The organism is Labilibaculum antarcticum, assembly GCF_002356295.1.
GTDB classification, from domain to species: Bacteria; Bacteroidota; Bacteroidia; order Bacteroidales; family Marinifilaceae; genus Labilibaculum; species Labilibaculum antarcticum.
This window is the reverse complement of the sequence record NZ_AP018042.1, coordinates 3,056,587-3,114,257: the sequence shown is the minus strand read 5'-3', so window position 1 is coordinate 3,114,257 and position 57,671 is coordinate 3,056,587. Positions and strand designations below refer to the sequence as shown.

The following is a 57,671-nucleotide window of genomic DNA, read 5'->3' as shown; positions in this document are numbered from 1 at the left end:
ATTCGCTTCCGTATCATCTGTATTTTTTTCAAACTCGATATTTCGTTCACATTCCGACAAAACAGATTCTATTTTTGGAATCAAGAATGAACTTTTAAAAGATGCATCACTAATTCCTTTCTCATACTCAAAGAAGTGCTTCTCAAATTGATTGTCTTTAAACTGAGTAACAGCCAAAGCTTCGTATGCCCAACGCGTGGTCATCAAATCACCAACAATTGGCACATAAACCTTATCGGTGATTCCTGCATGCAAATCATCAAATTTAATCATTGCCCCACCCAATAAGAGCTGAGGAACCAGAATCAAGGGAATCAGAATATAGATCGTAATCACCGAATTCAATCCCGATGAGATATTTAATCCAATCATGTTCGAAAAACAGGAAGTTGTGAACAACACCAACCAGTAAGCAAAAAGCATCCCTTCAACCTCCAATATATAGTTACCCACCAAAACAAATGAAATGGATTGAATTGCTGATAGAACAAATAAGAAAATGATTTTAGAGCTGAGGTAACTAAGTCTGCATAAATTCAAAAATTTCTCCCGTTGCAAAATTCGTTTGTCCCGAATAATTTCTTCGGCACTTACAGTTAATCCCAAAAACATGGAAACCACAACCGACATGAATAAAAAAACAGGGAAATTTTTATTATCTCCAAATACATACCCCGAATCGGTAGTGTATTTGGTAAAATAGCCCAATATGACAGCAAGCAATGGCGCCTCAAACAAATTAATAATCAGGTACTGCTTGTTGGTTAGTTTCGAAAGGACATTACGAATCCAGAAAATGGAAAATTGCTTTAATTTACCCGGAATCTTAAAATCACTTTGTGGTAACTTCTTATCTGTACGTAATGGCAAATAATTAGATTCTATGTTATCCTTGTATTTCTGATACCACTCAACAGGAAGAATCCGTCTCTCCCGAGTTGGCTTCCCCTGGTCATCAATCAACTTGGTCTCAACAATCTGCAATATCTGTTCAGGATTTACATTTCCACAAGTAACGCACTCACTTTCGGAAGCATTAACCTGCGAATTCTGAGTCTTGAAGTAAACAATTGCATCAATTGGGTTGCCGTTATAAATGGGATAACCACCTCGATCAAGAATCCAAAGCTTATCAAACATTTTAAAAATCCCGGAGGAAGGCTGATGAATATTTGCCACAACCAATTTCCCCTTTAATGTTTGACTCTTCAACAGATTCATAACCATTTCCGAGTCGGTAGAAGACAATCCCGATGTAGGTTCATCAACCAAGAGAATGGCAGGTTCCCGCATCAGCTCCAAGCCAATATTTATTCGTTTTCGCTGTCCGCCACTAATAAATTTATTCAATGGATCCCCAACTTTAAGATCACGCACTTCATACAAATCCAGATCCTGAAGTATATGCAATACTTTTTTTAAAATTTGAATTTCACTGTAATCCTTAAAGCATAACTTGGCATTATAATACAGATTCTGAAATACAGTCAGTTCTTCAATCAACAAATCGTCTTGCGGTACAAAACCGATTAATCCCCGAACCGCCAGTTTATTTTTATGGATATCGTAATCGTTAATACGAATTTCACCGTGGTTCAAACTTAAATTCCCATTCAAAACATTCAACAATGTGGACTTTCCAACACCACTACCACCCATTATTCCAATCAACTGTCCACTCTCTTCCGAGATGTTAAACTTATGAATTCCGTTATTCGAATTACGAAACTTAAATTCTATTTCTTTTGCCGAAAATATTATTTTCTCCTGCGACTCCTCTTTCAGGAATTTTCCGGCAATATCTGTGAAATAAATTGATTTTATATTAGGCCCTTTAATAATGGAACCATTACTCAATTGATAGGTTTTATCGGGCTTTATCTTGTTTCCTTCCAGATAAAGATTCAATTCTCCCTCATATTTAAACACCAACAAGTTTACACTCTCCACGAACATGACCAGAATTCGACCATACATGTTGTCACAGAATAAATGCTTAAAATCGTTTTCATTTTTTTTAGCATCTTTCTTCATGAACCAGGATAGATTCTCAGACCATTCTGTAACCTTATTATCTATAATCAGAAATTTACTTTTGTCGTATTCGTCGAGCGTATCATCCCAAACAAAAGCAAGGCAGTTAATAAATTCCGATCTTGAAATTTTAAAACTTTCAGCAACGATACTGATAAACTCGAATTCATTCTCACTTACGACTTTATCTTCATAAACAAATTCCAGCAAACGCAACAAAACAATCAAACGCTCCTCCTGAACCAATTCGCCTTTAATCTTTGCACAAACCTTGGATGCCTCAGTTAAAGAAAGAATGTTGACCTGCTGAGAATGCACACTTACCTGATACTCCATCTCCCGACGATAGAATTCAAAATAGTTCTCAAATAATCGTAGATATTCAATTTGGAGTTCTAAATTCACATACCGATTTAAAAACCCTTCTACAATTACCTTTCCTTGCCTCGAAACTCCTTCTTCTTTAGCATTAGCAACGATGGCAAAAAGATGCATTAATGCATTTAAAATCGATTCCCCCATTTACTTTATCAGAATTTATAGTTTGCCTTTACCGGACTGACTTAAAAATACAATTTATTTCCTAAACAAAAGGAATGTTGAACCAACGATCTTGGCATAAAAAAACTGCCTTCCAAAACGAAAGGCAGTCATATATGTATTGTTACAACAATTAATTATTGAACGATAGCGTCTCTAAGTTTAGCAACACTAGCGGTAATTTCTTTAAGTTGTCCTTCAGTCATACTACCATCAACGATTTTATCATAGCTTAGTTTAAGACCATTCAACTCAATAATTAAAGAATCAATATTAGGGTCTTTAGCTTCTGGCTCTAAAACTGTTAATAGTTTATCCAATGATACTTTTTGATCAAAAATCACTTTTACTATTTCTGGGTTAGAATAAGTATTCTCAGAGATATGAGTTGCAATATACAATCCCTCAATAAAACTCCCGCTAACCACCATTAACGAAAGATTCCCTTTTGCATTCTTATTCAAAAACTCATAAGTATCGTAAAATGAATTTGTGATTACTTTCACCAACTGATCCTTATCATCCAGGTTATTCTCAACCTCTTTAACAAAAGTTTCATTGTAAGCACTTGTAATTTCAAGATTATCGATTAAAGCTTTAGAGGCTTTTAAAAACAACATTGTTTCCTGCTTACGCTGATATGTACTTGCATAACTTAAATCGGCACTATAAACACCAAGATTTAAAGCTCTTGCTTTTTCAGTAAAATATTTATCGGCATTCTCTGATGAATTAGAAAGGCCTAATATGTAATCAGCACCAATACGATTCAACATTGAAACCAACTCAAAAGTGGTTGGAAGAGGATAAACAACATCTTTCACCTCTTTCTCAATTGCTTTCTTTAGCAATGGCTTCACAGTCTGTCCTTCAGTCTTTTTTTTATCAACTGGCTTACAACCAGTAAAATTAAAAGCAAAGGCAATCACTACAAGAAAAACAATATAACGGCAATTAATAAGTTTTTTCATGGATTCTCAATTTTTATAGATCTAAAATTCAATTTTTCAGGTTTAAATTTAACAAAAAGAGAACAAAATACAAGCACGAACAACCCAATATATTTGCACTCCTTTACTGGCTCACCCGATCCTCTCTACAGAGAAGAAATTACAGGCCAAAAAACTTTATCTTCAAGAACAACTAATCACTGACTTCGACTAACAATCAGTTAGATGCAAATGAAATTCAATACAAAATACAACAAGTACTTATATTAAAAAAAAAAGACCCGATAAAAAATTTCATCGGACCTGTTGAAAAACAAAACGGGATAATAATATTATGCGGGATGTATTCTTTGAAAGAAACTCTGTTTGTAATTATTTCCAATTGGGATAGTCCCTTTTTCCAGGTGTACCATATTCCCTTCTATTGATTTGATTTTTGACAGAGACACAATATAAGATTTATGAATCCGGTAAAACTTATGAGATGGTAATAAGCGCTCAATCCCTTTTAACGATTGATAAGTAACAATATGTCCGTCGTTTGTAAAAATCTTAACGTAATCACCCAGGGCCTCAACGTACAAAATTGAGTCGAGGCTGATATTAATCGTTTTCTTATTTGCCTTAACAAAAATGAATTCCCGTTCATCCTTCTCCAATTCCTGAGGTTCAACGCCACCTTTCATTTTCTCCTCTGCTTTTTGAACCGCCAGCAAAAAGCGTTCAAAAGAAAAAGGTTTTTTCAGATAATCCAATACATTCAACTCATAGCTTTCTAAAGCATACTCTGTGTAAGCCGTGGTAATCACAACCATTGGTGGATTTTTATAAGTCTTCAGAAAATTGATTCCGCTTAAGCGAGGCATATTTATATCTAGAAAAATAAGGTCAACCTCTTTCTCTTGCAAAACCTCCATGGCCTCAATCGCATCACTGCATTTTCCTATCAACTCGAGTCCAGGTAATTCAGAAACGTATTTTTCTAAAACACGTTGTGCCAATGGTTCATCATCAACAATTAAACATTTTAACTTCATAGGATCTAAACTTAATTTGGTTCGGACAAATCGATTTGTAAGGTAACTTTATAAAGATTGTTTTCGTCCTTAATTTCCAATCGATGTTTATCGGGATACAACAACTCTAAACGACGAATTACATTCTTTATTCCGATGCCACTATTATTCTCGCGTTCTTTAGTCCACTCACCCTCCGATCGGTTCTCTATTGATAATTCAATGTTATTCTTATCTTCAAAATCAAAGAGAATATTTACAAAACCTTCATTATTTCTGCCGTAAGCGCCATGCTTAAATGCATTTTCAATAAGAGGTTCAAACAACAAAGGCGCTATTTTATACCTCGCCGTATCCCCTTTCACTACCATTTTCACGGGTATACGATCATCCAATCTGATTATCTGTAATTCGAGATAATTTCTTATAAACTCCAGCTCTTTCTCCAACAATACATAACGATCATTGCAATCGTACAAAATATATCGCATTAAATCAGACAGTTTCAAAACTAAATTGGGTGCTTTATCAGATTTATCAAGTGTAAGAGAATAAATATTATTCAAAGTATTAAAGAGAAAATGAGGATTAATCTGTGCTTTTAATGCTTTCAACTCTGCTTCCAATTTTTCTTTTTCAATATCTTTTAATTGAAAAGATATTGTTTGCAACATAAACAACTCCCTCATTAAGGACAAAAAACTTGTAACGCCAACATATATAAAGGTGAAAAATGCAAAATTAAACCAGACAACAAAAGTCAATTTGCCAAAATACTGATCTCCCTGAACAAACTGACCTAATGGATAAACCAATAAAAAATCGATAAAAAAAGCCGACAAAGAAATACAAGCTAGTAGAGCTATTGAGTATAAAAAGAATTTTTGTTTTTTAAATAAGGCTGGTATTAAAACCAACAAATTAAAATAAACAGCAACAGCAAAACAAAGATTGAACACAAATGTCATTAAGACAGGTTCCAATCTCAGAATATTTTTAAAATTACTTGCCACAAACATGGTAAACAGCCAAAATGTAAAGGCAATCACCCAAAATATTATATGATAAGCAACCCGACTACGGGTTATTTTCTTTATGTTAGTCATAACACACTATTAGCAGTAAATTTCAAAAGAAAAGTAGAAAAGAAATAACAAGGAGTGAAAATTATTCGTTGTCACCTGCAATTATCAGGTTAAAAGGGGATATTTTTCAGATATAGTAAAGCGAATAATTCAGGCTTTCGTTTTGATATCTTTTTATGCTGTTGTAATATTGTAATCGATACAAATCTAAATAAGAAATAAGCTATGTTCGCAAAAGATATTTTATTTTGGAATGTTGACACTCAAATTGATTTCATGAGTGCCTCCGGTAAATTATACGCTCCCGGTGCAGAGCAAATTCAACCTGTACTTAGCCAAATAACTTCGCTTGCTAAAAGCAATAACATTCAAGTAGTCAACACTGCTGATTTCCATTACGACAGCTCAAAAGAATTGTCGAACAATCCTGATTTCATCACAACATTTCCACCACATTGCATGGCCAATACATCTGGTGCCGAATATGTGAACGAAACGAATCCTGAAACGCCATTTTCTGAAGTTTTATGGGACCAGATCTATTCTGAGAAAAATATTCGTGATTTTATTATCAATCGCAATATTATAATCAAAAAAGATGCTTTTGATGTATTTGAGGGAAATACAAATACAGAAGCCGTGTTAGAACTCATAGCACCTAAAAAGGTTTTCGTGTATGGAGTTACAACTAATGTTTGTGTTGATTGCGCGGTTGTTGGTTTAGCTCAACGAAACATTGCTGTTTACGTTATTGAAGATGCCATTAAGGAATTACCAAACATTCCCCTACCCTTCGCACGTTGGGATCAATTAGGCGTTACAAGAATCACATTCTCTGAACTTGGAAAACACCTAAACTAAATCACCGCCAACTCTTTCACCTTCTGTATTTTCTCCTCCAATGGCATAAACCCATCCAACCAATGGATGTTTGAGCCACTACGTTCCATTTTCCGGAACCAGGTCATTTGACGCTTGGCAAACTGATGAATTGCCACCTCAAGACTAGTAAACATCTCATCGTAAGTTAAGTCACCAACAACATACTGTGTCAAAAATTTATATTCCAAGCCATAGTATATTAAATCGTCAGCTGAAACGCCTGATTTAATCAAAGCTTCAACCTCTTCGACCATTCCCGATTTTAGGCGCTCTTTTAAACGCTGGGTGATTCTCGCCCGCCTAACCTCACGATCGAACTTGATTCCTATTAGTAAAGGATTCATTTCCGGATAATCTATTTCTATTTCGGGATGAGAAGCACAGTATCGTTCTATTTCGATAGCCCGAATCGCCCGCTTCTGAGTTTCCAGATCAGAATTATTGTGTACTTTTTTGTAAGAGCGAAGAATAGCTCCTAACTCATCCAATGACTTATCAAGCAATTCATCACGAAAAGCCTGATCTTTTGGCACTGCAATCAATTTATAGCCTTTCAAAGCTGCCTCCAGGTACATTCCTGTTCCACCGCAAACAACAGGCATCTTTTTTTTTGCAGTAATCAGCTCAAAAGCTTTTACAAAATCTTGCTGAAACTCATACACATTGTACTTATAACCGGCATCGGCAATATCAATTAAATGATATGGGATAGGAGTTCCATCCAAAACATATTCATCCAAATCTTTACCTGTCCCCAAATCCATTCCACGATATATCTGACGGGAATCTGCACTAATGATTTCCCCATTGAATTCTTTTGCCAAATGTACCGCCAGGCTTGTTTTTCCGGTAGCGGTTGCTCCAAGTACAACTAATAAGTTATTCTGCATCTTAAATATTTTTCCCGAACCAAAAACGATCAGTTTTTGTTTATCCGGATATTGTTTATCTTACAATAAGAAAAGACTGTGTATGTGATCTACGCGGTAAAATTACTTTAAGTTTTTTGAATTCACCAACAACTCTATTCAATATGACAATCGCAAGTGCATACAAACACAGTCTACTCCTTTTTATTCAACCAGAACAGACTTGGAAATCAATTGCTAGAGAAGAACGAAGCCCCAAACAATTATTCCTGAGTCTTATACTCCCATTGCTATTATTAATGGCCATTTGTAATTTTTCAGGCTATCAATTATTCGATCACAATCCTTCGCAACATATTAATATGCACATATTTTCAGCAAGTGCGACATTTCTGTTTTCCATTCTATCAATTTACATTTCCAGTCTTCTTGCCAGTAAATTTGCCCACTTCGATACTAAAACCATAAGATTCAACAAAGCTTTCACCCTTATTGGCTATTCCTTCGTCCCTGGCATCATATTTAATTCGTTGGCATTTTTAATTCCAACGATAAATTATCTTACCATTTTAAGCCTTTTCAGTTTTTACATTCTTTACAAAGGAATATCCCCAATGCTTTCAATTGCTGATGATAAAAAATCGGGGTATTTTACATTCATATTAATTGGATTGCTTTCGATATATGCTGTTTTAGGCGCATTTTTTATTGGAACAGCCAGCCTTTTGGATTTTTAATCAAAGAGCCTAAATCAAAGCATACAATTTTGCAAGAAAACACTTCAAATTAGAAAAGCTTAGTTAATTTTGATTTTATTCAAAATTAAGAAACAGACGCAATGAATTTTCACCCAAAAAATATAAAATATTCTTTATCCAGATGGTTCAATCTACTTATTGATCCAAAAAATGAATGGGATATAATTGTTCAAGAGATAAATACTGTTCGATCTATTTTCATTCGTTTTGCATTTCCTGTAATTACGGTCTGCTCTCTTCTGGCTTTTGCAGGAGGTTTAATTCATACGGGAAGTTTAAGTATTGGTATCTCTCAACTTGCTGTTTCTTTTTTATCCTTATATCTGGCATTCTTTGTTGCAGGGAAAATGATCAAACTTCTTGCTCCAAATTTTCAATTAGAAATTAAATCTGAAACCATTTATCAGCTAATTATTTATAGCGGGTCAATTTTCTGCCTATTTCACAGTTTGGCAAAACTATTTCCCAACTACTCGTTCCTGAATCAAATTTGTTTGGTCTTCGAACTTTATTTTATTCGTGTGTTATGGTTGGGAATATCCCCACTACTCCCCCTATCCGAAAATAAAAAACCAGGCTTCACAATTATGGCCAGTTTACTCATTTTAGTTCTTCCATTAATTTTTGAACGAATGTTTTCTATTATCTTCAAGCTTCCGGTTACAATTTAAATAGTAAATTTGTTGCGTAATTTAAGAATTCACAATGCAGAAAATCAATATTAGAAATAAAAAAGCCAGCTTCGAATACGAAATCATCGAGACCTTCGTAGCAGGAATTCAACTATTTGGAACAGAAATTAAATCCATTCGCGCTGGAAAAGCAAACATTGGAGACTCATTTTGCTACTTTAGTGCAAATGAACTTTACGTGAAAGAAATGCACATTTCCGAATATAAATTCGGCTCTTACTATAATCACGAAGCAAAAAGGGAGCGAAAACTTCTCTTAAACCGAAAAGAGTTGGATAAATTGGATCGAAAAACCAAAGAAAGTGGTTTAACGATTGTTCCTTTGAGAATATTCTTGAACGAAAAAGGCTTTGCAAAAATGGAAATTGCCCTTTGTCGAGGCAAAAAACATTTCGATAAAAGAGAAAGTTTAAAACAAAAAGACCACAAAAGAGAGATAGATCGCATGATGAAGAGTTAGTTAGCTCGACGCCTTATTTTTATTGAAAAAAACCAAAAAAATCCTTTCACAATCCCTTCTTTTTAGCCTATATTTGCACCCCGGTTCTGAAAAATCAGGCATTATTCATTTCCACATTTTCAACAGAATACTAACAGGTTATTAACAGTGTTGATAATTTGTTAATAACTTTGTCGCACCTCTATTTACAGGTACTCCGATTGTTAATAACTAAAAATCCCTGTTCAAATTATTAGGATTATTAACAACTTAAACAGGGATGAATATAAACAAGCAAAAGTTATTAACAACCTAATACTCAAAAGTACTACCACCTAAAAATTCTCTCATTAATGATGTTGGTGGAATATCATCATCACTAATTGGAAGAAAGTAGCTGAAAAACTTCAATAATCTATTTGCTTCGGAATATTCAGCTTGATTTGGCTGAATCTCATTTAGTATAGGTTCGGCATATCTCTTCAAAACACCCAACTCGTAGGGAAGTGCTGAATTAAACATTGCATCAGCCTCCTCCTGATATGGGAAAATATTTTTTTCTTCGCCACGTCTCACACTCGGCCAACGACTAATGGTATCGAAAGCACTATAATTACGATATTTATGATCGCGGACAATTCTTCTGATTAAGCGATTATCGGTGGATGGAATTCGATTATGACCATCAATAGAAATTGATGTAAGTGCGGAAATGTAAATCCGAAATTTAGACTCATCAGCAATAAGTGGAGTCAGTTGTGGATTTAAAGCATGAATGCCTTCCACTACTAATATCTGCTTCCCATTAATTTTTAATTTTTCACCATCGTAATAACGAGAACCTGTTTCAAATGAAAATTTTGGCAATTCTATTTCTTTCCCATTTAGCAAATCCACCAAATTCTGATTAAATAAACGAACATCCAGAGATTCCAATGCCTCAAAGTCATATTCCCCATTCTCATCTCTGGGTGTTAACTCCCGATCAACAAAGTAATTGTCTAAAGACAAATTTACCGGATGCAAACCAGCTACTTTAAGCTGAATTGCCAATCTCTTCCCAAAAGTTGTTTTCCCGGATGACGAAGGTCCGGAAATTAAAATCAGCTTCGTATGCTTTCTTTTCTTTCTAACCTTATCTGCAATTTGAGAAATTTTCTTCTCGTGTAAAGCTTCCGAGATTTTTATAAGTTCCGAAATATTATCATTTTCAACGTAGTAATTTAAATCACCTACATTCGAAATATTTAAAACCTTTCCCCAACGCTTGTACTCGCTGAACACCTTTAACATTTTCTCCTGAGGAATAAACGTCTCGGTTACCGAAGGATCTCTTCTACCCGGTGTCATAAGTAACATTCCCTGAGAAAATGGCAATAAATCGAACACCTTCAATTTACTCGTCGATGGAACCAGGAATCCATAGAAATAATCAACACTATCGCCTAAGTGATAAACAGATGTAAATAAATTTCCACGGGTACGAAACAGACTCGTTTTCTCTTTCAAACCCTGCGCTTCAAATAATTCAATTGCTTTTTCCGTTTCAATTTCTTCGCGAACAAAGGGCAGATCAGCTTCGATAATCTCTAACACTCTCTTCTTTATATTTTCTACATCTTCAGGCGCAAGAATTATATTCTTATCAGTTATTCGACAATACAAACCATTTGATATTGAATGTTCAACACGAAAACTGGCCTTGGGATACAAATCATGAACTGCTTTGTAAAGCATAAAACATAGGGAACGAACGTACATTCTTCGCCCATCAGGATGTGTTCCATCCACAAAAATCACCTTTTTAGGTTTGTATATTTCATAGTTCAACTCTTTCAATTTATTATTAACCATCGCTCCAAGCACTTCACCATTCAGCTGTGGCTTAACATCCGCCAGTATAGTTTGAAGATCAGTGCCAGTAGGATAAGATCTTTTCTCTTTTATATTATCAACATAAATATCAATCAATTTTGCCATAGAATTTTATATTTACAATGTGTTCGGTTATGATTAAACTACTTTTAAAGGTAACAATAAGGAGAGCATATTTGAAAGCTAACGGGTTAATTTTTGTTAAGCGTCTTTCATAAACCATTCTGATTGGATTACAAACAAAGAGATTGTCCAAAAATATGTTTCTAAATCGAATTAAAATGAGTTTGAATCATCTACGGATCAAAAAAACAGAAAAGAAGACAAGGTAATTTTGGACACCCTCTATTTCTAATGAAATTAGCCATTTATTAAGATGAGTTTTTTTAAGTTTGTGTAAATTATTTTAGAACAACAACAACTTAAACACAACAGATGAAAAAATTTATACTGATTCCTGTTTTGGCTTTGGCATGTAGTGTAATGTCGATAGCACAAAAAAAAGGAACCGTAGATGCTAAAATGTTGAACGAGATTCGTGCAAGTTTCAAATTAGATGCTTCAAGTAAAGCAATTCAAAATGCAATTACCAATTCGGAAAGCATTAGAGAGCTGTCTTTGAATCATGAAAAACTTGGAAAAACAGATCATTTCTTTAAATATAGAGTGGATGTAAAGGGAATAACCAATCAGGAAAGCTCAGGTAGATGTTGGATGTTTACTTCTATGAATACGATTCGTCCTGAAGTAATGAAGAAATTTAATATAAAATCATTCGATTTTTCTCACAATTACAACTATTTCTGGGATCTATTTGAAAAGTCGAACCTATTCTTCGAGAATATAATCGCAACGGCCGATCGTAAGATGGATGATAGAGAAGTGGTTCTTTATTTTAAAGGCCCGGTAGATGATGGTGGTGTTTGGAATTCCTTTTTTAATATAGCTAAGAAGTATGGGGTTGTTCCCGCAGAAGTAATGCCGGAAACAAAGGTGAGCAATAAAACACGCGAAATTACGAGTCTGATTAATGAAAAACTAAGAGGTGAAGCTTATAAGCTCCGTAATATGATTGCTGAGAAAGCATCTACTAAAGATGTTGAATTGGCAAAAATGACGGCCCTTAAAGCAGTGTACCGTATGTTAGCTTTAAGTTTGGGTGAGCCTCCGGTAAATTTCACCTGGAGATTTAAGGATGTTGATGGAAAAATCAGCGAAAGCAAAATGTATACACCTAAAGAATTTTTAGCTGAAATTAATCCTGATTTTGCTAAAACAGAATTGGTGATGATTATGAATGATCCGACTCGTGACTATTATAAGGTATACGAAATTAAGAATTACAGAAATGTTGCTGAAGGAATCAATTGGACGTATTTGAATCTTCCTAATAAGGAAATTAAGAAATTTGCAATGGCTTCCATCAAGAACAATGAAGCCATGTATGCCTCTTGCGATGTAGGGAAACAGCACAATCGAAAAGCTGGTGTGATGGATATCAATACTTACGACTACGCTTCTATAATGGGTGTTGAGTTCGATATGGATAAAAAAGCGAGAGTGCTAACCCGTGAGTCCGGTTCTTCTCATGCAATGGCATTAATTGGAGTCGATGTTGATAAAAATGACAAACCCGTAAAATGGGAATTTGAAAACTCGTGGGGAACTACTGCAGGAAATAATGGATATTTAACTTTTACTGATGAATGGTTTTCTGAATACATGTTTCGTGTTGTAATCAACAAAACCTATTTGGATGAAAAAGCTAAGAAAGCATTAAAAACAGATCCGATATTATTACCGATTTGGGATTATATGTTCTAAACTCACCAAAAATATAATAAAGAAAAAAGAACCTCAGTTTAGAGGTTCTTTTTTGGTTTGTGACTTGCTGTAAAAGCAAGGAGGTATTTATAGGGTTATTGAACTACATTTAGATTTAATAGTTGACCTATTTTTTGAGCTTCCAACTTTGCCTCAAGCAAGTCTTTGCATCTTTTAAAAGGGATTTTTCTATTTTGGTTTTTCAAAAACAGGACTACAAAACAGTCATTCTTCTTCAAATTCGTTCCTTTTTGTACCGGGATATAGGAGTCTCGTACAATAATAGATGAAATGCCGGCAACACGATCAATATTTTTTAAGCTTCTCCAGGATCCTGATTTAAATATGCCAAAGTAGGCGTAGTAGAATTTGTATTTTTTATCTTCTTGATCAAGGTAAATTCCAGAGTGGGAAAATGCCATAAACGATCCAATTAAAACCAATAATATACTAAGAGGGAGAATGGCGGAATAAATTCCCACAAGCATGAGTATCCAACCAAGTATCGATCCGGCTTGCCCAAACAGCTTATCGAGTTTGTTGTGAATCATCTTTTTAGTTATTTAGTTTACGACTGATTACTAGATAACCGTAATTGATACCGACTTACCCTACTTCTATTTTAATTATTCAATTTCAACTAATAAGTTTTTCTTATTGGCACATAACTTTTAATAATCTGAATGATGTGATATTTGTATCAGAGAATTAGAAATAATAGTAAACTAAAAATAAGAAAACATGAAAAATGCTAAAAGTGATAACGCTGTATTGGAATTAAATGCAAAAGAAAAAGAAGTAGAGCAATTACAAATTTTATTGGCAAATTATCAGGTGTATTATCAAAATCTCAGAAATTTTCATTGGAATGTTGGAGGGAAAGAGTTTTTTGAATTGCACGCCAAATTTGAGGAATTATATGTTGACGCCAGCGATAAAGTAGATGAAGTTGCTGAGCGAATCTTAACACTGGAAGGTCATCCTCTTGGTAATTTTTCGGATTACGTTGCCATTTCAACAATACAGGAAGCGAATTCAAATTGTGCAGGCACTGATATGGTGCAACAAATTATTCAGTCGCACAATGTTTTAATTGAAAAGGTAAAAGAGGTAATTGTAGAGGCAAATGAAAATGGGGACGAAGGAACTTTAGATATATTGCCAGCTTACGTATCTTATTTTGAGAAGCTAAACTGGATGTTTAGAGCTTATTTACGCTAAACTAAAAATGCCTCCAATGTTGCAACATTGGAGGCATTTATTTATTTACTCAAAGTCTAAAACAATAGGTGAGTACATGTAATTGTCCATGTAATCGTCCATTTTATTAGTGATTTTTGTAGTAAATACAATTCGTTGGCATCTTGGAAGGTTATCCGAGAGACGATTAATATCCGAAACAATTTGCTCTTTAATTATCATTTCAGCATCATCAATGGCAACAATTTTTAAATTGCGTAAATTAATTCCACTAAACGAGTATAGTTCGTTGAATTTTCTTGCTGTAGCGATAACAATATCCGATCCGGCATAGACCTTATCGCGGAGGTTGTGTAAATTTCCGGCATCACCCTCACTAAATATTCGAAGACTTGTATCTTCGCTTAATTCAAGAAACTGTTCTTTTAGCTGAATCGCCTTTTCTCTTGTAGAAACAACGACAATAGCTCTTGGAACATCTTCGAACTCTTCTTTAAGTTGCTGAATAAGACCAATAATAATCGTATAAGTCTTTCCTGATTCAGCAGGAGCCTTTACAAACAAATCAACACCGCTTTTTATTTTTGAAATGCAGCTCTTTTGAACTTCTGTTGGGGTTTCAAAACCGTGTTCTTCAATAGCTTCTAAAAGCTTTGGATCTAATTTTTTTAAAAACATTGGGGTATTGTATATTTGTATTCCGTGCAAAATTACTAAATATCCCATCATTAGAAACTAATTGTTGATATTTGAAAGAAAGAGACACCTTTCGGTGCCTCTTTTACTGTGCTATAATTGATTGGCAAGTTTCATTAGTTGAATGAATTCACTTCGATATCCTTCTTTATCTTCGCCCTTGGATTGTTGAGCCAGATTAATCAGCATTTCGTAAGAGCAGTTTCCTTTAAATTTTGAGTCTCTTAAAAGAAGTCCAAAGCCAGCAACAGAAGCTGAGAATTTAAAATTATTAGATAGTTCCCGTTTGTCAATTCGAGTATTGGTAATTATTTTTTCCAGCAACAGACTCTTTTGTCCATCTGGTTTTTTGTATCGGAATTTTACGGTGGCAAGTTCGTTTCCAGAATATGCAGTCGCATTTAAACTTGTATTCTGATATTTAAGTTCCTGATCTTGTTTTTTCTTGTTCTTCATCAGCTTTATCTCGTAAAGAGCCGTTACGCTATGACCCGACCCCAACTCCCCGGCATCTTTTGTGTCATCTTCAAAATCCTCACTAGCCAACATTCTGTTTTCGTATCCTACCAATCGGTATTCTGCAACCACAGCAGGATTGAATTCAATTTGTATTTTCACATCTTTAGCAATGGTAAATAAAGTACCGCCAAATTCATTCACCAATACTTTTTTTGCTTCCAAAATATTGTCAATGTAAGCATAGTTTCCATTTCCTTTGTCGGCAATAATTTCCATTTTATCATCTTTGTAATTGCCCATTCCGAAACCTAAAACCGAAATAAAAATCCCCTTTTCACGTTCCTTTTCAATCAATCGTTCCATTTCGGCATTACTCGATTGTCCAATATTAAAATCACCATCAGTGGCTAAAATGATTCGATTGTTTCCGCCATCAATAAAATTTTCACTTGCCACTTTGTAGGCTTGCTTTAGTCCTGATGCTCCGGCGGTAGAACCACCAGCATTTAAGCGGTTGAGTGCATTTAGAATATCTTCTTTTCGATTACCGGATGTAGAAGGAAGTACCAAACCTGAATTTCCGGCATATACAACAATTGCAACTCTATCATCTTCCCTTAGCTGACCGACCAAAAGCTTAAATGCTTTCTTTAGCAATGGCAATTTGTTTGGAGAATCCATCGATCCGGAAACATCGAGAAGAAATACCAAATTGGATGCAGGCAGATTTTCGGTTTCAATCTTTTTGCCTTGCAAACCAATGTGAAGCAATAAATTCTCTGAGTTCCAAGGACATTCGGCTACTTCGTTTGTGATTGAAAAAGGATGCTCGTCATTGGGTTGCAAATAGTCGTAATTGAAATAATTTACCATTTCTTCAATTCGAACGGCATCAATTGGAGGTTTTGTTCCTTCTTCTAAAAATCGACGCACGTTGCTATACGAAGCAGCATCTACATCAATCGAGAAAGTAGAAAGAGGACTTTTAACGGCACTTTTATAGCCGTTTTCACGGATTGTGGAATATCCTTCAGTATTGAAATCTTCTTCGGAATCATAATCCATAATTTCAAGTGATTCGCATTCTTCCATTATAGCAATTCCAGATACTCTGCCTTGAAGTGGTGAATACATTCGATTAATTTTTTGTTCTTTTTTTTGTTTCGTACTATATCCTTGCACAATCACTTCATCCAAACCAATTTTTTCTGCTTTCAGAATTACATTAATGATATTTTGTTGCTTCACTTTAATTTCCTGAGCAATCATCCCAATAAATCCAAAAATCAAAATGTCATTTTCATTGGCTTCAATCGTGTACTTTCCCTCAATATTAGTAACCGAACCATAACTTGATCCTTTAATTATTATACTAACACCTGGCATTGGTGAATTTGACTCATCGCTTACTGTTCCACTTATGCTTTTTGCAGATAGATTCCCTATCAGGAATAGACTAATAAGTGTTATTAGAATTGCTTTTGTTCTCATGGCTATCTTTTTTAATGAATATTTATTTTCCGTTATTAACCTTTAGGATGCAAGAGGAAAACAAATTCCATAAAAAGTTTTCATCTTTTTTTCTTTTTTGTTAACTCGCGGTAGTGAATGCATTGTTTATCAAGTGAATGTTTTAATGTTTCGACTCAAAAAAAATCTGGAAAGTAAAAAAGATCAGCAGTTGCTTCAAGAGTATATGGAGCAAGGTGATCTGGATGTGCTTGGAGAACTTTTTGGGAGGTATATGCACCTGGTATTTGGTGTAGCGCTAAAATATTTCGGCAATCGGGAATTGGCAAAAGATGCCGTGAGTCAGATTTTTGAACGTCTTATTACTGAAATCCCTAAATTTGAGATACAGAATTTCAAGTCTTGGTTGTTTGTAGTGACAAAGAATTTCTGTTTGATGGAAATCCGAAAGGAAAAAGCACATAGAAACAGATTTGAAAAATTTTCTACCAATCAAAATATGGAATCTTCCGAATTATTGCATCCTATAGATGAAGCGCCGGATAGTTCGTTGGAAGATAATCTGAAACATTGCATTGAACGTTTAAAATTGGAACAAAAGCAATGTGTAGTCCTGTTTTATTATCAGGAAAAGGGATACAAGGAAATTGCAGAAGAATTGGAGCTTGTTGAAAAAAAGGTGAAAAGCTATATTCAGAATGGAAAGCGAAACCTGAAAATTTGTTTGGAACAATTGGAATCGAAGCATGAAGTTTAAAAGTGGGTTAACATATCGAAATTTTGTTGACTACTTCAGTAATAAACTGAAGAAGAAAGAGAAACATGCGTTCGAGAAAAAGATGATGCAAGATGATTTTGAGAGTGAGGCTTTTGATGGTTTATCGAAAATAAACAGTCAGGAGTTTGAGCAGGATTTTGCAGAATTGAAGAATCAAATACACGCAAGAACGCAGGAAAAAAAGAGAAGAATTCCAATTTGGTTCCCTTATGCCGCCAGTATTGCCATTTTGATCGGTTTAGGTTCTGTTCTGATGTATTTAAATCAATACTCGGTTCAGGATGAATTGATTGGTGGTCAGATGGAAAATGAAGTGAAAAGGATTGAAGTTCCTCTTGTTAAACCGCAAATACCTGCAAAGGAATCTGAATTGTTAGGTATTATTGATACGCTTGAGGAGGATTCGGAACTTGAGATTTCAGATAGCGACGATTATGCGATACAAGAATTTGAGGTAGCTGAGGAAGAAGAAGTGGTTGAGGAGCCTGAGATTTTTTCTAAATCGGAGATTCCTTCTAAAGCACCTGCGGTGAATAAAGAAATGTCGGTAAGTAGAGTTACAAAAAGCTCTAATATTGATTCAGAAAGTACTCTTGATGTTGAAAAAGCCTTATCGGGGAAAGTCGCTGGACTTGCAGTCTCTAAACAAAAAAAACAGGAAGAACCGCTTGCGTTTTTCACAGATAGTGCAAAGAAAGATATCAATAGGATAATAAGTGGCGTAGTTTTGGATGAGGATAAAGTGCCAATTCCAGGAGTGCAGATTTTTAGTAAAGAGACAGGAGAAGGTGTTGTCACAGATATGGATGGTCAATTTCAGATCAGAGCAAAGCAAGCTGGCGAGAAATATCAGCTTACAGCTTCATTTATTGGTTACGAGCAAAAAGAAGTAAATGCGCAGGCCGATTCCACATTACTCGTGATATTGGAACCAGATAATACTCCTCTGAATGAGGTTGTTGTGTCAGCTTACGATTCTAGTAGTAATCAATCGGAAAATACTATCAATTCCTGGGAGAAGGCAAGACCGGTGGATTCAGAATCGATATCGAACTTTAAAAAGGCCTTGATTGATAAGCTGAATTACTCCAAATTTGAACATTTACATGGAGCTTATAAACTGAAATTGTCATTTACAGTCAACGCTTCGGGCACTATTAATGAGATTGTTTTTAAAGATAATCCCGATTCCGTTTTAGTTGCTGAAATAGAAAATCTACTGCGTAAAGGAGAAGATTGGGAACCCGCTAAATCGAAAGGAGTTCCTGTTTCTTCAAAAGTAAGAATTGTACTTAAAATCAACTTTGAGTAGGAAACTCTGCCTTATCTTTTTTTATTTGTAAGATAAACGCCCAACAGTATAATTGCCATACAAGTCAAATGCAGAACGGTAATGTTCTCTCCATCAAGCACGCCCCATAAAATTGCAAAAACAGGAATAATGTAAGTTACCGATGAGGCATAAATAGCAGAACTATATCTAATTAAGCTATTCATTAGCAGCATAGCCAAGGCGGTGCCAATAATTCCTAAAGCCGCTAATGCGAGGAAATGAATTGGCCAGTTTGGCGATTGAAGTACGGGCTCAAAATCTGTAGTTGCTAAATAAATCAGCGCAGCCGGGCCCGTAAAAAAGAAAGACAGTGAGGTAATCTGAATACCTGTTAAATGAGATAATTTCGATTTAATTTCGTTGATGTTGATTCCGTAAAAGACTGTTGCGAGAACAATTAGCAAGGCATAGCTGTTCACATTTCCCAGAGCCAAATCCTTACCTGAAGTAATCAAACCCAAAGCACCAATTAGTCCAATAACCAAACCAGTTACTTGCAGCCATTTGAATTTTGTTTTATGGAGTAGTATTCCAATAGCCAAAGTAAATATTGGGGTTAGTGAATTCAACATGCCAGCCAATGCACTGTCAATTTGAGTTTGTGCTTTGGTAAACAGAAAAGCTGGGATAAAACTGCCAATAAATCCTGCAATCAAAAGGCTTTTCAGATCCTTTTTTTTCAAAAACTTTAAATTTTTGATAGAATAAGGCAAAAGCACCAGCGAGGCCAAAAGTATTCGAATTCCTGCTGCCTGTTCGCTGCTAAAACTTTTCAATCCAATTTTCATGAGAATAAAAGAAGATCCCCAAATAAAGGCTAGTAGTAGTAAAATCAAGAATTGAAACCAAGGTTTATTCCAGTGCATAAAAGGTGTGTGTTAGGTTTGCAAAAGTACTAGAATTTAATCAGCTAACAAGAAGTTGATGGATGCGCGAACTTAATTTAATGGATTTTTTGAAAAAGGCCGTTGATGAGGGATGTAAGTTGGAAGTGTTTGTCTAAAAGATTGGTGAAAGAATAAGTAGACTCGCTGAACCCCTCACAATAGTGACCTTTTTTTGCAGTAGATGGAAAATTGAGGGAATAGGACATTTATATCAACCAATAGATGACTTTTCTCCCCAATAGATTTATCAATTTATCCAATAGGAGTCATTTTTCAACAATGGGGATTGTCTTATCCTCAATAAAAATAAAACCCCGACAGTATCCTATCGGGGTTTTGTGTGTAAAAAAACAGATTGAAGTTTTGTGCAGAAACCAACAATTAATCGTCGTTTAATTTCGTAAGATACATTAGGACTAATCTAGTTCTCAACCCCCGACTCCACATTTAGGTGAAAAGTAAGCCTTAAATGAGTATTATTTTTTTAATTGATCTACTGTAAATTTTATTTTATTCAGAGCTTCCTCTAGGATAGATCGTGGACAGCCAATATTTATCCGCAGATATCCTTCTCCTTCAGGGCCAAACTTTGTACCATTGTTGACAGCCAAACCTGCTTTGTTAATCAATAAATCATGGAAGTCTGCAGTTGAAACGCCAAGTGAGCGGTAATCGAGCCAAAGCAAATAGGTTGCTTCTGGTTCAATCAATTTAATATCCGGAATGTGTTCCTGTAAGTAATCCCGCACAAGATTAACATTCCCTTCCAGATATTCCATCAACTGATCTAACCATTCGGCTCCTTCCTCGTAACCAGCCTGCATGGCAACGTGTCCAAATAAATTTCCCAAATCCAAATGCAGAGCAGAGACCATTCGCTTGTATTTTTTTCGAAACTCAGGATTCGCAATTATAATTATCGAACTTGATAAACCGGCAACGTTAAATGTTTTCGAAGGAGCAATACAGGTAATTGTTCTTTGATTTAAATCATTGGACAAGCAAGCAAGCGGAAGATGTTTGTGTCCCTTAAAAATCAAATCCTGATGAATCTCATCCGAAATAATAAAAAAATCGTAAGTCTTGGCAAGATCTCCAAGTTTAAGCAACTCCTGTTCATTCCATACCCTACCAACCGGATTGTGCGGATTGCAAATAATTAATGCTTTTAAGCCGTTTTTAGCGAGTTCCTCCAATTGTATAAAATCCATTTCGTAGCCCGTTTCGGTTCTGATTAAAGGATTGTATACCAACTCGCGCTTGGTGTCATTTACAACATGAAAGAAAGGATGGTAAACCGGCGGTTGAACAGCAATTTTATCACCTTCATTGGTTAAACTCATCAGTAAAAGGGACAAACCTGTAACAACTCCTGGGCTTGTTGAAATCCATTTTTTACGAACAGACCAATTGTGTCTTGTTTGAAGCCAGGTTTGAATGCTTTTTATACAATCATCACTTCGAAAAGAATAACCGTAAATTTCATGATTTGCCCTTTTTATGATTGCTTCGGAAATGCAGGGGGGCACTTTAAAATCCATGTCGGCAACCCAAAGTGGAAGAAGATCTTGTTTTCCAAAGAATGCCTCAAGTTTATCGTACTTTAAGCAGTCCGTATTGTTTCTATCAATAATTTCATCAAAATTGTAACGCATATTTTCTTTTTTTAAGAGGAGTGAATTTAGAAAAAAGGCTCAACTAAAAAAAGAATTTCAGTAGTAAGGAGGAAAAATTTTGAAGATAAAGGAATAGCTCCTTGTATTGTTTTATTTTGGATAAATGTAAAAGTGTGGTTGGACTGATTTTTTACGGTAAATTATTGCCTGATTCTGCGATTAACTCAACAATACCTGATCCATACACACCAATTTCCCAATAATGCCTCTTAATGCATCCAGCAGGACAATCGCCCCATCCGTAACTGTATATTAGGTGAATGTAATCGGAGGTGTTATCAATAATTTCTATTTGAGATCCATCACCAATACAGGAGCTTGATGTAGCATCAAGAACAAATGGAAGTTTTTTTAATTCAGAAGCCAATGCCATGTAATTAATGCCAATTTTTGATTTGTATTTGTATTGGTTGTTCCCAATGGAATCTAAATCGATGCCGTATTGATAGATGTAATTATCTATTAATCCGTGGGTCGAAAAACCATTATGATACCATGAATTGATGTAAGTGTTCGTAGTGTCGGACTTCAAAATACCTTCGTGTAATTGAATTGGACAAAGAGTATGTATTTGATATTCTCGGATTTCCTGACTGGCTTGGAGTAATGAATCTAAAAAAACCATTTGAAGAGCCGCGACAATCGGCCCAACATCTGATTCATCTATTGCAATATCTTTTAGTTCTTTGCTTTCATCATTCAAATACAAATTCAGACAAAGAAGTTTGGAATCATCCAGGAGAATTTGAAAGGTTGAATCGGAAACTCTGGAATCTTGTATTATGTCTGTAGGAAAATGGATAATTATTTCACCATCACATGCTGTAAAGAATACGCTAACCAAAAGGGACGAGAGAAGAAAAAAGAAGGTTCTCATTCTGTTAGATTTTGGAAAAAGATTAGTAATCACCTTAAGCATTGTGATGCAATAGCTTATCTAGTACATAACGGATTTAAAAGTAATTTGTTGCATTTTTTTCGCAATAAAAAATATAAATAAGGCATTTTAATTATTTAGAATCATTCTTGACGAATTACAGTTTTTTAATGGTGTAAATAAGATTTTTTATAGAACTTTTTTGATTAAATACAGTAGAATCTTATACTTTTGGGAACCAATTAAAAAATCAAACATGAACTTATATACTTCACTAAAAAATAGTAGCATTATTCTGATTATTCTGGGGGGATTTTATTTGGCCGCCCAATTGTTTAACTATTCAAAAATAGATGACCCAACAACCGAGCATATTGGAAGTGAATACATGAGTAAATACAATGTGTATGCATTGAAAACACCTGGGAATATCATGTTTGCTGGTGAGCAAGTGCCATTGGAAAGGTGGGATGTGAAAGAATCTTTTGATCGGGAATTGCTTGTGAATACATATTGGCAGTCTCAAACACTACTTTTCATTAAGCGGGCGAATCGTTACTTCCCTATCATCGAGCCTATTTTGAAAGAGCAGGGAGTACCTGATGATTTTAAATATTTGGCATTGATCGAAAGTGGATTGGTGCCTACGATAAAATCACCGGCAGGTGCTGTAGGAATCTGGCAATTCATGCAAGGAACGGCTAAAGATTATGGTCTGGAAGTCGAAACTGAGGTTGATGAAAGATATAATATTGAAAAATCGACAATAGCTGCTTGTAAGTATCTGAAGCAATCATATGAAAAATATGGAAGCTGGACTTTAGTGGCCGCCTCTTATAATGCAGGAAGAAGATTTGTAAGTGAGCAATTAAAAAAGCAGGATGCAGGAAGTTATTTCGACTTACTTTTAGGAGATGAAACAGGGCGGTATGTATTTCGAATTATGGCAATAAAAAGAATAATGGAAAATCCAGCTGATTTTGGGTTTCTGTTTAGGGACTCTGATTTGTATCCAAATATTCCAACCTACAAGGTGAAAATCACTACGAATGTTGAAGATTTTGCTGTCTTTGCAAAGGAAAACGGTGTTAATTATAAACTACTAAAGCATTTTAATCCTTGGTTGCGAAAAGCTTACCTAACAAATAAATATAAAAAAGAGTACGAAATTACTCTTCCTGCCAAAGGATATATTAATTTTGCATTTTCTGAATATAAAAATCCAATAGATTCGGTTTCTGTAAAGTAACGAATTAGAGGATGTAAAAGGAGATTGTAAATTGAGTATCAAGAGTAAAAAAAGCAAAAATTCGGAAGGACAATTGGAAACTGAAAATGTTGAAGTTTTTGGTGCACGTGTTCATAACCTCAAAAATATAGATGTAAGCATTCCCAGGAATAAACTTTCAGTTATTACTGGGTTAAGTGGAAGTGGAAAATCCTCTTTGGCTTTCGATACGATTTATGCCGAAGGACAAAGGAGATACGTAGAAACTTTTTCTGCTTACGCCAGACAGTTTCTGGGGGGAATGGAGCGTCCGGATGTGGATAAAATTACTGGCTTGAGTCCGGTGATTTCTATTGAGCAAAAAACCACCAATAAGAATCCTCGTTCCACGGTTGGAACAATTACCGAATTATATGATTTTCTTCGACTACTGTATGCCAGAGCAGGTATTGCTTATTCATACGAGACGGGCGAGAAAATGGTGAAGTATACCGATGAGCAAATTATCGATTTAATTCACGAAAAATTCAAGGAGAAGAGAATCTTGATTCTGGCTCCAATTGTAAAAGGTCGCAAAGGACATTATAAGGAATTATTTGAGCAGATTCGTAGCAAAGGTTTTTTGTATGCACGTATTGATGGTGAAATTGTTGAGCTTTTTCACGGTTACAAAGTCGATCGTTACAAAAATCATAACATTGAAGTTCTGATTGATAAATTGGTGGTTGAGGAAGTTGGCGATAAGCGCTTAAAAGAATCTGTACAAACTGCCATGAAGCATGGAAAAGGAATTACCATGATTCTGGATAAGGATACCGATGATGTTCGGTTTTATAGTCGCTTGTTGATGTGCCCGACCACTGGAATTTCATACAATACACCGGCACCACATAGTTTTTCTTTCAATTCTCCGCATGGAGCTTGTCCAAAATGTAAAGGTTTAGGGCGGGTAAATGCCATTGACATGGATAAGATTATTCCCGATACCAATTTGAGTATTCGGGAAGGTGGAATTGTGCCTTTAGGGAAATACAAAAACTCATTGATTTTTTGGCAGTTGGAAGCAATTGGCCGGAAGTATCATTTTGTGATGGATACGCCTATTAAAGATATTCCCGATGAGGCTCTTAGTATTATTTTGGATGGTTCCAGTGAAACGTTCAAATTGGATAATACGCCGCTGGGAGCATCTTCCAATTATTTCCTTAGTTTCGACGGAGTTATTAAATACATTTCCAATCAGGAAAGCAATGTAACCTCCAAAAAGGCGAAGAAATGGGCTGAGCAATTTATTATTACAAAAGTTTGTGATACTTGTAATGGGGATCGACTAAAAAGAGAATCTCTTCATTTTAAAATCCACGATAAAAACATCTCGGATGCAGCCAGTATGGATTTAGGCTTATTAAGTGAATGGTTTCAGGATTTGGAACAGCACTTAAGTAAGAGACAACAAATAATTGGTTCTGAGATACTAAAGGAAATCCGATCCCGCTTAGGTTTTTTAATGGATGTTGGTTTGGAGTACTTATCTCTTAACCGAAGTTCGGTTACCCTGTCGGGTGGAGAGTCACAGCGTATTCGTCTTGCAACTCAAATTGGTTCTCAACTGGTTAATGTACTGTATATTCTCGACGAACCAAGTATAGGCTTGCACCAAAGAGACAATCAACGATTAATATATTCTCTGCAGCAACTTCGCGATTCAGGTAATTCTGTAATTGTAGTTGAGCATGATAAAGATATGATTCTGTCAGCCGATTATGTGGTTGATATGGGCCCTTTTGCCGGGAAGCATGGCGGAGAAGTAGTTGCTGCGGGAAAACCTGAAGACATCCTGAAAAGTAATAGCTTAACGGCTCTCTACTTAAATGGAGTGAAGAAAATTGAGATTCCTCAGAGTAGAAGAAAAGGTAATGGGAAAACCATAAGTTTGAACGGTTGTACAGGTAATAACCTTAAAAATGCAAGTATTACTTTGCCTTTGGGCAAGTTTATTTGTGTTACCGGTGTTTCCGGTAGTGGCAAGTCAAGCTTGATTAATGGAACATTGCAACCCATTCTATCTCAGTATTTTTATCGATCAGTTGCCGATCCATTGCCGTACGAAAAAATTAGCGGAATTAAGAATGTCGACAAAGTAGTAGAAGTGAATCAATCGCCATTAGGTCGTACACCAAGATCTAATCCTGCTACCTATACCAATTTGTTTGGTGATGTAAGAAAATTATACGAGAAATTGCCTGAATCACAAATTCGCGGATACAAAGCAGGTCGATTTTCATTTAATGTGAAAGGTGGTCGATGCGAAACCTGTAAGGGAGCCGGAGTTCGTTCCATCGAAATGAATTTTCTTCCTGATGTTTACGTGCATTGCGATGCGTGCAACGGAAAGCGATACAACAGGGAAACATTAGAGGTTCGTTACAAAGGAAAATCTATTGGTGATGTGTTGGATATGACCATCAATCAGGCAGTAGAATTTTTTGAACACATTCCTTCTATTTTAATTAAGCTGAAAGTTTTGCAGGATGTTGGATTGGGATACGTTACTTTAGGCCAGCCATCAACAACACTTTCCGGAGGTGAGTCGCAAAGAGTGAAATTGGCGACAGAACTGGCAAAAAGAGATACCGGACAAACCATGTATATTTTGGATGAACCAACTACAGGTTTGCATTTCGAAGATGTGAGAGTTTTGCTTGAGGTGTTAAACCGTTTGGTGAATAAAGGAAATACAGTAATCGTAATAGAGCACAATATAGATGTGATTAAGGTTGCCGATCATGTAATTGATATTGGAATTGAAGGTGGCCGAAATGGCGGTGAAATTCTATTTGAAGGAACACCGGAAGATTTAGTGAAATGTGAAAAATCATTTACAGCCCAATTTTTAAAAGAGGAGATGAAATAATATACACATAAAATTGTAATGAAGAGGGTGTCCAAAATTAGGTCATCCTCTTTTTTGTTTTTTGATGTCTCGTTCTGAAATAGCCTTACACAAAAAATAATATTCTGGTAAAAAATAAGGGCACCCATTTTTGGGCGCCCTCTTTTATCTACTATTATTATTCAGATCTTTTAGATGTGAATTACCTCACCATAAGCAGCTGCAGCAGCTTCCATAATGGCCTCCGACATAGTTGGGTGTGGATGAATTGCTTTAATCAATTCGTGACCAGTTGTTTCCAGCTTACGTGCAGTTACTAACTCTGCAATCATTTCGGTTACATTAGCACCAACCATATGAGCTCCAAGCAATTCGCCATATTTAGCATCAAATACTAATTTAACGAATCCTTCGTTTGCTCCGGAAGCACTTGCTTTTCCCGATGCAGAGAAAGGAAATTTACCAATCTTTAATTCGTAACCAGCTTCTTTCGCAGCTTTCTCAGTTAATCCCATTGATGCAACCTCTGGAACTGTATAAGTACATCCTGGAATTGTAGTATAATCGATTGGTTCTACATTCATTCCAGCAATTTTCTCAACACAGCAAATTCCTTCTGCCGATGCAACGTGAGCCAAAGCAGGACCTTTTAGAATATCTCCAATCGCATAAACGCCTTCCACATTGGTTCTAAAATATTCATCAACCAGAACTCTGCCATTTTCAGTTGCGACTCCTACCTCTTCCAAGCCAATATTTTCAGTATTTGGTGCAATTCCTACTGCTGAAAGTACAATTTCGCACTCATGCACTTCAATTTCACCCTTTTTATTCTTGATATTAACTTTTAAATCACCATCAGATCCTTCTACTGATTCAACAGTAGAATTAGTCATGACTTTGATCTTATTCTTCTTAAAGCTGCGTCCCATTTGCTTAGACACTTCCTCATCTTCTACAGGAAGAATTTCTGGTAAGAATTCTACCAAAGTTACCTTAGTTCCCATGGTTGAATAAAAGTAAGCAAACTCAGATCCAATTGCTCCAGAACCAACAATAATCATTGATTCAGGCAATTTATCCAAAGTTAAAGCTTTACGATATCCAATAATGTTTTTTCCATCCTGTGGTAGATTTGGCAATTCACGGGAACGTGCTCCTGTTGCCAAAATAATATGCTTTGCTTCATGATTGGATTTACTTCCATCTTCAGCAGTTACTTCAACAGTTTTATTTCCCACCAACTTACCAAAACCATTGATTACCTCAATTTTGTTCTTTTTTAGCAGGTACTGAATTCCACCACTCATTTTTTCGGCAACGCCGCGACTACGAGAAACAACCTTTTCAAAATCAGGTTTAACCTCACCATCGACAACTAATCCATAATCACCGGCGTGTTTCATATATTCAAATACCTGTGCTGATTTCAGCAAAGATTTTGTTGGAATACACCCCCAGTTCAAACAAATTCCACCTAATTCGGCTCGTTCAACAACTGCAACATTCAAACCCAATTGTGAAGCGCGAATGGCGGCTACGTAACCACCTGGACCGCTTCCGACTACTATTAAATCGTAACTCATTTTTATTTTGTTCTTTATGTTAGTATAAATTATGCTTTACTAAGTTATATTTTCTTTTTTATTCTGATGATTTACCTTCATCTATCCGATTGCATCAGACTGCTTTTCTTACGTTTTGCCGAAATCATTGCCAATTGAACAATTTTCGCCACAATAAACAGGATCACAAATGAAAAGATAATAGTGGCTCCCGATGGTGCATTAATGCGATAAGAAACCAGCAAACCAATAAACGAACCCAGAATACCAAATGCTATAGATCCCAGAATCATTTTCTTAAAATCGCTTGTGAACATATTCGCAATTGTCTGTGGTATTGTCAAAAACGAGATCACCAAAATAATTCCAACCACTCTAATATTTAAAACAATGGCCAAAGCCACTAATGATATCATTAAATAGTTTAAAAACTGAACCGGAGCTTTCTGTGTTCGTGCAAACTCTTCATCGAAAGCAACAAACAAAATAGGCCGTAGCAAAAAGAGAAAGATTGCAATTGTGATTAGGCATAAACCTAAGAGCAGATACAAATCCAAGGCTCCCACCGTTAAAATATTTCCAAACAGAAAACTCATTAAATTTGGTGCATAACCAGGAGTCATATAAATAAAAATAATTCCCAATGCCATTCCCAAAGCCCATAAAATTCCAATAACCGAATCTTGTCTCACATCTGTTTTTTTCGAAAGCCACTCTATTCCTAAAGCAGATAAAACCCCAAAAACAGCCGCACCAAATACCGGATTCAATCCTAAATACCAAGCCAAACCAATTCCTCCAAAGGAAGCATGTGTAATCCCTCCGCTAATAAAAACAATTCGTCGCGCTACAATATATGAACCAATAATCCCACAGGAAATACTTGCCAAAAGAGCTGCACAAACAGCATTTAAAAAGAAATTGTATTGAAACAATTCAAATAGTTCGTTCATATCTTAATGATGATGCTTTAGTACTCGGTGAGGAACTTCTCCATGTGTAATTAAATCAATCGGGCAATTATAAGCTTTCAGCTGTTCCTGCGAAATCACGTTCGAATCGTGGTAACACAGTGTTTCGTTCACACAGGCAATTGTCTTAACATGAGAGCATATCGTACCCACATCATGAGATACAATTATAATTGCCATATGTGAATTTAACTGATCGAGAATTTCATACAACTCACCTTCAAAATTACTATCTACATAAGTATCCGGCTCATCTAAAATTAATAATTGAGGATCTGAGATAATTGCCCGACACAAAAACACACGCTGCAATTGCCCTCCTGACAGTTCTCCTATATTTTTATTCTTCAAATGAATAATTCCCATTTGAGACATTAATTCATCTGCACGCCTTTTGTTCTCATTATTATATCTTCCAAATATCTTTTTATGAGACATTAGTCCCGAAAGGACAACCTCTTTCACAGGAATTGGAAACTTGTTATCTATTTGATTGATTTGAGGCAAATAACCAATAATACAGCGATCATTACCATTGGGTAATATTTCACCCTCCACGGGTTTTATAATACCCAGAATCACCTTTAACAGCGTTGTTTTACCCCCACCGTTCGGACCGATAATTCCAAGAAAATCATTTTCTTTTACAACCAAATTCACTCCTTTTAATACGATTTTCTCATCGTATCCTGCAGTCAGTGATTTTAATTCCAGAATTTTTTTCATCGAATACAGTTTCAGTCTTTAAGTATGTTGATGATTCGTTTCATTTCATTCAACCAATCCTCAGTCAAAGGATCAATTAAAACAACTTCACCATTAATCTCGAAAACAATAGCTTTTGCATTCTCAACATTAAACTGTTTCTGAACAAAAACCTGCTTTATTTCTAATCGTTTTGCTTCCTCAACCAAATGTTTCATGTGAGCTGGGGAAGGCTCCTTGCCATCCAATTCAACAGAGATTTGATGCAAGCCGTAATCCCTTGCCAAATAAGTTAGAGCTGGGTGGAAAATCATGAACGACATTCCTTTTTTATGACTCAACGAAGTTTCAGCAAATTGATCCATCTCGTCTAATTCAGAAAGAAATTTTCGGTAATTTTTCTCATAAACCTCCTTCTTATTAGGAGCTAATTTAACTAGCTCTTGAAACAAATTCCGGCTTATTATTTTTACTGATTTAAGTGATGACCAAATATGAGGATCAATTCCTCCTTCATGAACATGATCTCCATGCTTCTCTATACCTTTAATCAATTCTATTCCTTTCGAAAGATCTACAACTTTAATTTCGCCTGCTCCCTCCACTAAATTATTCAACCAAACCGTTTCGAAGGGAATGTGACCAATTCTGAAATATGCAATTGATTTGGCAACATCTTTCATTTGCATCGGCGTAGGCTCATAGGTTGCAGGACTGGCTCCAGGAGGAATCAGAACATTAACCTTAAAATCATCACCAGCAATTCGTTCAATAAAATATTTTTGAGGCAGTATACTAACCGATATTAGATTGGTTTCCTTCTCAATTTTACCAGATTGACAAGATATTATTATGCCAACAAGCAAGACCAGAGTAAATTTATTTATTAAGTGCATTTGTATTGTTTGGAATGATGTTCTATTTAGATTTACTTTAAATAACAAAAGTAGATGTTTTTTTGTTTCTACAAAGATTTTCCTCTTTAAATTTTATCAGATATCACATAGACTACCGAATTAATTTAGAACTTGAATTTAGTGAAAACTCAGACATCTAACAAAAAAAGACCCGAGAGATAAATAAATTTATCTCTCGGGTCAAATATGTGTTTATTTCTAGATTACTGTATCAATTTTTCAATAGCTGCTTTTAATTCGTCACCTCTTAAATTTTTTGCAACAATAAGTCCGTTTTGATCTACAACAACTGTGGCAGGAATTCCATTAACACCATATAATTTAGCTGCGGAAGAACCCCAACCTTTCAAATCAGATACATGATTCCAGATCAATCCATCGTCTTCAATTGCTTTTAACCATTTTCCTTTATCATTATCTAAAGACACACCTAGAATATCAACTCCTTTAGGATGAAGCTCTTTGTACATTTTAACGACATTTGGATTTTCTCCTCTACAGGGTCCACACCATGATGCCCAAAAATCAATTAAAACAATTTGTCCTTTTAATGATGATAAACTCATAGGAACTCCTTCTGGAGTATTCAACGTGAAATCAGGAGCTGGCTGACCGATTGCAACATTTTTCAATACCTCAATTTTATCTTTAATTAGCGTTGCATAAGATGACTTTTGTGCATCCTCACCCAACAAAGCATAAATTTCTTCCATTTCAGCTACTTCAAGAGGAGACGAAATTCGGTAAGCTACAAATGCTGCAGCAACCGTGTTGCGATTCAATTTCAAAAATTCTTTACTTGCTGAAAACATATCCGCTTTGGATTTATTAAATTCAGCTTCGATAGAATCCATCGCAACCTGATTCTTTGCTTCCGCTGCTTTTTGATGTTCTGGGTACAAAGCTTGTTGTTTCTCTTGGTATCCTTTCTGTAATTCACCAAAAGCGGTTAAAATGTCTTGATTTGATGAACCTACAACCTTGGCTTCTCTTAAATTTTCAACATTTGCATCAACTGCAATAGCTGTATTTTCAAGAAACACTTGAATTGCACCCCTTTGACCTTCCAATTCAATATAGTAAAGATCCGGAGATGTTACTGTTCCTTCAAAAGAAAAACCGTTAGCGGTCATTTCAGTCGAATCAGTTTTCACCAATTTATTATCCTGAAGTTTAGAAAGATAAACTTTTCCTTCAGTCATACCTTCAACTTTCCCGGTCAATTTATATTGATCCGCAGATGTACAAGAGCCTAAAAAAAGCCCAATCGCCGCAATCGCGATAAAAATTTTCTTCATGTGATTAAGTATTTTGATCTATATTTTTATGAATCAATAAATCTACCAAATAAAACAATGAAAAGAAAAGTTTTTCGATGAACAGAATTCCTTACTCTTTACTTTTCACGTCGCTAAAATAAGCACCCAGCAGTTTGTGTGCTGCAACAAAAGAACTCATTTCGTCATTCAAGACTTTCTTTTCATAATCTGGAATCTTTCCTTTTATTACATCTAAATGATAAAACCGATCGCGTAATTGTTCGTTAATCGTTTCATACATCCAATACTTGGCTTGCTCACTTCTTCGCTGATTAAAATATCCGTTTTGCTTTGTGTGACTGCAATATTCTATGATATTATCCCAAATAGTGTCAATACCTGTTTTCTCGATTGATGAACAAGTCAGCACTTTAGGAATCCATCCCGATGGCGACTCGGGGAACAAATGCAAAGCATTTTCGAACTGAACTCTGGCCAGTTGTGCGGTATGAATATTATTCCCGTCCGCTTTATTAATGCTAATTGCATCGGCCATTTCCATGATACCTCTTTTAATTCCCTGCAATTCATCACCCGCTCCGGCAATTTTAATTAGCAAAAAGAAATCAACCATGGAATGTACGGCAGTTTCCGATTGCCCCACACCAACTGTTTCTATCAAGATAGTATCAAAACCTGCGGCTTCACATAAAATTAAGCTTTCGCGTGTTTTACGGGCAACTCCACCTAAGGATCCTGCCGAAGGTGAGGGGCGTATATAAGCTTTAGGATCAACCGCCAACTCCTCCATTCGGGTTTTATCACCCAAAATACTCCCCTTACTTCTTTCACTACTTGGATCGATTGCCAGCACAGCTAATTTATGTCCGTGCCCTGTTACATGCTTTCCAAATGCCTCTATAAAGGTGCTTTTACCTGCTCCAGGAACACCTGTCACCCCAATTCTAACCGATTTCCCAGAAAACGGCAAACATTTTTCAATAATCTCCTGAGCAACCAATTGATGATCATGCTTAGAACTTTCGATCAGAGTTATTGCCTGACTTAAGATGCCAATATTTCCATCTAATATTCCCTGCACATACCCTTCAACGGAATATTCTCTACGCTTATTATCTTTAAGCCTATCCGCTATCCTCGGATTGATAGATGGTGGCCTACTTATACCTTTATTTACTTTCAGCGCCTTATAATCAGGCGCATTTTCGATATGATCTCTATTATTTTTATCTGACATGACAAGAAATTTCTTACGTTACTGTATGCGAAGTTATAAATTTAGCAGATACTGACTCAGTAAAGGTCATGAAAAGTGTATATGTTTGTGAACAACAAAAAAGGCTTTCCCTTGCGGAAAAGCCTTTCATATATCAATTTAAGTCTCTTTCTTAATTCGTTTTAGGCATCACTACATTTCCAGAAACGCGAAGTTTAACTTCAGAATCAACAGGATCATTAGTGATCACTGTGATCATTTTGTTTTGACGACCTCTTTTTCCTCTGGAATTAAATACCACTTTAATTTCCGATACCTCACCAGCTTTAATAATATTGGTGCTTGGAGCAATAGCAGTACATCCGCAAGAAGCTTTTGTTTTTCGGATAATCAAATCAGATTTACCCAAGTTCTTCATTGTAAAAGTATATTCTGCTTTTTCACCTTGCGTTAATTCGCCAAAATCAAACACATCTTTTTCAAACTCAACTTTGGGAGAATTTGACAATTCAGTTTTCGATAAACTTGAAAAATCCTCAACCAAATTAGCGCTCACGGTTAATCGATTACCTGATTTATATTCTTGATTGATTAAAACATCTAAATAATCAATAACAAATCCCCAGTCATTTTTCTTACTGGCATCATATGTTGCAACAATCTGACCTTTTTGCTTTGGCTGCAAACTTTCAGGAACCATTTTTAACGATAAATGAGCAGGCACTCTTTTAAACCCAATACTTATTGGCTCTTCACTATCATTATAAACATCCATTGTTGCTTCTTTCACATCAGTATTTTTCACCTTAGTAAAAGAAAGATGATTGTTCTGCAATCGCAATCCACTCATTTCCCGTGGATACAAATCGGCTACAGTTTTTACTCTCGCAGTAACATCGCCTTTAATTCTTAAGATTGTAATTGCCGGATTTGTATTTGCAGTAATAGTTATGGATTTATTGAATGGGCCCGGACGATTCTTAGGGTCAAAAGTTGCTTTAACATAGCCTTTTTGCCCTGGAGCAATTGGTTGTTTACTCCACTCTGGAGAAGTACATCCGCAGGAAGATCTTACCTGATTAATAATAACCGGTTGGTTTCCTGTGTTAATAAATTCGAACGAATGAGATGTCAACCCAGCTTCCTCCTTAAAAGTTTTGAAATCGTACTCCTTTGAATCAAATTTCATTACTGGTTTTGTATCTTGAGCACTTACTAATAATGTGCTTCCTAAAATAGCAACAACCAACAAATAAAATATTTTTCTACTCATAACAATTAATTATTTTAATTACAGTGACTTTGTTTATTACGGCAAACAAGTTAAAGAGTTTAGAAAATCCGTCAAAAACTAGCTTAGCATACAAAATTAAATAATTTTCGCGAAAAGAAAACCTAAATATCGTTAAATAGTTGTTAAGCTATTTTATGCATTCAATCACACCATAGTTTCGATTTTACATTTTACTATAATAAATAACAAATGAGCACAATTACCTTTTAGTTCAGAAACAAAAACCAAACCAATTTTTATTTATTTGAAATTAATCCATCTGCAAGTTACTTAACTTTCTATCTGTAGTAAGTATTTACTAGATTTGTACTGATACGATCAAAAAGTGTAACAAATATGAAATATCACTTCCATTATTAATTAGCGAAACAAAAAAATCATTAGTATTATTGATATAATTGTTACTATACAAATGATTTGCAACAAATAAACGATTAACCACAATGACTAATCTAAAAACCAAAATACTAACATTTTCGAAACAAATTACTGCTGAAACAAAGCAAATCAGAGCTCATTTACATGCCAATCCAGAGCTTTCTTTCCAGGAATTTGAAACATCAAAATTCATTCAGGAATATTTGAATAAATTAGGAATCCCTTACAAATCGGGCTTTGTAAAAACGGGTATCGTCGGAAAAATTGAAGGCAAAAATCCGAATAAAAAAGTAATTGCACTTCGTTCCGATATGGATGCCTTGCCAATTAACGAAAATCCGGATAACAAATACTGCTCTACAAATAATGGCGTAATGCATGCTTGCGGGCACGATATGCACATGGCCAGTTTATTGGGAACTGCTAAAATATTATCCGAGTTCAAAAACGAGTGGGAAGGCACTATTTTATTAATTTTTCAGCCTGGAGAAGAATTACTACCAGGTGGTGCAAAATTAATGATGGAGGAAGGTGCTCTGCAACCAGAACCGGAATGGATACTTGGCCAGCACGTTTTGCCAGATATGCCTGCAGGAACTGTTGGATTTAGATCTGGTATGTACATGGCCTCGGGTGATGAAATATATCTGACAGTAAAAGGCAAAGGCGGGCACGCAGCGATGCCACACAAATGCACAGATACGGTTCTTATTGCCTCGCATATTATTGTCGCATTGCAGCAAATTGTTAGCCGACATTGCGATGCAAGAATACCAACAGTACTGTCTTTTGGTAAAATGATTGCCAATGGAGCTACAAATATTATTCCCGACGAAGTGAAAATTGAAGGTACATTCCGCACCATGAATGAAGAATGGAGAGCTAAGGCCAAGCAATTAATTACGGACATTGCAAAATCTACTGCTGCAGGAATGGGAGCTGAATGTGAAGTTGACATACGTCATGGTTATCCTTTTTTAGTCAACAACGAGGAGATTACCCATGAAGCCAAAACAAATGCCGCAGATTTATTAGGTGAAGACAAAGTTGTGAATATGGACATTAGAATGACTACAGAAGATTTTGGCTTCTATTCGCAAAAATATCCAGCTACCTTTTATCGTTTTGGAGTACAATCAGGAAAAGATGGCTCGTTACATACTTCAACTTTTGAGGCAAATGATGATTCTTTACATACATCAATGAGTACAATGGCATGGTTGGCTATCTCATATTTAAATAGATAGTTGCTGTAACGCACTAAAATTAGCAATTAGCCAGGATAATTCTCGCTATTTCTACCTCAAAATCACATTGCATGTTTAGTAACGCTCCCTTTTCATTATTTAATCTGTTTCAAAATAATATAATTCTAGGTGAAATTATTTCTCCATTCGAAATATGATAGTACATTTGTGCTAGTATTAACACTAAAAAATAAATAAAATGGCTTACGTAATTAACGACGACTGTATTTCTTGCGGTTCTTGTGAAGGAGAATGTCCTGTTGAGGCAATTTCAATGGGTGATGAGCATTATGTAATTGACGCTGATCTTTGTACTGATTGTGGTACTTGCGTTGACGCTTGTCCTGTTGAAGCTATTCACGCAGAATAATCGTAATTTAACGATATTAAAAAAGCCAGTGAGATACTCACTGGCTTTTTTAATGAAATACGATTTCATCCATTTTAATATCATGTTCATCAATTGGCACATGATCCAATACTTGAAAATCGAAACAAATACCAACCTTAAAAGCACTTAGCGATTGTAACAACCTATCGTAATACGCTTTTCCTCTACCCATTCGATTCTTTTCACTGTCAAAAGCAATTCCCGGCACAAGAATCAGATCAATTTCGTCCTCTTTCATAAAAACGGGTCCTTTAGGCTCTGGAATTCCATAATTTTCACCTTTTACCATATTATCTATCCCTTCAAAAACTTTCAAATCCAGAGTTTCCCCAATCACACAGGGTAGAATCACTCTTTTTTCTTTTGCCCATTTACAAATAAAATCGTGAGTATGAACCTCATCCTTAATAGACCAATACAACATCACCGTTTTGGCTTGAATAAATTCGGGCAGTTGTTCCAGACTTTTCAGAATAGACAAGCTTAATTCTTTTTTCTGTTCGAAAGAATAATTTTGCTTTATGGCCCGCATCTCCTTTCGGATTCGTCCTTTCTCTTGTTCAATATTTTGTTTTAGCTCACTCATCTTATATTCTTATTCATAAATATCCGTTCTTCTATCTTTAAAAATGTCATTCATTGGGGTAATCATCTTATTTCTAGATAATTCAGGATCTATATCTGCAAATAAGATCTCCTCCAACCTACCTGCTTTTGCCAAAACCTCTCCTTTCGGATTCACAATAACAGATTGTCCTGTAAAAGAAAGCTCCTTTTCCGTTCCAAAACGATTTGCCGTAGCAATATAAATCCTGTTTACCAGCGCATAAGAAGGTATTACGGATTGAGCATAAGGCAACACCAAATTTGAAGGATGAAGAATTAAATCGACTCCCTGCAAAGCTAATTTACGCCAAACTTCGGGAAACATCCAGTCGAAACAAACCAACAGTCCTATTTTAACACCATCAAGCATAAAAACAGACAGAGCTAAATTCCCTTTCTCAAAAATATTTTTCTCGTTCATGAACAAATGAAGTTTTCGATAAGTTCCGATGACTCCTGTTTTATTCACTAAGATGGCCGAATTGTACAATTTATCACCTTCCTTCTCTGAAAATCCGGTGGCAAGGGTAAAATTGTACTGTAAGCATGATTCTGTAATAAAATCAATAAAAATACTCTCTTTTACAGTTTCCGATACTGCAAGAGCTTGCTCCTTTGATTCAAAATTATAACCGGTATTGGCCAATTCAGGCAAAACGACTAAATCAGCTTCTCTTGCTTTATAAAACAACTCTTTTAAGGATTCTATCGTTGATTTTACATCACCAAAAACAGGCGCAAACTGAATCAATGCTATTTTCATCTATATCTAATTTTCATGCAGTTGTTAGATGGAACTCACCTTGACTTAATAATCATACTCATGTCTGAGTGAATAATTATTCAATTATGGACATTTCATTTCTATTGTTTTTAAGGCTGATAAGCAGATTCCCGCAAAAGCGTAGCATAATCATTTTCAAGCATCAATTGATTAATACTATATTTCGGGTGTTTTGCCATATATTCTTTCACAATCTGCCATCCAATCCAAATACCTGTTCTGGAAGGTGATTCCTGTGGCATTCCCGGCGTAAAGGGTCCATCATTTATATACTTAATTACGGTGCGGTAATCAGTAGTGAACAAATGCTTTTGTTCGATAATGTATCCCCACATTAATTCAGCATTCACCTCACACCAATCCAATTCTTCCTGCGAATATTTCATCACATCAGCCTCAGACTTGTCCGGCATCATAGCCTGTACAAAGTATCTTACCTTTCCCTGATAAATCATATTACTGATCAAATCATCTTTATGGGCCTGAAAAGGAAATTCCGTTAAAGCATATGCAAGAATAACATCCTGAGCAATTCTTTCAGGGATCATATTTCCACGGGCATACATCGGTGTTCCCAAATAGGAGTAAAAGGCACAGTCTTTCCCTAAATACTTATCCAAACTTATTCCAACAATATTTTGAGCAACAACAATCGACTGATTAAAACCAGAAATCTGAGAGTAACAATCAGGAATCCGTTTTTCGGGAAAATAGTATTTCAAGTGTTTTAACGCCATTTCCAGCTCCTTCTCTACTTTATTTAGAGTCGGAAATTTTTTCGCAACGCTATCGGCAACCTCCCTCATTGTTGAATCGGACAAAAATTGATTCAAATATTCCATATAGTTAGGATCATTCGAATCACCCAAACCTATCACTTTGTTACTGTACAAAGGTAAAACTTCAGCATATCGCTGTCTTACCAATTTTAAATCGGAATTTGTTTTTATCGAGAAAAGTTCTTGATCGAATCTTTGAATTTTCACTTTCACATCAATATCAGAAACATCAGGTCTTTTGGGTCCTGAGTTACATGAAAAAAGAAAACCAATCAACAAGATTAAAAGACTCTTATTTACATTTCTATAATGGTTCAACTGCATTCTTATTAATAATATTAGGTGGTAACTGTACTTGTGTTTCTCAAAAATATTAAAAATAAGTTAAGCCCTGTTCTAAAATCGGTTTTTCCTTATAATGGCTTGACAAATATTATGGACTAATTAATTTGCCATTGTTTCGTTTTTGCCGATAGAAGGAATACCTATTCCATATTTTTATCACTAAATTTGCTCAAGTTGAAAAAACAAAACAGCTTTAGAAACAATTAAAAAAAATGAGACTCTAGATTAAATCATCTTACTTCTCAGCCCGAAGATTTCGGGACTCATATCCTTTAAGTATGAAAATAGCATTAGCCCAATTAAACTATCATATTGGTAATTTCGAGAGCAACACCGAAAAAATTATTACCACAATCAAAAAATCACGCAAAAACGGCGTGGATTTAATAATATTTTCGGAGTTGGCCATTTGTGGTTATCCACCAAAAGACTTGCTGGAACGCAAAGAGTTTGTTGAGAAATCAAGATCAGCGATGGAAAAAGTTGCTGAGCATTGTATTGATATTTCTGCCGTGGTTGGAGGACCATCAGTAAATCCAAATCCCAAAGGAAAAAATTTATACAATTCGGCTTATTTCATATCCAACGGAAAAATTGAGAGCATTCATAATAAGACTTTATTGCCTAATTACGACATTTTTGATGAGTACCGATATTTTGAACCCAATACTGAATTCTCTTTGGTTGAGTTGAAAGGAAAAAAAATTGCAATTACCATTTGTGAAGATTTATGGGAAAAACAGCCTATGGACAACAATTTTTCCAAATCAGAATTGTACACCATCTCACCCATGGAAAAGCTAAGCAAACTCAATCCTGATTTTGTTGTAAACATTGCAGCATCGCCATTTTCCTATAATCAGCAGAATTTACGGACCAATATATTAAAGGCAACTTCGAAAAGATATGCAATTCCTATTTTTTACGTAAACCAGATTGGCGCACATACCGAATTAATTTTTGATGGAGACTCTTTGGTGATGAATTCGAAAGGAGAAGTAGCCAAAAGGTTAAATTATTTCGAGGAAGACTATCAGATTGTAGATCTTGAGGAAATTGAAACGCAGAAAGCAAAAGCAAGAAATGTAGATTATATCGAAAAAATTCATGATGCTTTGGTTTTAGGTCTGAAAGATTATTTCGGTAAAATGGGATTCACCAAAACAACACTGGGTCTTTCGGGCGGAATTGATTCGGCAGTAACCGTGGTTTTGGCAGAAAGAGCACTTGGAAAAGAGAATGTACGGGTTCTCCTGATGCCTTCTGAATTCTCTTCGGACCATTCCATAAAGGATGCGGTAGATTTGGCTGAGAATTTAGGCATTCAATACGATATTGTTCCTATTCAGAATATTTTTCAGGAGTTTCAAAAATCCTTAGGCCCAATATTTGGGGATCTTCCGTTTAATGTAGCTGAAGAAAACATACAGGCCCGTGTAAGAGGTGCACTGGTTATGGGCTTATCGAATAAATTTGGACATATCCTTTTAAACACATCAAATAAAAGCGAATCGGCCGTAGGATACGGAACTTTGTATGGCGACATGAATGGTGGTTTATCGGTACTAGGTGATGTTTACAAAACAGATGTTTTCAAATTGGCTTGGTTCATAAATAAAGATAAAGAAGTAATTCCTGAAAACTCAATTGTAAAGCCACCATCAGCAGAATTACGTCCTGATCAAAAGGATTCGGATTCCTTACCAGATTACGATGTGTTAGACGGCATTTTATTCCGATATATAGAAAAAAATATGTCTTCGGAAGAAATTATTCAAGATGGGTTCGAAAGAGCAACGGTTCAAAAAGCGATACGATTAGTCAATATGAATGAGTACAAAAGATTCCAGACCCCGCCTATCTTACGCGTTTCATCGAAGGCTTTTGGCTTTGGCAGAAAAATCCCCTTAGTAGCAAAACACTAACAGATGGGTATAAACACCTACGTAAGAGCATGTTGTCGAACATCACCTAAATAATGAATTATTTCCGCATTCATTTTTTCATTTCATTTCATTTATATACTTTTGGAGTGTTTTAAAACATGAAACGTATTTGTAAATCCATATTCCACTTTGTGTATGATTGAGAATGATAGAAAATCTAGAGAGATTATTTGTGGGGAAGTAATTAACAATCCAAGTTCTGTGTTTAATGTTCTTACACCTTCTGAAAAAGAAGAGTTGATGGAGAACATTACCTGCTCTTTTTTTAAGAAAGGTGAATACATTTACAAAGAGGGTGAAAGACCAGTAGGTCTTGTTTGTCTGTCCGATGGAAAAGTGAAGATCTTTAAGGAAGGTGTAGGCGGTCGCGAGCAAATTGTTCGAATGGCAAAACCTATTGGCTTTATTGGATATCGTGCTCTTTTTGCAGAAGAAAACAATATTGCTTCGGCGGTCGCAATTGAAGATTCTGTAACCTGTACAGTTAGCTACGAATTGATGTTGAAATTTATCAAAACCAATTCGGATCTTTCTTTGTGCATTATTCGTTCATTATCTACCGAATTAGGATTTTCGAACAATAGAACCATCACCCTTACTCAGAAACACATTCGTGGAAGATTAGCGGAGTCGTTACTATTTCTTCGTGACACTTATGGTTTTGAAGATGATGAAGCAACCATTAAAGTTTATCTTTCGAGAGAAGATATTGCGAACCTATCGAATATGACTACTTCGAATGCAATTCGTACCCTTTCCACTTTTGCGAGTGAAGGTGTAATTTCAATTGATGGTCGAAAAATTAAAATTTTAGATAAGGTAAGATTAGACCGTGTGAGTAAACTAGGATAAGATCTTAAACCCGGAAATATAGAAAGCCATCTCGTTAGGGATGGCTTTTTCTTTGCAATATTGATTAGCTGAGGCAACAATAGGTGAGCAAATATTTGAAACATGTGTGTTAGGGATTGAAACAGATACCCCACAGCGAAGTATGAGCGAGGAGTAGAAGTGAAAAGCCCGCCACGAGGAACGAGGGGAACACCCAAATAGTCAAATTATCTTTATTGACCATGGACAAATCCTTTTTAAACTGTTATTCTAAATCTATTTTGTCCTCTAGCCGGACCGGCTTCTACTTTTTTCTTGGATAAAAAAGTAGACAAAAAATCATTGACCTCGTCCTCAATCACCCGTTATCAGTTCGATTGCTAAACAAAAAGAACTCGCTTTGCTCAAACAGCTTTTTGTTCTTGACGCCCTCTTCACTATACGGGTCCCGATCTCCGGACTGAATGTCAACACTCCATGGTTTAACTTTTAATTCTATAATAATAATATCGCATCTTCAAGATGTATGGAAAGCCCGCCACGAGGAACGAGGAGAACACCCAGGTATTTCTACCCCTGAAAATAAACGCGTTTCACCCGTCGGGAAATGGTGGTGAGAATTTCGTAAGGAATAGTATCCAATTGTTCAGCCAGAATGCTTACCGGGTAATCGTCGCCAAAAATCTGAACCAAATCTCCCTCTTTTGCATCGGTATTTGTGAGATCGATCATACTCATATCCATGCAAATATTGCCAACAACAGGAGCTGCCTGTCCGTTCACCAGAACCTTTCCAAGGCCATTACCGAGCTTTCGATTAAAACCATCGGCATAACCGATTGGGATTACCCCTATTCGTGCATCGCTCTGTAAATGCCCTTTTCGGCCATATCCAACAGTGTTCTCTTTCGAAACTTCTTTAATTTGAGAGATTGCCGTTTTTAAGCTGCTCACATTCATCAATTTTTCCTGATGAACGCAGCTTATTCCGTAAAGACCAATTCCCAAGCGCACCATATCAAATTGAGCTTGCGGGAATCGTTCAATTCCTGCCGAATTTAAAATATGCCGATCGATATGATACGGAAATTGCGATAGAATTTGATCGCTCCATTTGGTAAATAAATTAATTTGCTGAGCTGTAAAATCGTTATGCTGTTGCTCATCGGCACCTGCCAGATGAGAAAATACAGAGCTGATAAAGAAATGATTATTCTTCACAATCACAGACAATAAAGTGTCCATATCCTTTTGAACAAAACCCAAACGATTCATTCCGGTATCCAATTTTATGTGGATAGGATAGTTTCTTACTCCATTTCGTTTTAATGCCTTCTCAAATTCGAGACAAATAGCTTGATTATATATTTCAGGCTCCAGGCTATATTCAATCATCGTATCAAAACTGTGATACTCCGGATTCATCACTATAATTGGAATCGTGATTCCTGCATTTCTCAATTCGACACCTTCGTCGGCGATGGCAACGGCTAAATAATCAACCCGATGATGTTGCAGTAAATTTGCAATTTCGGTTGATCCGCTTCCGTAAGAAAATGCTTTTACCATCACAATCAACTTGGTATCTGGGTTTAACAAGGACCTGAAATAGTTCAGGTTATGAACCATTGCATTCAGATTCACTTCCAACACCGTTTGGTGTGCTTTGTATTGAAGAGCATTTGAAATTCTCTCGAAATGGAAATTTCGGGCTCCTTTTATCAAAATAATTTCGTCCTTAAAATGATTCCGATTCAAATCGGCCAAAAACACATCGGTTGAGCCATAAAAAGAAGCATCGCACTTGAATAGTTTCGATTGAGAAGAAATGCCTTCACCAATACCAATTAGACGATTTATTTTCTTCTGCTCCAGCAATTTGGATATCGCCTTGTAAAGCTGACGGTTTGTGTAACCCGATTGAAAAATATCAGATAAGATAAGTGTTTTTCTCTTATCGTTTTGTTGCTGATTCATTAAATCCAAGGCAATACCGAGCGAATCTAAATCTGAATTGTAATAATCATTAATCAGCGTGCAATCACCAATTCCCTCTTTGATTTCCAGTCGCATGGCAACCGGTTCCAATTTCAGAAATCCCTCTTTTATGGTTTTATCATCAACATTCAGGTTCAACAAACAAAGCCAGCAAGTTATGGCATTATCAATTGAAGCCTTGTCGGTAAAAGATAAATTTATCTCTTTTGATTTCTTCTTATATTTAGCTTTAATAAATGTTCTACTCCCTTTTATTTCTTCCGAAACAATCTTCAGATTGGCTGCATGATTTCTTGACCAGGATATCAATTCTTTATCCCGTCCATATCGAGCCTTTAACGATTCATCAACAAGTTTCTTATCGGAACAATACACAATGGAATTGCAGGAAGAGAATAATTTTATCTTCTCTTCTAATTTCTGAACTTCACTCTTAAAATTCTCCCGATGGGCATCTCCCAAATGAGTAAAAATTCCGAAGGTAGGTTGAATAATTTTTGAGAGTTGATCCATTTCTCCAGGTTGAGAAATACCAGCCTCAAAAATGGCCAAATTGACCTCATTGTTCATGTGCCAAACAGAAATTGGAACCCCAACCTGAGAATTATAGCTTTTGGGACTTCGAACAATAGAATACGATTCGTTGAGTAATTGATACAACCATTCTTTTGTAATGGTTTTTCCATTGCTGCCGGTAATTCCAAATACGGGATATAAAAAGTTCTTACGGTGATTTTGCGCCAAATTCTGCAAGGCCCGAAGCGTATCGGGAACCAATACAAAAGCGGCATTAGGAAACTGTTTGGAATCTACACTTTCCAAATTGTTTACAACAAATGCCCGAACCCCTTTTTTATATAAATCTTTGATGTATAAATGACCATCGTGCCGCTCGCCCACTAAAGCAAAAAAAAGTGTTTCTCCGGGAAGTTGCAATGACCTGCTGTCTATCGAAAGGGTTTTAATAGAGAGATTTTCTTTCCCATAACATACACCTCCTGTTATAGAAGCTACCGATTCGATAGTATAAAATTGTGCAAAGGTCATAATACGCTTACTTATTTAGTTTAGGATGTTCGATAAATTTTTTGATAACAATCTCTGCAAAGCGGTTCATATTCACTCTTTTCGCCCAACAACACTAATTTTTCAGCCTCGGCTAAACGATGAGAATAGTTGGCTAAATTTCCACAACGCATACAAACTGCATGAACTTTGGTAACATATTCGGCTGTGGCCATTATACTTGGGACTGGACCAAAAGGATTTCCTTTAAAATCCATATCCAAACCAGCAACAATAACACGAATACCCTGATTGGCCAATTCGTTACAAACTTCGGATAAGCCAACATCAAAAAATTGAGCTTCATCAATACCCACAACATCAACATTACTGGCTAGCAACAATATATTTGCAGATGTTTCAACGGGAGTTGATCGAATTGAATTGGAATTATGCGAAACCACTTCGTCCACAGAGTATCTCACATCGATATGAGGTTTAAATATCTCAACATTCTGACGAGCGATTTTTGCCCGATTCAATCGACGAATCAATTCTTCGGTTTTACCCGAAAACATAGACCCGACTATTACTTCGATCCAACCATTTCTGCCAGTTCTGTTAATGTCATTCTCAAGAAACATGTGATAAACTTTAGGTTATTTTACAGAGACAGACAAAAATAGGAAAACACTTTCATACTTGCATTATTGAGTTGATAAACTTTTAAACAATACCCAAGTAAAAAAACCTTTGCTTGAGTGAAAAATCCTCTCAAGCAATCAATACGAAAAAAATTAGCTTTACTTTTGTATATAGGAAGGTATAATTCTAAACTTCAAAAAAATCTGGTCATGGATAATAAACTGGTCATTCAACTTCTTAAGAGCAAGACTGAAGAAATTCAGAGCTTATTGGAACATTTCTCAAACAATCCTTCGGATTTGAGTGAAGGAATTGAACTCCTGGAGTCGAGGATACAGGGTTTAAGTCGGGATTTTGAAATTTTGAAAAAAAAATGTTCTGTAAAGCAAGAGGAAAGCCTGTCATCGAACATTCATGCTGATCTTATTTTTACTTCTCCAGAGCCAATTTCAAAAGAAGTTAAACCTGTTGCTATAGCTTCTGAAAAACCAAAGGATATTGAGTTTGTAAATCCGGAGAAACCTGAAGTTGAAGAAAAAGAACAAACAGAAACGCCAATACCAAACCAAAATATTCAAGGAGAACCACTTCAATTGATTGGAGAAAAACGATCTACACAGAAATTAGCAGATATTCAGTCAGCTATTGGAATTAACGATCGCTTTTTGTTTATCCGCGAGCTATTTGAAAACAATATCGATGAATACAATACTGCGATCTCCTTCGTAAATAAAGCAGATAGTTTTGAATCTGTTCTGAATTGGATAAAAACAGAAAAAGAATGGGATCTTGAAGATTCAAACGTAGCCCAATTCATCGAAATCACCAAAAGAAAATTTTAAACATGTCGAAACTTTACCTTATTCCAACACCAATTGGAAATTTAGAAGATATCACCCTAAGAGCTTTACGAATATTAAAAGAAGTAGATTTAATTCTTGCTGAAGACACAAGAACATCAGGTTTTCTATTGAAGCATTACGGAATTTCAAAACCTTTGCACTCACATCATAAATTCAACGAACACAAAACGGCCGATAATATAGTTGATCGAATTAAGGCTGGAGAAACCATTGCCTTAATTTCTGATGCTGGCACACCTGCTATTTCGGATCCTGGTTATTTTTTAGTGAAACACTGTGTTGATAATGGAATAGATATAGAGTGTTTACCAGGAGCAACGGCATTTGTGCCTGCTTTAGTGAACTCGGGCTTACCAAACGATAAATTCTGCTTCGAAGGATTTTTACCGCAAAAGAAGGGACGTCAATCGAAATTAGCTGAACTGGCTGAGGAAACAAGAACTATGATTTTTTACGAATCTCCTCACCGCTTGGTAAAAACTTTGGAACAATTTGCTGAAGTTATGGGAACAGACCGAAGAGCTTCTGTATCCAGAGAACTAACTAAATTATACGAAGAAAACGTACGTGGCACCCTCCCTGAACTCATCACTCACTTCAGCTCGAAAACGGTAAAAGGTGAAATTGTAATTGTTGTAGGCGGTAAAATTATTGAGAAAAAGAAAAAAGAATACATTAAAAAAGATCGAATGTAAATTCCAAGGAATAAAAGGAAGGAACAAGGGGCAAGGAACAAGGATAAAGTAACAAGGAGGAAGGAAAAAAGGGAAAAAAGGAAAAAGGATAAAGGGAAACAAGGAAAACAAGGGACAAGGAGGAAGGGAAACAAGGAACAAGGAAAACAAGGAGCAAGGACAAAGGGAAACAAGGAAAACAAGGAAAACAAGGGACAAGGAGCAAGGAGAAAGGAACAAGGATAAAAGGATAAAAGGATAAAAGGATAAAAGGAAACAAAAAGTAAGGTAAAGGGACAAGGATAAAGTAACAAGGGATAAGGCGAAAGGAAAAAGGCTAAAGAAAGATCACATTTAACCCTATATCGGACCAAATCCTATTTGAAACTAACCTTTCATAATTTAACTGGAAGAACTACATTATTAATTCGTAATTTATAATTCTTAATTGGCATTAGTCTTCGTGTGAGAATTTAGGACAAGAGATTGCTTTATCGCCCAATTTTTTAACTTTCTGACGACGTTTCAACTTACGGATTTCTCTTGGATTTGAATAATTATAATTGTAGGTAAGTGAAATTTCCAGACCTCCCCTACTCGAAGAAGCTACCTGTAAATCAGAGACATTAATATCGTAGCTAATCATCAGTTTCATTCGATTTTTCTCGTATCCAAATGTGGGAATAATATCCTGAGTAAAACGATACCACAAACCGTAATGCAGTATTGTTCCTTTTTCTCCAGACAACATCATAAAATTAGCTCCGGCAATCCATTCGTTTGCACTTTTCTCTGTTGTAAACATTAATTCAGGCTTCACATACAATTTTGAAGATAATCTTGACTCTACACCGCCATGCCAGGCAAATCGTCTTTTAAGGTTATTTATAACATTATCCTCGCCATAAAAAGATTCCCTTGGCTGATTGATGTGACTAACTGCAACTCCCATGAAATATTTTGACTTCCCTCTAAAATAGGTAACCATTGAACCAGCAGAGAAATCGGTATAAAACAGAGATTGAGACTCATAAACTTCTCCACTTCCACCTGAAGGATTATATATGCCATTCTCCCACTGTTCTCCAAAAGTTAATTTACTAAAATCAACAGATTTATTGACAAGTTCTAAACCAAGACCCATATGTAAGAACAAGGTATTACCAGCATTCAGACTTTTATTTATAGATCCGGCAAACATGACCTGCGTAGTTTTTAATCCACCATCTCCAGCTTTGTCATTAAAGATCATTCCTCCAATACCAAGCCAGGATGAACTCAACAGTTGAGTCGACAATTTACCATCTACAAATACCGATTGAGAAACGAAGGGGGTGGTTACACTGTTCCATTGATTTCGATAATTCATCCCTCCACGAAGGTTATAATCAGAATTACCAGTAAGAGCAGGATTTAACAATAATGGAATAGAATAGAATTGAGAAGAATGCACACGCTGAGCGGAGACTTTAAAGACTCCGAATAACGATATCAGCAGTAAAACAATTAAACTCTTCCTCATATCCAATTTTACCGGTTTTTCAGCTGATTAGCAATAATTTTCATGCAGCAAAACAAAAACCCTTATGCAAAAATATAAAAATGGGTAATAATTGCCTATTACCCATGCTTAACTATTTATTTTCACATTTACTTTTTCTATAAATTATTCGGCATAAATATAATTAATAAGATGAAACTTAACAGTAATAAATCATTTTATTCATCAACAATATTAGTACAATAGTGTAACATTTCCTTGTTTTACCATTGAACTACCATCTTTAAATGTAACATTTAAGAAATACACATAAACATCCATATCCAATTTACGCCCTTTAAATCTTCCATCCCAAGGAATATTACGATCGACGTTGAAAACTTTATGACCTAAACGATTATAGATAATCAAACTCATTTTCTTCGTATTATCAATCATATCAATATCACCAACGAGCTTGAGCTCATCATTTTTACCATCCTCATTAGGTGAAAATGCCGATGGGAAATCAACAAAATACTGACTACCCGAACTAATAGTAAGCGTATCGCTGGCGACACATCCGATCTCACTAGTTACCAAAACGCTATATTCTCCAATCTGATCAACAGTAACCTTCTGAGATATAGAATTAGGCTTAATACTATTTATTGGACCATCCCACTTGTAGTTAGAACCCTCATTCTCCGCATCCAGCTCTATTTCGTCCCCAACCTGTAGAATACGGTCTTCACCCAAATCAACAACAGGAGAAGGATTAACAGTAATAAACACACAATCGGTCTCTGTAATTCCACTATTTTTGTCAGTCACAGAAACACAATACTCTCCTCCAACATTTACTGAAATTGACTCATTAAGGTCTTCTCCCACTGGAGTTTTCCATGCATAACTTATATCAGCACTGATTGTTCCCTTAATTGTTGGAGTCAAATCGTCGATAATTTCCCCCATACAAATTGGAGCTGGATCAGCACCTAAATCAACAGTAAACTGACGGGTGAAAACACTAACATCTCCAGCCCCTTTACATCCACTCACATCAGTCACCTGAACAGAATAAACGTTTTCCTCACTTACCGTAATTTTTTGTGTCGTTTCTAAAGTACTCCAATCGTAAGCCGCACCGGGATTACCTGCATCTAAAGTCGTAGTTTCTCCATCGAACAATGTAATGTCATCCCCTAAATCAACAATTGGTAAGGCATGCACAATTACTTCAATCTCATCTGATTTTTCATTACCGGCAGCATCTCTTACAGTTACCGAATATGTACCCGATTTAGTTACAGCTAAAGTGGATGTTCCTGCGCCATTGGACCATAAGTAAGCATATTTCTGTGATATACTTGGATTTGGATTCAAGATCAACTCTTCACCATCACAAATATCTTTGTCTTCGCCTAAATTAATGGCAAATACATCACTTGTGCTGCTTATAATAATTTCATCTGTTCCTACACAGCCATTTTCATTAGTCACATCAACACTGTAGGTATTGCTAGTATTCACGCTTATTGTCTGGCCAATCTCCCCAGTAGACCAAGAATAGCTTAAACCAGGATTACCTGCATCCAATACTTTCGTTTCTGCATCGGCCAATTCATAATCGGCTCCCAAATCAACAATCGGAGCTGTTAATACAGTTACATTCGCTGTTGACGATGATGATTTACCAGTACCGGAATCAGTTGCTGTAACAGAATACGTTCCTGTCTCAGTTACGGATAATGAAGAGCCGTTTGATCCATCTGACCATAGGTAAGTATAAGTCCCATCAAAGTCGATAGTCGGACTTAGAGTTGCACTCTCTCCTTGACAGATACTAATATCACCACCCAAACTAACTACGAAAGATTCAACTACCGTAACATCTGCATAAATCGTATCTCCTGCACAATCAAAAGCAGTACGTTCTATTAATTTTATTTGATAATCTCCCGGCGTATTTCCCCATTGAACATCAAAACTTAATTCACTATGGTACTTATCGCTTAGTTTCTTTGTTTTTTCATTTAAAACTGATGCTCCATCAGGAATGAAAAGTTTGTAATTTTCATTTTTCTCAATGCTTGCAGTGTAAGATTGAAATGTTCCTGCCTGAATTACAGGTTCGTAATCTCCAAAAACAGTATTTGGCAAGGCCATTACATCAACCTCCAAAGTTTGATTGGCAAGGTCTTCGGTTACTCCTATTCCTGATAAAGTCTTCGCTTCAACCAATAAGATCTCTGCTCGATGTCTTTTACCACTTGTATTCGGAATTTCCAATTCAAACTCAAAAGTATTGGTATATAATTCTTCTGCTCCTACTGGCATAACCGCAGGTGCACGATCCACTGAAATTTTAAATGTCCATGGTTTAGGACCAGTATAATTAACTGTTAAACTCACCTTCCCATTTGCATCTCCGCCATTATTTGCAGAACAAACATAGGGAACTTCCAAATCGTCGAACTCAGCTGTTGGAGCTGCGCCATCAACAATAACCATCGTAGTTAAAGGATCACCAAAACAATGTGTTCCTAAATCCTCTGGATATACTTTTACTTGATAATCACCTTCATTATCGAATACGTAATCGCCGGACTCAAATGTTTTTGACGTTAGATAAGCTACCGCACCACTTGTTGTATGCGTTACTGACCAATGATATTCATAACCGGTAACTTCATCCACCTTAAAATTAAGTGTTGTTCCCTTAACCACATACTGCTGTGCCACAACAGCCCATCCTCCCAAAAGGATGGCCATTGCAGTAAGCAGTGTTTTATGTAGTAAGGTTCTCAACATCTATTTTAAAATTTAGCTTAGTTCAAAGTAAGATTGGTGATAACAGGTTTTGAGTAAATGGTCACACTTCTATTGTTATTAGTCACATCAGAATCAACAGTTACTGCAGAACCATCAGCAGTTACTCCACTAATCAATTCAATACTTATGCTTTGATTCGCTCCAGTCGTATTCTCAAAATCAGAAATTGAGAGAATGCCTGTTAAAGGAGTTGGATCACCTGCAGTACCAAATGTCTCTATTAATGTAGACTCAACACCATCTTTATCGGTCAACTTGTAGGTAATATCAAATGGTGCTACACCACCTGTAATAACTACTTCGAAATTTCTTGGTGTTGGAGTATCTCCCAAAAGAGGAGAACAGTCTTCAATATTATCAGTTGCAGTTGCAAACATCATTGAGGCATCTCCAGCAATCGTTACATCGACATAAACAAATGCACTGCTACAATTATTATCATCAACAACCTGAGATTTTAATCGATAAGTTGTCCCTATCGTCAGATCCCAAGTAATACTCACCGTGGCACCTGTTTCGGTAGACAAATCTCTTACTGAAACATCTGAAGCATCGACCAATTGCCACACATAGTGGTCAACAGTAGTCCCGGCTGCAGGATTAGCCGTATACGATTTAGAAACCCCATAGGTAACCGATTGGGTCTGTTGGGCTTTTGCAAGCCCAACAAATCCGATGGTGATTATTAGTAATGTGAGTATTCTTTTCATAGTTTAAATCTTATTATACTATAAAATTGTAATTGTTGGTTTTCCTGGAATTGGATTAATTGTAATACCAAATTCCTTATCAACAGCAACTGGTGTAAAAATCACTCCATTTTTATCAACAATCCTTAACAATGTAACAGTAACTGCTGTTGTATTAGGAGCCGTTTTGTCCGATCCTATATCAACTGCACCTAAATTAAACATATTTGTATTAGAAATTGAAGCACTCAATTCAGTAGTTCCACCATCTAAAGAGTAAAATACGTTCATTGGATAATATGTATCCGCAGGTAGCGTAGCACCTAATTTAACATCTAAGGTGATTTCAGGAGAGCCTAATGCAGTATCATCAGCACAATAAATACTATTTGAAGAAGGAGTTACTGTAGACACGAATTGTACAGAATAAGAATCTCCAATAACATCAACTTGAATAACAAAAAAGTTACTACAAGAGGTTGCTGTTATGGTTTCTATGGCTTTTAAATAATAAGTACCATCCATATTCCATTTTATAGTTCTGCTAAAAGCAATCGATTCATCAGTAAATTGATAAGTAGTTGCTGATGCAAGAATAGCATTATCGTCTACATCAACTACAGACCAAGTATAAGTACTCCCTGCATGCTCGTCAACATCATATTGATGAATTGCACCAATAACAACTCCTGGTTGATTCACATCAGGAGTTAATTGAGCAAACGTATTTCCAAGAATGCAAAAGCTAAAAATAGCAAGCAAAAAGAGTCGTTGTAAATTTTTCATATGTAGTTTTTTTAGTTTATTATTGTTATAATAGGTTTTGCTGGTAAAGCAAATATTGTTCTAGTATGAACTTCTTGATCAGTTACCACTTTTAACGTACCTCCGTACTTATTGGTTGCACTTATTATGGTTATATGATTGATTGTTTCCGTAATTACATTTTCTTCAACGCCCTCTACTTGGAGCATTTTATCTGCATTTACAATTGCAGTTCGATCAACAGCATCATCTAAACGATAGATCACTGTAATCGGATATTGTGATTCGGGCAACTCGGTACCTGAATCGTATATGGCTACCAGTTCTGTAGCAAATTGTGGATCTAAGTCAGCACAATCGTCTGATGTTAAATCTTTAAAGGCTATTGTGGCAGTAGATACGACAATAACCCTATTGGCTTTTAAATTTTGGCATGAGCCAACCTCTTCTATAACAAGCACGTACTCTCCTGCTTGTTTCCACCTTATTTCAGTCTGATATGTATCTTTTCCACTAATGAATTCAACGATATCAGTATCTAATATTTCATTATTCAAATCGGACATTTCAAATACCGACCAGCTATAAATATTACCATCTGTTTCAATGACAGTATATACGTGAGAGGCTTTTTCAAATAGCATAAAAGTATCCTGAGCCGTGGCATTTGCCACGGCTAGGATCATGAAAATCATGAATAAAATCCCTTTATGTATTTGAGTTTTCAAATAGTTCTTATTTAACTATTAATTGAAATTAGTCTGTTGTGATACCAGTTACTGTAGGTCTAGCATTAACAGTTTGAGTACTCACATCATTAGTACCAGTAATTATATTAACCGCATTACCAAACTCATCTACTGATGTATTAGCATCGTCTAATAATGTAATTAAGATTTGATTATCAGCTAGTCCTTCAGCATTATCAACAGTTAATTTGACCCAAATAGAAGGATTACTAGGATCAACAGTAATGTCATTCATAAGACCATCAACAGTTAAACCACCAGTATAAGTACCACCAATTGAAGTTGCCCACTCAGCTGTGTAAGTCACTTTAGTATCAGTAGTTTTATCTACATCAGAATCTGTATCAGTTGCAGCAATAGTCAACTGAGGACTCCAACCGTTAGTTCCAATACCCGATGCTGTAATTTTATAATAAAAAGTATTTACACCATAGTTGTAATCAAAAGTCTGAGTACCTACTGTATAACCAGAAACAATAGCATTTGGAGCACAATCTTTAAGATCATCGCCAGTTAATATAACATCGCCAGAAGAAACAGCTGCAATAGCAAGACTAAATCCATTAATAGGAGTTACGGCCATCACCTTATGATTTGAACAAGTTGTAATAGTAGACGTTTCTATAACGTGTACAAAATAAGTTGTTCCAACCAATGCAGTACCCCAAGTAATATCAATTGAGCTCCCTGTAGTTGCTGAAAGAGTAGCTACATCTGCAGATACATTACCTACAAGATCTCCAAAGTTTGCAGTAACAAACCATTCATAAGTATTGTCAGTATCATTACTGACAGAATAAGGATGATTTGAACCAACATAAGGAGCAGTTCCAGTCCCTTGTGCATAAACGGTACTAGATAGCCCAATAAGAGCTATAAGTACAATACATAAATTTCTAATTTTTTTCATGATGTTATTTTTTAGGATTTATTATTAATCAGTTGTAATTTCCGTAGTACCTGGTAATGCATTAATGGTTAAAGCTTGAACTCTATCACCACTATCATTATCTAGATTTACAGTGGTACCTTTTATCGCTTTACCATTCGACACTGTCATTGTCACTGTTTCTGCAGTTTGAACATTACCTGTTACTTTTACAGATACAGTTACATTTTCAACACCACCATCAATAGAAATACTATTATATGGAGCGGTTACAATATTTCCGCCTACTTTCACTTCATTAATAGAATAAGTTCCTACTAAACCAAAAGCTAAATCAAATTCCCATGTTGTAAGATTTAAAAGGAAGGTCGCATTATCTATGGTTACAGTAAAATCAACAGTTGTAGCTAAAGAAGCTCCTAAAGCTATTATATTCCCATCTTCATCGTGACACTCATTCCCATCTTCACTTGCAGCTAAATAGAAAGTATTAGCTTGAACTGTTACAGGAAACTGACGTAAAGTGAAACAACCATTTGCAGATTCTTCAGATAATTGCACAACATAGTTAACAATAGTAGCATCGTTAGCTTTATTCCATTTGATATCAACAGTAGCATTGCCATTAGTGACTATATCAAAATCACCAGCATCAGCAGCTGTTAGACCATCAGCAATTAAAACAGACCAAACAAGAGTATTTCCAGCATCTCCAGGAGTAACTGTATAAGTGTGTGTTGAATTTACAAATGGATTTGTACCATTTTGTGAGAAAGCCTGTCCTCCAATCATAAGTAAACAAGCTAAGATGAAAATCTTTGTAGCTTTCATAGTTTTGAATTTTAGTGATGGTTAAGGGATTGATAAATCCCTTAACCAAAATATTATTAGTCCGTTGTTATGCCTGTAGTTGCAGGAACTGCATAAACAGTATATGTTGCACCGTTAGTCTTACCTACTGTTACATCACCATCAGAAGTACCTAAAGAATCTGTAGCTCCTGTAATTGTCAACACAAAATCAAAATCTCCATCTTGTCTATCAGCATTTGTAGTATAAGAAACGGTAATTGTATTTGTTGTTATACCAGAACCTACACTTACAGTTTGTCCAGTGGCAGATATATCTGTAGTTCCAATTTTCACAGCCAAATCACCAATACTCTCATCAACACCAGCACTCTTATGTGTCAATGTGTATGTGAAATCCCAGTCACCTGTTGCGCCAACAGCTGTTACTAAGAACTCTCTACTTGTCAGGCCAAATACATCATCAGAATTATTCCCAAGATCTGTACCATCTCCTGCTGTATCGTTATCAACTACTGGATTGGTTACGCTTGCACAAGCTTCAGTAGCTGTAATTACATCCGCATATACATCAAAAGCATTTGCAATAACTGTAACTGGAATTTGACGAGTTACAGGACAACCTGTAAATCCCGAAGCTGCATTACGAGTTTCAGTAACCTGTAAATTATATGCTGTAGCCTTTGCTACATTCCATCGAATATTTACCGATGTACCTGTCTGAGGAGCTGTCGTAACACTTCCTGATCCATCAATAAAGTCAAAATCTCCAGCTGCACCATTCGTAACACTCCAAGCTAAATCGGAATTTGTCATCCCTTTGTCTATAGTGTAGGTATGTGTCGATCCTTCATAAGGATTTGTCCCACTCTGAGCCATTGCCTGAACAGAAACAAACAAACCAACAAGCACAATTATTAATTTTCCTAAAGTTTTCATTGTAATTTAATTTTTATATTCGTCTTAGTTATTTATTACCAATTAATACCACCTGTATTAGGCACTCCATATAGAGTTACTGTAGCTGTTTCATCATTAGAATTATCAGTATCTACATTGCCAGCGGAATCTTTAATAAGAGTTAGTACAACATTAAATGTTTTATCAGTTCCATCTGTAACATTAAGTACCGGTATCACCAAACTATAACTATCTACTCCTACCACACTTATATCATCTGCAACCTCATCTCCAACACCTAATCCATCTGTTGTATAATGAAAACTCCAATTTGGATTACCTCCAGATTTTGACACGCTAAATGTAAAATTAGTACTTCCAGTAGTTCCTCCACAAACAGATGTTCCATTTGCTATAGTTGCATCGAAATTATTAGAAACAATCACATCACCAGACTTAATTGTTGAACATGTAACACCCCCATGCTCCTGATCTTGTTTAAACTCCACGTTATAAGTACCAGGTTTCAACCATAAAATAGTAACACTTGTACTCGTTAACGATCCGGAAGTAACTTCCCATTGATCATTCTCCGTACCTCCAATGGTCCATTCATAGGTATTTGTTCCTGGTCCAGTATCGGCCGTAACAGTATAAGTATATGAATCCCCTACATTTTTAGTATGTCCTTGAGCAAAAGCTACAGAACTAATAAAAAGCAACAGTATAAATCCTGTAAATCTCAATAACGTCGTTTTCATAAGTAGTATATTTAAGTTTTGTTTATTTAAAAATTTATCCCGCTAGGATTTGGTTTATGCTCTACGGTTATTGATACTCCCGTATCCATATCCAAAGTGCACCCTCCTCTTTCTGCCTTGATTAAAATATTGTATGTATTCTCTGTATTCAAAATGATAGCATCAATGGTTAGAATGAGATCCGAACCACTAACACTTGATGCATATACTAATGAACTCGCTCCTTCAAATAAAGAGTAAGTAACATCAGTCTCGTAACCTTTAATAGTAATGACACCAGCATCGCCAAAGCAAATATTTGATGCATTAAGTACCAAGTTTGTTATAATAGCAGTAGGCTCAACAATTATTATATCATCAAAAGCAACACAGCCTTTTCCATCTTTCACATATAAGGTGTGATTTCCTGCTGGTAAACTAAACAAATTAGAAGCTTGGTATGTAGATCCATCGTTGCTATAAGTGTAAGTCCCATCTCCTCCTGCTGCAGTTATTGTAACTTGAGCATTAGATCCATTACAAATAATTGATGAAGATTCGGCAAGTAATATTGTGACTGCTTCAGGTTCTGCAATATTTAAAGTTCCGGTTACTGCGGTACAGGAATTGGCATCTGTAATGCTGTAAGACAAATTCGTTCCAGCTGCATGAGTGAATACGCCTGTTGTATTGTCAACTCCATCAAAGGTATAAGTCAATGCACCACTTCCTCCGGTTGCTATCAAAGTTACTGTTGCATCACCGCCGTTACAGCTAACCGGAATGGTTACTGCTGCACTGGTCAAACTGATTACTGCTGGTTCTGTAATATTTAAAGTTCCGGTTACTGCGGTACAGGAATTGGCATCTGTAATGCTATAAGATAAACTGGTTCCAGCTGCATGAGTGAATAC

Annotated in this window: 50 protein-coding genes (2 of these 50 only partly in view); 16 read left to right on the top strand and 34 right to left on the bottom strand. The window is 35.9% G+C overall.

Features of this window, described 5'->3' with window-relative positions:
- The 4 genes from ALGA_RS12295 to ALGA_RS12280 all read right to left on the bottom strand — a co-directional run.
- A protein-coding gene (locus tag ALGA_RS12295) for an ATP-binding cassette domain-containing protein (RefSeq protein ID WP_096429578.1) crosses the window boundary here: on the bottom strand, window positions 1-2,556 show its 5' portion. 564 nt of this gene lie to the left of the window's left edge; the window shows 2,556 of its 3,120 coding nt (coding positions 1-2,556); it begins with the start codon at window positions 2,554-2,556; its stop codon lies off the left edge, out of view.
- 155 nt (window positions 2,557-2,711) lie between these two features.
- The gene (locus ALGA_RS12290) at window positions 2,712-3,545 is read right to left on the bottom strand and encodes a hypothetical protein (protein WP_096429577.1); all 834 of its coding nucleotides are present in this window, start codon (window positions 3,543-3,545) and stop codon (window positions 2,712-2,714) included.
- A gap of 311 nt (window positions 3,546-3,856) precedes the next feature.
- A complete protein-coding gene (locus ALGA_RS12285; RefSeq protein WP_096429576.1) occupies window positions 3,857-4,561 on the bottom strand; it encodes a LytR/AlgR family response regulator transcription factor in 705 nt (234 codons plus the stop codon).
- 11 nt (window positions 4,562-4,572) lie between these two features.
- A complete protein-coding gene (locus ALGA_RS12280) occupies window positions 4,573-5,646 on the bottom strand; it encodes a sensor histidine kinase (RefSeq protein WP_096429575.1) in 1,074 nt (357 codons plus the stop codon).
- A 204-nt stretch (window positions 5,647-5,850) separates the two neighbouring features.
- Between ALGA_RS12280 and ALGA_RS12275 the strand changes: the two genes are divergently transcribed.
- A complete protein-coding gene (locus ALGA_RS12275) occupies window positions 5,851-6,486 on the top strand; it encodes a cysteine hydrolase family protein (RefSeq protein ID WP_096429574.1) in 636 nt (211 codons plus the stop codon).
- Here ALGA_RS12275 and miaA read toward each other — a convergent pair.
- Window positions 6,483-7,397, bottom strand: coding sequence for a tRNA (adenosine(37)-N6)-dimethylallyltransferase MiaA (gene miaA / locus ALGA_RS12270; protein ID WP_096429573.1), 915 nt, complete (start codon window positions 7,395-7,397; stop codon window positions 6,483-6,485). The genes ALGA_RS12275 and miaA overlap by 4 nt on opposite strands.
- Before the next feature lie 143 nt (window positions 7,398-7,540).
- On the opposite strand from miaA, the gene ALGA_RS12265 reads away from it, so the two are divergent.
- The 3 genes from ALGA_RS12265 to smpB all read left to right on the top strand — a co-directional run bounded on the left by ALGA_RS12265 (window position 7,541) and on the right by smpB (window position 9,286).
- On the top strand, window positions 7,541-8,113 hold the full coding sequence (locus ALGA_RS12265; RefSeq protein WP_096429572.1) for a Yip1 family protein: 573 nt from the start codon (window positions 7,541-7,543) through the stop codon (window positions 8,111-8,113).
- 101 nt (window positions 8,114-8,214) lie between these two features.
- A complete protein-coding gene (locus tag ALGA_RS12260) occupies window positions 8,215-8,805 on the top strand; it encodes a hypothetical protein (RefSeq protein ID WP_096429571.1) in 591 nt (196 codons plus the stop codon).
- Window positions 8,806-8,839: 34 nt separating this feature from the next.
- Complete coding sequence (gene smpB / locus ALGA_RS12255) at window positions 8,840-9,286, top strand: SsrA-binding protein (RefSeq protein ID WP_096429570.1); 447 nt, start codon at window positions 8,840-8,842, stop codon at window positions 9,284-9,286.
- 291 nt (window positions 9,287-9,577) lie between these two features.
- On the opposite strand, the gene ALGA_RS12250 is transcribed toward smpB, so the two are convergent.
- Window positions 9,578-11,245 carry a nucleoside kinase gene (locus tag ALGA_RS12250; protein WP_096429569.1) on the bottom strand — a complete coding sequence of 556 codons (1,668 nt, stop codon included), beginning with the start codon at window positions 11,243-11,245 and terminating at the stop codon, window positions 9,578-9,580.
- Window positions 11,246-11,575: 330 nt separating this feature from the next.
- Between ALGA_RS12250 and ALGA_RS12245 the strand changes: the two genes are divergently transcribed.
- Window positions 11,576-12,964 carry a C1 family peptidase gene (locus tag ALGA_RS12245; RefSeq protein ID WP_096429568.1) on the top strand — a complete coding sequence of 463 codons (1,389 nt, stop codon included), beginning with the start codon at window positions 11,576-11,578 and terminating at the stop codon, window positions 12,962-12,964.
- 95 nt (window positions 12,965-13,059) lie between these two features.
- Here the strand turns inward: ALGA_RS12245 and ALGA_RS12240 are convergent, their stop codons facing one another.
- Window positions 13,060-13,515 (bottom strand): hypothetical protein, encoded by a 456-nt coding sequence (locus tag ALGA_RS12240; RefSeq protein WP_096429567.1) that lies wholly within the window; start codon window positions 13,513-13,515, stop codon window positions 13,060-13,062.
- A gap of 190 nt (window positions 13,516-13,705) precedes the next feature.
- Between ALGA_RS12240 and ALGA_RS12235 the strand changes: the two genes are divergently transcribed.
- The gene (locus ALGA_RS12235) at window positions 13,706-14,185 is read left to right on the top strand and encodes a Dps family protein (RefSeq protein WP_096429566.1); all 480 of its coding nucleotides are present in this window, start codon (window positions 13,706-13,708) and stop codon (window positions 14,183-14,185) included.
- 45 nt (window positions 14,186-14,230) lie between these two features.
- Here the strand turns inward: ALGA_RS12235 and ALGA_RS12230 are convergent, their stop codons facing one another.
- Both ALGA_RS12230 and ALGA_RS12225 read right to left on the bottom strand, forming a co-directional pair.
- Window positions 14,231-14,893 (bottom strand): DEAD/DEAH box helicase, encoded by a 663-nt coding sequence (locus ALGA_RS12230; RefSeq protein WP_096429565.1) that lies wholly within the window; start codon window positions 14,891-14,893, stop codon window positions 14,231-14,233.
- A 60-nt stretch (window positions 14,894-14,953) separates the two neighbouring features.
- A complete protein-coding gene (locus ALGA_RS12225; RefSeq protein ID WP_096429564.1) occupies window positions 14,954-16,810 on the bottom strand; it encodes a vWA domain-containing protein in 1,857 nt (618 codons plus the stop codon).
- A 145-nt stretch (window positions 16,811-16,955) separates the two neighbouring features.
- Here ALGA_RS12225 and ALGA_RS12220 point away from each other — a divergent pair, with 145 nt between their 5' ends.
- Together ALGA_RS12220 and ALGA_RS12215 are read left to right on the top strand one after the other, a co-directional pair.
- The gene (locus ALGA_RS12220) at window positions 16,956-17,546 is read left to right on the top strand and encodes an RNA polymerase sigma factor (protein ID WP_096429563.1); all 591 of its coding nucleotides are present in this window, start codon (window positions 16,956-16,958) and stop codon (window positions 17,544-17,546) included.
- The gene (locus tag ALGA_RS12215) at window positions 17,536-18,879 is read left to right on the top strand and encodes an energy transducer TonB (protein ID WP_096429562.1); all 1,344 of its coding nucleotides are present in this window, start codon (window positions 17,536-17,538) and stop codon (window positions 18,877-18,879) included. Before ALGA_RS12220 ends, ALGA_RS12215 begins: the two co-directional genes overlap by 11 nt.
- 11 nt (window positions 18,880-18,890) lie before the next feature.
- Here the strand turns inward: ALGA_RS12215 and ALGA_RS12210 are convergent, their stop codons facing one another.
- The 3 genes from ALGA_RS12210 to ALGA_RS12200 all read right to left on the bottom strand — a co-directional run bounded on the left by ALGA_RS12210 (window position 18,891) and on the right by ALGA_RS12200 (window position 22,340).
- Window positions 18,891-19,766, bottom strand: a complete 876-nt coding sequence (locus ALGA_RS12210) for a DMT family transporter (RefSeq protein WP_096429561.1) — start codon at window positions 19,764-19,766, stop codon at window positions 18,891-18,893.
- Between the two features lie 497 nt (window positions 19,767-20,263).
- Window positions 20,264-21,442, bottom strand: coding sequence for a MalY/PatB family protein (locus ALGA_RS12205; RefSeq protein ID WP_096429560.1), 1,179 nt, complete (start codon window positions 21,440-21,442; stop codon window positions 20,264-20,266).
- A gap of 151 nt (window positions 21,443-21,593) precedes the next feature.
- Window positions 21,594-22,340 carry a hypothetical protein gene (locus ALGA_RS12200; protein ID WP_145957623.1) on the bottom strand — a complete coding sequence of 249 codons (747 nt, stop codon included), beginning with the start codon at window positions 22,338-22,340 and terminating at the stop codon, window positions 21,594-21,596.
- Between the two features lie 256 nt (window positions 22,341-22,596).
- Here ALGA_RS12200 and ALGA_RS12195 point away from each other — a divergent pair, with 256 nt between their 5' ends.
- A complete protein-coding gene (locus ALGA_RS12195; RefSeq protein WP_096429558.1) occupies window positions 22,597-23,589 on the top strand; it encodes a lytic transglycosylase domain-containing protein in 993 nt (330 codons plus the stop codon).
- A gap of 37 nt (window positions 23,590-23,626) precedes the next feature.
- Window positions 23,627-26,482 carry an excinuclease ABC subunit UvrA gene (uvrA, locus tag ALGA_RS12190; protein ID WP_197705768.1) on the top strand — a complete coding sequence of 952 codons (2,856 nt, stop codon included), beginning with the start codon at window positions 23,627-23,629 and terminating at the stop codon, window positions 26,480-26,482.
- Between the two features lie 170 nt (window positions 26,483-26,652).
- Here uvrA and lpdA read toward each other — a convergent pair whose 3' ends face one another.
- The 7 genes from lpdA to ALGA_RS12155 form a co-directional block, all read right to left on the bottom strand.
- Entirely contained in the window at window positions 26,653-28,047 is a 1,395-nt protein-coding gene (gene lpdA / locus ALGA_RS12185) for a dihydrolipoyl dehydrogenase (RefSeq protein ID WP_096429557.1), read from the bottom strand.
- A 77-nt stretch (window positions 28,048-28,124) separates the two neighbouring features.
- Window positions 28,125-28,979 (bottom strand): metal ABC transporter permease, encoded by an 855-nt coding sequence (locus tag ALGA_RS12180; protein ID WP_096429556.1) that lies wholly within the window; start codon window positions 28,977-28,979, stop codon window positions 28,125-28,127.
- Between the two features lie 3 nt (window positions 28,980-28,982).
- On the bottom strand, window positions 28,983-29,723 hold the full coding sequence (locus ALGA_RS12175; protein ID WP_096429555.1) for a metal ABC transporter ATP-binding protein: 741 nt from the start codon (window positions 29,721-29,723) through the stop codon (window positions 28,983-28,985).
- Between the two features lie 11 nt (window positions 29,724-29,734).
- Window positions 29,735-30,598: a metal ABC transporter solute-binding protein, Zn/Mn family gene (locus tag ALGA_RS12170; protein ID WP_096429554.1), complete on the bottom strand. Its 864-nt coding sequence runs from the start codon at window positions 30,596-30,598 to the stop codon at window positions 29,735-29,737.
- A 224-nt stretch (window positions 30,599-30,822) separates the two neighbouring features.
- Window positions 30,823-31,917, bottom strand: coding sequence for a TlpA disulfide reductase family protein (locus ALGA_RS12165; RefSeq protein WP_096429553.1), 1,095 nt, complete (start codon window positions 31,915-31,917; stop codon window positions 30,823-30,825).
- 91 nt (window positions 31,918-32,008) lie between these two features.
- Window positions 32,009-33,136: a methylmalonyl Co-A mutase-associated GTPase MeaB gene (gene meaB / locus ALGA_RS12160; RefSeq protein WP_096429552.1), complete on the bottom strand. Its 1,128-nt coding sequence runs from the start codon at window positions 33,134-33,136 to the stop codon at window positions 32,009-32,011.
- Between the two features lie 151 nt (window positions 33,137-33,287).
- Window positions 33,288-34,388: a DUF1573 domain-containing protein gene (locus ALGA_RS12155; protein ID WP_096429551.1), complete on the bottom strand. Its 1,101-nt coding sequence runs from the start codon at window positions 34,386-34,388 to the stop codon at window positions 33,288-33,290.
- Between the two features lie 464 nt (window positions 34,389-34,852).
- On the opposite strand from ALGA_RS12155, the gene ALGA_RS12150 reads away from it, so the two are divergent.
- Both ALGA_RS12150 and ALGA_RS12145 read left to right on the top strand, forming a co-directional pair.
- Complete coding sequence (locus ALGA_RS12150; RefSeq protein WP_096429550.1) at window positions 34,853-36,034, top strand: M20 metallopeptidase family protein; 1,182 nt, start codon at window positions 34,853-34,855, stop codon at window positions 36,032-36,034.
- Between the two features lie 199 nt (window positions 36,035-36,233).
- The gene (locus ALGA_RS12145; protein ID WP_096429549.1) at window positions 36,234-36,404 is read left to right on the top strand and encodes a DUF362 domain-containing protein; all 171 of its coding nucleotides are present in this window, start codon (window positions 36,234-36,236) and stop codon (window positions 36,402-36,404) included.
- A gap of 49 nt (window positions 36,405-36,453) precedes the next feature.
- On the opposite strand, the gene ALGA_RS12140 is transcribed toward ALGA_RS12145, so the two are convergent.
- The 3 genes from ALGA_RS12140 to gldB all read right to left on the bottom strand — a co-directional run bounded on the left by ALGA_RS12140 (window position 36,454) and on the right by gldB (window position 38,918).
- Complete coding sequence (locus ALGA_RS12140) at window positions 36,454-37,011, bottom strand: 5-formyltetrahydrofolate cyclo-ligase (RefSeq protein WP_096429548.1); 558 nt, start codon at window positions 37,009-37,011, stop codon at window positions 36,454-36,456.
- A 9-nt stretch (window positions 37,012-37,020) separates the two neighbouring features.
- Complete coding sequence (locus ALGA_RS12135; RefSeq protein WP_096429547.1) at window positions 37,021-37,794, bottom strand: nitrilase-related carbon-nitrogen hydrolase; 774 nt, start codon at window positions 37,792-37,794, stop codon at window positions 37,021-37,023.
- A gap of 110 nt (window positions 37,795-37,904) precedes the next feature.
- Window positions 37,905-38,918, bottom strand: coding sequence for a gliding motility lipoprotein GldB (gldB, locus tag ALGA_RS12130; protein WP_096429546.1), 1,014 nt, complete (start codon window positions 38,916-38,918; stop codon window positions 37,905-37,907).
- A 299-nt stretch (window positions 38,919-39,217) separates the two neighbouring features.
- Between gldB and ALGA_RS12125 the strand changes: the two genes are divergently transcribed.
- Together ALGA_RS12125 and ALGA_RS12120 are read left to right on the top strand one after the other, a co-directional pair.
- Window positions 39,218-40,864: an NAD+ synthase gene (locus tag ALGA_RS12125; protein WP_096429545.1), complete on the top strand. Its 1,647-nt coding sequence runs from the start codon at window positions 39,218-39,220 to the stop codon at window positions 40,862-40,864.
- A 156-nt stretch (window positions 40,865-41,020) separates the two neighbouring features.
- Window positions 41,021-41,737, top strand: coding sequence for a Crp/Fnr family transcriptional regulator (locus ALGA_RS12120; protein ID WP_096429544.1), 717 nt, complete (start codon window positions 41,021-41,023; stop codon window positions 41,735-41,737).
- A gap of 549 nt (window positions 41,738-42,286) precedes the next feature.
- On the opposite strand, the gene ALGA_RS12115 is transcribed toward ALGA_RS12120, so the two are convergent.
- A complete protein-coding gene (locus ALGA_RS12115) occupies window positions 42,287-44,761 on the bottom strand; it encodes a bifunctional UDP-N-acetylmuramoyl-tripeptide:D-alanyl-D-alanine ligase/alanine racemase (protein ID WP_096429543.1) in 2,475 nt (824 codons plus the stop codon).
- A 20-nt stretch (window positions 44,762-44,781) separates the two neighbouring features.
- A complete protein-coding gene (locus ALGA_RS12110; protein WP_096429542.1) occupies window positions 44,782-45,363 on the bottom strand; it encodes a thymidine kinase in 582 nt (193 codons plus the stop codon).
- Window positions 45,364-45,573: 210 nt separating this feature from the next.
- On the opposite strand from ALGA_RS12110, the gene ALGA_RS12105 reads away from it, so the two are divergent.
- A complete protein-coding gene (locus ALGA_RS12105; RefSeq protein ID WP_096429541.1) occupies window positions 45,574-46,206 on the top strand; it encodes a hypothetical protein in 633 nt (210 codons plus the stop codon).
- A gap of 2 nt (window positions 46,207-46,208) precedes the next feature.
- On the top strand, window positions 46,209-46,922 hold the full coding sequence (rsmI, locus tag ALGA_RS12100) for a 16S rRNA (cytidine(1402)-2'-O)-methyltransferase (protein WP_096429540.1): 714 nt from the start codon (window positions 46,209-46,211) through the stop codon (window positions 46,920-46,922).
- Between the two features lie 433 nt (window positions 46,923-47,355).
- Here the strand turns inward: rsmI and ALGA_RS12095 are convergent, their stop codons facing one another.
- The 10 genes from ALGA_RS12095 to ALGA_RS12050 form a co-directional block, all read right to left on the bottom strand.
- On the bottom strand, window positions 47,356-48,423 hold the full coding sequence (locus tag ALGA_RS12095; RefSeq protein ID WP_096429539.1) for a PorP/SprF family type IX secretion system membrane protein: 1,068 nt from the start codon (window positions 48,421-48,423) through the stop codon (window positions 47,356-47,358).
- 213 nt (window positions 48,424-48,636) lie between these two features.
- Window positions 48,637-51,195 carry a T9SS type B sorting domain-containing protein gene (locus ALGA_RS12090; protein ID WP_096429538.1) on the bottom strand — a complete coding sequence of 853 codons (2,559 nt, stop codon included), beginning with the start codon at window positions 51,193-51,195 and terminating at the stop codon, window positions 48,637-48,639.
- Between the two features lie 17 nt (window positions 51,196-51,212).
- Window positions 51,213-51,926, bottom strand: a complete 714-nt coding sequence (locus ALGA_RS12085) for a hypothetical protein (protein ID WP_096429537.1) — start codon at window positions 51,924-51,926, stop codon at window positions 51,213-51,215.
- An 18-nt stretch (window positions 51,927-51,944) separates the two neighbouring features.
- Window positions 51,945-52,691 (bottom strand): hypothetical protein, encoded by a 747-nt coding sequence (locus ALGA_RS12080; RefSeq protein ID WP_096429536.1) that lies wholly within the window; start codon window positions 52,689-52,691, stop codon window positions 51,945-51,947.
- Window positions 52,692-52,702: 11 nt separating this feature from the next.
- Window positions 52,703-53,398 carry a hypothetical protein gene (locus tag ALGA_RS12075; protein ID WP_145957622.1) on the bottom strand — a complete coding sequence of 232 codons (696 nt, stop codon included), beginning with the start codon at window positions 53,396-53,398 and terminating at the stop codon, window positions 52,703-52,705.
- 28 nt (window positions 53,399-53,426) lie between these two features.
- Window positions 53,427-54,329, bottom strand: coding sequence for a hypothetical protein (locus ALGA_RS12070; RefSeq protein ID WP_096429534.1), 903 nt, complete (start codon window positions 54,327-54,329; stop codon window positions 53,427-53,429).
- 24 nt (window positions 54,330-54,353) lie between these two features.
- Window positions 54,354-55,139: a hypothetical protein gene (locus tag ALGA_RS12065; RefSeq protein ID WP_096429533.1), complete on the bottom strand. Its 786-nt coding sequence runs from the start codon at window positions 55,137-55,139 to the stop codon at window positions 54,354-54,356.
- A 56-nt stretch (window positions 55,140-55,195) separates the two neighbouring features.
- The gene (locus ALGA_RS12060) at window positions 55,196-56,056 is read right to left on the bottom strand and encodes a hypothetical protein (RefSeq protein WP_096429532.1); all 861 of its coding nucleotides are present in this window, start codon (window positions 56,054-56,056) and stop codon (window positions 55,196-55,198) included.
- Between the two features lie 35 nt (window positions 56,057-56,091).
- Window positions 56,092-56,778, bottom strand: coding sequence for a hypothetical protein (locus ALGA_RS12055; protein ID WP_096429531.1), 687 nt, complete (start codon window positions 56,776-56,778; stop codon window positions 56,092-56,094).
- Between the two features lie 26 nt (window positions 56,779-56,804).
- Window positions 56,805-57,671, bottom strand: the end of a protein-coding gene (locus ALGA_RS12050) for a beta strand repeat-containing protein (RefSeq protein WP_145957621.1). It continues 1,995 nt past the right edge of the window; the window shows 867 of its 2,862 coding nt (coding positions 1,996-2,862); the start codon falls outside the window, past its right edge; its stop codon occupies window positions 56,805-56,807.

Excerpts from the sequence above, each read along its gene's own strand:
- ALGA_RS12180 (WP_096429556.1), bottom strand. The coding sequence starts at position 28,979 with ATGAACGAACTATTTGAATTGTTTCAATACAATTTCTTTTTAAATGCT.
- ALGA_RS12140 (WP_096429548.1), bottom strand. The coding sequence starts at position 37,011 with ATGAGTGAGCTAAAACAAAATATTGAACAAGAGAAAGGACGAATCCGA.
- ALGA_RS12215 (WP_096429562.1), top strand. The coding sequence starts at position 17,536 with ATGAAGTTTAAAAGTGGGTTAACATATCGAAATTTTGTTGACTACTTC.
- smpB (WP_096429570.1), top strand. The coding sequence starts at position 8,840 with ATGCAGAAAATCAATATTAGAAATAAAAAAGCCAGCTTCGAATACGAA.
- ALGA_RS12275 (WP_096429574.1), top strand. The coding sequence starts at position 5,851 with ATGTTCGCAAAAGATATTTTATTTTGGAATGTTGACACTCAAATTGAT.
- ALGA_RS12175 (WP_096429555.1), bottom strand. The coding sequence starts at position 29,723 with ATGAAAAAAATTCTGGAATTAAAATCACTGACTGCAGGATACGATGAG.
- ALGA_RS12265 (WP_096429572.1), top strand. The coding sequence starts at position 7,541 with ATGACAATCGCAAGTGCATACAAACACAGTCTACTCCTTTTTATTCAA.
- ALGA_RS12135 (WP_096429547.1), bottom strand. The coding sequence starts at position 37,794 with ATGAAAATAGCATTGATTCAGTTTGCGCCTGTTTTTGGTGATGTAAAA.
- ALGA_RS12170 (WP_096429554.1), bottom strand. The coding sequence starts at position 30,598 with ATGCACTTAATAAATAAATTTACTCTGGTCTTGCTTGTTGGCATAATA.
- ALGA_RS12290 (WP_096429577.1), bottom strand. The coding sequence starts at position 3,545 with ATGAAAAAACTTATTAATTGCCGTTATATTGTTTTTCTTGTAGTGATT.
- ALGA_RS12115 (WP_096429543.1), bottom strand. The coding sequence starts at position 44,761 with ATGACCTTTGCACAATTTTATACTATCGAATCGGTAGCTTCTATAACA.
- ALGA_RS12280 (WP_096429575.1), bottom strand. The coding sequence starts at position 5,646 with ATGACTAACATAAAGAAAATAACCCGTAGTCGGGTTGCTTATCATATA.
- ALGA_RS12250 (WP_096429569.1), bottom strand. The coding sequence starts at position 11,245 with ATGGCAAAATTGATTGATATTTATGTTGATAATATAAAAGAGAAAAGA.
- rsmI (WP_096429540.1), top strand. The coding sequence starts at position 46,209 with ATGTCGAAACTTTACCTTATTCCAACACCAATTGGAAATTTAGAAGAT.
- ALGA_RS12230 (WP_096429565.1), bottom strand. The coding sequence starts at position 14,893 with ATGATGGGATATTTAGTAATTTTGCACGGAATACAAATATACAATACC.
- gldB (WP_096429546.1), bottom strand. The coding sequence starts at position 38,918 with ATGCAGTTGAACCATTATAGAAATGTAAATAAGAGTCTTTTAATCTTG.
- ALGA_RS12080 (WP_096429536.1), bottom strand. The coding sequence starts at position 52,691 with ATGAAAAATTTACAACGACTCTTTTTGCTTGCTATTTTTAGCTTTTGC.
- ALGA_RS12155 (WP_096429551.1), bottom strand. The coding sequence starts at position 34,388 with ATGAGTAGAAAAATATTTTATTTGTTGGTTGTTGCTATTTTAGGAAGC.
- ALGA_RS12165 (WP_096429553.1), bottom strand. The coding sequence starts at position 31,917 with ATGAAGAAAATTTTTATCGCGATTGCGGCGATTGGGCTTTTTTTAGGC.
- miaA (WP_096429573.1), bottom strand. The coding sequence starts at position 7,397 with ATGCAGAATAACTTATTAGTTGTACTTGGAGCAACCGCTACCGGAAAA.
- ALGA_RS12105 (WP_096429541.1), top strand. The coding sequence starts at position 45,574 with ATGGATAATAAACTGGTCATTCAACTTCTTAAGAGCAAGACTGAAGAA.
- ALGA_RS12065 (WP_096429533.1), bottom strand. The coding sequence starts at position 55,139 with ATGAAAGCTACAAAGATTTTCATCTTAGCTTGTTTACTTATGATTGGA.
- ALGA_RS12205 (WP_096429560.1), bottom strand. The coding sequence starts at position 21,442 with ATGCGTTACAATTTTGATGAAATTATTGATAGAAACAATACGGACTGC.
- meaB (WP_096429552.1), bottom strand. The coding sequence starts at position 33,136 with ATGTCAGATAAAAATAATAGAGATCATATCGAAAATGCGCCTGATTAT.
- ALGA_RS12200 (WP_145957623.1), bottom strand. The coding sequence starts at position 22,340 with ATGAGAACCTTCTTTTTTCTTCTCTCGTCCCTTTTGGTTAGCGTATTC.
- ALGA_RS12125 (WP_096429545.1), top strand. The coding sequence starts at position 39,218 with ATGAAAATAGCATTAGCCCAATTAAACTATCATATTGGTAATTTCGAG.
- ALGA_RS12195 (WP_096429558.1), top strand. The coding sequence starts at position 22,597 with ATGAACTTATATACTTCACTAAAAAATAGTAGCATTATTCTGATTATT.
- ALGA_RS12060 (WP_096429532.1), bottom strand. The coding sequence starts at position 56,056 with ATGAAAACTTTAGGAAAATTAATAATTGTGCTTGTTGGTTTGTTTGTT.
- ALGA_RS12240 (WP_096429567.1), bottom strand. The coding sequence starts at position 13,515 with ATGATTCACAACAAACTCGATAAGCTGTTTGGGCAAGCCGGATCGATA.
- ALGA_RS12120 (WP_096429544.1), top strand. The coding sequence starts at position 41,021 with ATGATTGAGAATGATAGAAAATCTAGAGAGATTATTTGTGGGGAAGTA.
- ALGA_RS12285 (WP_096429576.1), bottom strand. The coding sequence starts at position 4,561 with ATGAAGTTAAAATGTTTAATTGTTGATGATGAACCATTGGCACAACGT.
- ALGA_RS12150 (WP_096429550.1), top strand. The coding sequence starts at position 34,853 with ATGACTAATCTAAAAACCAAAATACTAACATTTTCGAAACAAATTACT.
- ALGA_RS12090 (WP_096429538.1), bottom strand. The coding sequence starts at position 51,195 with ATGTTGAGAACCTTACTACATAAAACACTGCTTACTGCAATGGCCATC.
- ALGA_RS12220 (WP_096429563.1), top strand. The coding sequence starts at position 16,956 with ATGTTTCGACTCAAAAAAAATCTGGAAAGTAAAAAAGATCAGCAGTTG.
- ALGA_RS12260 (WP_096429571.1), top strand. The coding sequence starts at position 8,215 with ATGAATTTTCACCCAAAAAATATAAAATATTCTTTATCCAGATGGTTC.
- ALGA_RS12145 (WP_096429549.1), top strand. The coding sequence starts at position 36,234 with ATGGCTTACGTAATTAACGACGACTGTATTTCTTGCGGTTCTTGTGAA.
- ALGA_RS12110 (WP_096429542.1), bottom strand. The coding sequence starts at position 45,363 with ATGTTTCTTGAGAATGACATTAACAGAACTGGCAGAAATGGTTGGATC.
- ALGA_RS12095 (WP_096429539.1), bottom strand. The coding sequence starts at position 48,423 with ATGAGGAAGAGTTTAATTGTTTTACTGCTGATATCGTTATTCGGAGTC.
- ALGA_RS12210 (WP_096429561.1), bottom strand. The coding sequence starts at position 19,766 with ATGCACTGGAATAAACCTTGGTTTCAATTCTTGATTTTACTACTACTA.
- lpdA (WP_096429557.1), bottom strand. The coding sequence starts at position 28,047 with ATGAGTTACGATTTAATAGTAGTCGGAAGCGGTCCAGGTGGTTACGTA.
- ALGA_RS12085 (WP_096429537.1), bottom strand. The coding sequence starts at position 51,926 with ATGAAAAGAATACTCACATTACTAATAATCACCATCGGATTTGTTGGG.
- ALGA_RS12070 (WP_096429534.1), bottom strand. The coding sequence starts at position 54,329 with ATGAAAAAAATTAGAAATTTATGTATTGTACTTATAGCTCTTATTGGG.
- ALGA_RS12225 (WP_096429564.1), bottom strand. The coding sequence starts at position 16,810 with ATGAGAACAAAAGCAATTCTAATAACACTTATTAGTCTATTCCTGATA.
- ALGA_RS12245 (WP_096429568.1), top strand. The coding sequence starts at position 11,576 with ATGAAAAAATTTATACTGATTCCTGTTTTGGCTTTGGCATGTAGTGTA.
- ALGA_RS12055 (WP_096429531.1), bottom strand. The coding sequence starts at position 56,778 with ATGAAAACGACGTTATTGAGATTTACAGGATTTATACTGTTGCTTTTT.
- ALGA_RS12235 (WP_096429566.1), top strand. The coding sequence starts at position 13,706 with ATGAAAAATGCTAAAAGTGATAACGCTGTATTGGAATTAAATGCAAAA.